The sequence below is a fragment of the Microbacterium sp. 4NA327F11 genome (assembly GCF_005503465.1).
GTDB lineage: Bacteria > Actinomycetota > Actinomycetes > Actinomycetales > Microbacteriaceae > Microbacterium > Microbacterium ginsengisoli.
In genome coordinates, this window is record NZ_SCOB01000004.1 from 112,281 (window position 1) to 168,084 (window position 55,804).

56 protein-coding genes (2 of these 56 only partly in view) are annotated in these 55,804 nt (G+C 70.8%); 28 read left to right on the forward strand and 28 right to left on the reverse strand.

The genetic code is table 11. From position 1 onward, the window contains the following. The 5 genes in view from FFS51_RS04245 to FFS51_RS04265 are tightly spaced (at most 39 nt apart) and all read right to left on the reverse strand, a layout consistent with a single transcriptional unit that may run on beyond the window. Positions 1-171, reverse strand: partial view of a chloride channel protein gene (locus FFS51_RS04245; RefSeq protein ID WP_137877622.1) — the 5' portion only. 1,125 nt of this gene lie to the left of the window's left edge; 171 of the gene's 1,296 nt are visible here — the first part of the coding sequence; it begins with the start codon at positions 169-171; the stop codon falls past the left edge of the window. Between the two features lie 39 nt (positions 172-210). Next, the gene (locus tag FFS51_RS04250; RefSeq protein ID WP_137877623.1) at positions 211-969 is read right to left on the reverse strand and encodes an SDR family NAD(P)-dependent oxidoreductase; all 759 of its coding nucleotides are present in this window, start codon (positions 967-969) and stop codon (positions 211-213) included. After that, positions 966-1,805, reverse strand: coding sequence for a fumarylacetoacetate hydrolase family protein (locus tag FFS51_RS04255; protein ID WP_045247863.1), 840 nt, complete (start codon positions 1,803-1,805; stop codon positions 966-968). The genes FFS51_RS04250 and FFS51_RS04255 overlap by 4 nt, the downstream gene beginning before the upstream one ends. A gap of 8 nt (positions 1,806-1,813) precedes the next feature. Then, positions 1,814-2,683, reverse strand: a complete 870-nt coding sequence (locus FFS51_RS04260) for an amidohydrolase family protein (RefSeq protein WP_045247816.1) — start codon at positions 2,681-2,683, stop codon at positions 1,814-1,816. Next, complete coding sequence (locus tag FFS51_RS04265) at positions 2,680-3,669, reverse strand: aldo/keto reductase (protein ID WP_137877624.1); 990 nt, start codon at positions 3,667-3,669, stop codon at positions 2,680-2,682. The genes FFS51_RS04260 and FFS51_RS04265 overlap by 4 nt, the downstream gene beginning before the upstream one ends. Positions 3,670-3,759: 90 nt before the next feature. Here FFS51_RS04265 and FFS51_RS04270 point away from each other — a divergent pair, with 90 nt between their 5' ends. The 9 genes from FFS51_RS04270 to FFS51_RS04310 are packed head-to-tail and all read left to right on the forward strand — an operon-like array spanning position 3,760 to position 13,571. Beyond that, positions 3,760-4,923, forward strand: coding sequence for a mandelate racemase/muconate lactonizing enzyme family protein (locus FFS51_RS04270; protein ID WP_137877625.1), 1,164 nt, complete (start codon positions 3,760-3,762; stop codon positions 4,921-4,923). A 28-nt stretch (positions 4,924-4,951) separates the two neighbouring features. Further along, on the forward strand, positions 4,952-5,884 hold the full coding sequence (locus tag FFS51_RS04275; RefSeq protein ID WP_171006098.1) for an MBL fold metallo-hydrolase: 933 nt from the start codon (positions 4,952-4,954) through the stop codon (positions 5,882-5,884). Beyond that, entirely contained in the window at positions 5,881-6,933 is a 1,053-nt protein-coding gene (locus tag FFS51_RS04280) for a Gfo/Idh/MocA family protein (RefSeq protein WP_045247862.1), read from the forward strand. Before FFS51_RS04275 ends, FFS51_RS04280 begins: the two co-directional genes overlap by 4 nt. Continuing rightward, positions 6,926-8,152, forward strand: a complete 1,227-nt coding sequence (locus FFS51_RS04285) for a CaiB/BaiF CoA transferase family protein (protein ID WP_137877628.1) — start codon at positions 6,926-6,928, stop codon at positions 8,150-8,152. The genes FFS51_RS04280 and FFS51_RS04285 overlap by 8 nt, the downstream gene beginning before the upstream one ends. Beyond that, on the forward strand, positions 8,149-9,288 hold the full coding sequence (locus FFS51_RS04290; RefSeq protein WP_137877629.1) for an extracellular solute-binding protein: 1,140 nt from the start codon (positions 8,149-8,151) through the stop codon (positions 9,286-9,288). The genes FFS51_RS04285 and FFS51_RS04290 overlap by 4 nt, the downstream gene beginning before the upstream one ends. After that, on the forward strand, positions 9,285-10,091 hold the full coding sequence (locus FFS51_RS04295; protein ID WP_137877630.1) for an enoyl-CoA hydratase/isomerase family protein: 807 nt from the start codon (positions 9,285-9,287) through the stop codon (positions 10,089-10,091). Before FFS51_RS04290 ends, FFS51_RS04295 begins: the two co-directional genes overlap by 4 nt. A 5-nt stretch (positions 10,092-10,096) precedes the next feature. After that, entirely contained in the window at positions 10,097-11,296 is a 1,200-nt protein-coding gene (locus tag FFS51_RS04300) for a fumarylacetoacetate hydrolase family protein (protein ID WP_212742776.1), read from the forward strand. Beyond that, entirely contained in the window at positions 11,293-12,804 is a 1,512-nt protein-coding gene (locus tag FFS51_RS04305; RefSeq protein ID WP_056519395.1) for an aldehyde dehydrogenase (NADP(+)), read from the forward strand. The genes FFS51_RS04300 and FFS51_RS04305 overlap by 4 nt, the downstream gene beginning before the upstream one ends. Beyond that, entirely contained in the window at positions 12,801-13,571 is a 771-nt protein-coding gene (locus FFS51_RS04310; RefSeq protein ID WP_048809019.1) for a FadR/GntR family transcriptional regulator, read from the forward strand. Before FFS51_RS04305 ends, FFS51_RS04310 begins: the two co-directional genes overlap by 4 nt. A 6-nt stretch (positions 13,572-13,577) precedes the next feature. On the opposite strand, the gene FFS51_RS04315 is transcribed toward FFS51_RS04310, so the two are convergent. Genes FFS51_RS04315 through FFS51_RS04330 form a run of 4 tightly spaced genes read right to left on the reverse strand, consistent with a single transcriptional unit; the run spans position 13,578 to position 17,178 of the window. Further along, positions 13,578-13,901 carry an L-rhamnose mutarotase gene (locus FFS51_RS04315; protein WP_048809018.1) on the reverse strand — a complete coding sequence of 108 codons (324 nt, stop codon included), beginning with the start codon at positions 13,899-13,901 and terminating at the stop codon, positions 13,578-13,580. Between the two features lie 2 nt (positions 13,902-13,903). After that, a complete protein-coding gene (locus tag FFS51_RS04320) occupies positions 13,904-14,839 on the reverse strand; it encodes a carbohydrate ABC transporter permease (protein WP_048809017.1) in 936 nt (311 codons plus the stop codon). Further along, complete coding sequence (locus tag FFS51_RS04325; RefSeq protein ID WP_045247808.1) at positions 14,832-15,758, reverse strand: carbohydrate ABC transporter permease; 927 nt, start codon at positions 15,756-15,758, stop codon at positions 14,832-14,834. The genes FFS51_RS04320 and FFS51_RS04325 overlap by 8 nt, the downstream gene beginning before the upstream one ends. A gap of 46 nt (positions 15,759-15,804) precedes the next feature. Beyond that, the gene (locus tag FFS51_RS04330; protein WP_045247807.1) at positions 15,805-17,178 is read right to left on the reverse strand and encodes an ABC transporter substrate-binding protein; all 1,374 of its coding nucleotides are present in this window, start codon (positions 17,176-17,178) and stop codon (positions 15,805-15,807) included. A 157-nt stretch (positions 17,179-17,335) separates the two neighbouring features. On the opposite strand from FFS51_RS04330, the gene FFS51_RS04335 reads away from it, so the two are divergent. The 5 genes from FFS51_RS04335 to FFS51_RS04355 are packed head-to-tail and all read left to right on the forward strand — an operon-like array spanning position 17,336 to position 21,501. Continuing rightward, on the forward strand, positions 17,336-18,358 hold the full coding sequence (locus FFS51_RS04335) for a zinc-dependent alcohol dehydrogenase (RefSeq protein WP_137877631.1): 1,023 nt from the start codon (positions 17,336-17,338) through the stop codon (positions 18,356-18,358). Beyond that, positions 18,355-19,113 carry an SDR family oxidoreductase gene (locus tag FFS51_RS04340; RefSeq protein ID WP_137877632.1) on the forward strand — a complete coding sequence of 253 codons (759 nt, stop codon included), beginning with the start codon at positions 18,355-18,357 and terminating at the stop codon, positions 19,111-19,113. The genes FFS51_RS04335 and FFS51_RS04340 overlap by 4 nt, the downstream gene beginning before the upstream one ends. Continuing rightward, the gene (locus FFS51_RS04345) at positions 19,110-19,739 is read left to right on the forward strand and encodes a bifunctional 4-hydroxy-2-oxoglutarate aldolase/2-dehydro-3-deoxy-phosphogluconate aldolase (protein ID WP_048809015.1); all 630 of its coding nucleotides are present in this window, start codon (positions 19,110-19,112) and stop codon (positions 19,737-19,739) included. The genes FFS51_RS04340 and FFS51_RS04345 overlap by 4 nt, the downstream gene beginning before the upstream one ends. Then, complete coding sequence (locus FFS51_RS04350) at positions 19,736-20,680, forward strand: sugar kinase (protein WP_137877633.1); 945 nt, start codon at positions 19,736-19,738, stop codon at positions 20,678-20,680. Before FFS51_RS04345 ends, FFS51_RS04350 begins: the two co-directional genes overlap by 4 nt. 32 nt (positions 20,681-20,712) lie before the next feature. Further along, positions 20,713-21,501, forward strand: coding sequence for an SDR family NAD(P)-dependent oxidoreductase (locus FFS51_RS04355; RefSeq protein WP_137877634.1), 789 nt, complete (start codon positions 20,713-20,715; stop codon positions 21,499-21,501). A gap of 19 nt (positions 21,502-21,520) precedes the next feature. Here FFS51_RS04355 and FFS51_RS04360 read toward each other — a convergent pair whose 3' ends face one another. Next, positions 21,521-22,510 (reverse strand): LacI family DNA-binding transcriptional regulator, encoded by a 990-nt coding sequence (locus FFS51_RS04360; RefSeq protein WP_045247857.1) that lies wholly within the window; start codon positions 22,508-22,510, stop codon positions 21,521-21,523. 22 nt (positions 22,511-22,532) lie between these two features. Beyond that, positions 22,533-23,654: a Gfo/Idh/MocA family protein gene (locus FFS51_RS04365; protein ID WP_171006099.1), complete on the reverse strand. Its 1,122-nt coding sequence runs from the start codon at positions 23,652-23,654 to the stop codon at positions 22,533-22,535. Between the two features lie 107 nt (positions 23,655-23,761). Between FFS51_RS04365 and FFS51_RS04370 the strand changes: the two genes are divergently transcribed. Further along, complete coding sequence (locus tag FFS51_RS04370) at positions 23,762-24,691, forward strand: sugar phosphate isomerase/epimerase family protein (RefSeq protein WP_137877636.1); 930 nt, start codon at positions 23,762-23,764, stop codon at positions 24,689-24,691. A 37-nt stretch (positions 24,692-24,728) separates the two neighbouring features. Continuing rightward, a complete protein-coding gene (locus tag FFS51_RS04375; protein WP_137877637.1) occupies positions 24,729-25,892 on the forward strand; it encodes a Gfo/Idh/MocA family protein in 1,164 nt (387 codons plus the stop codon). A gap of 69 nt (positions 25,893-25,961) precedes the next feature. Here FFS51_RS04375 and FFS51_RS04380 read toward each other — a convergent pair whose 3' ends face one another. From FFS51_RS04380 to FFS51_RS04390, 3 genes are all read right to left on the reverse strand, one after another. Then, the gene (locus FFS51_RS04380) at positions 25,962-26,852 is read right to left on the reverse strand and encodes an ATP-binding cassette domain-containing protein (RefSeq protein ID WP_048809012.1); all 891 of its coding nucleotides are present in this window, start codon (positions 26,850-26,852) and stop codon (positions 25,962-25,964) included. Then, on the reverse strand, positions 26,849-27,910 hold the full coding sequence (locus FFS51_RS04385) for an ABC transporter permease (RefSeq protein WP_045247799.1): 1,062 nt from the start codon (positions 27,908-27,910) through the stop codon (positions 26,849-26,851). Before FFS51_RS04385 ends, FFS51_RS04380 begins: the two co-directional genes overlap by 4 nt. 66 nt (positions 27,911-27,976) lie before the next feature. Beyond that, entirely contained in the window at positions 27,977-28,957 is a 981-nt protein-coding gene (locus FFS51_RS04390; protein WP_048809011.1) for a substrate-binding domain-containing protein, read from the reverse strand. A 203-nt stretch (positions 28,958-29,160) separates the two neighbouring features. On the opposite strand from FFS51_RS04390, the gene FFS51_RS04395 reads away from it, so the two are divergent. Beyond that, positions 29,161-30,342, forward strand: a complete 1,182-nt coding sequence (locus tag FFS51_RS04395; RefSeq protein ID WP_045247798.1) for a Gfo/Idh/MocA family protein — start codon at positions 29,161-29,163, stop codon at positions 30,340-30,342. A 56-nt stretch (positions 30,343-30,398) separates the two neighbouring features. On the opposite strand, the gene FFS51_RS04400 is transcribed toward FFS51_RS04395, so the two are convergent. The 9 genes from FFS51_RS04400 to iolC form a co-directional block, all read right to left on the reverse strand. Beyond that, positions 30,399-31,142, reverse strand: coding sequence for a TIM barrel protein (locus FFS51_RS04400; protein ID WP_212742778.1), 744 nt, complete (start codon positions 31,140-31,142; stop codon positions 30,399-30,401). A gap of 31 nt (positions 31,143-31,173) precedes the next feature. Continuing rightward, positions 31,174-32,247, reverse strand: a complete 1,074-nt coding sequence (locus tag FFS51_RS04405) for a transaldolase family protein (protein ID WP_137877639.1) — start codon at positions 32,245-32,247, stop codon at positions 31,174-31,176. Positions 32,248-32,263: 16 nt separating this feature from the next. Continuing rightward, the gene (iolG, locus tag FFS51_RS04410; RefSeq protein ID WP_056207626.1) at positions 32,264-33,271 is read right to left on the reverse strand and encodes an inositol 2-dehydrogenase; all 1,008 of its coding nucleotides are present in this window, start codon (positions 33,269-33,271) and stop codon (positions 32,264-32,266) included. Between the two features lie 19 nt (positions 33,272-33,290). Then, positions 33,291-34,208: a sugar phosphate isomerase/epimerase family protein gene (locus tag FFS51_RS04415; protein ID WP_045247794.1), complete on the reverse strand. Its 918-nt coding sequence runs from the start codon at positions 34,206-34,208 to the stop codon at positions 33,291-33,293. Next, on the reverse strand, positions 34,205-36,133 hold the full coding sequence (gene iolD / locus FFS51_RS04420) for a 3D-(3,5/4)-trihydroxycyclohexane-1,2-dione acylhydrolase (decyclizing) (protein ID WP_045247793.1): 1,929 nt from the start codon (positions 36,131-36,133) through the stop codon (positions 34,205-34,207). The genes FFS51_RS04415 and iolD overlap by 4 nt, the downstream gene beginning before the upstream one ends. After that, a complete protein-coding gene (gene iolB / locus FFS51_RS04425) occupies positions 36,130-37,044 on the reverse strand; it encodes a 5-deoxy-glucuronate isomerase (RefSeq protein WP_137877640.1) in 915 nt (304 codons plus the stop codon). The genes iolD and iolB overlap by 4 nt, the downstream gene beginning before the upstream one ends. 78 nt (positions 37,045-37,122) lie before the next feature. Beyond that, positions 37,123-38,676, reverse strand: a complete 1,554-nt coding sequence (locus FFS51_RS04430; protein WP_045247791.1) for a CoA-acylating methylmalonate-semialdehyde dehydrogenase — start codon at positions 38,674-38,676, stop codon at positions 37,123-37,125. A gap of 23 nt (positions 38,677-38,699) precedes the next feature. After that, a complete protein-coding gene (locus tag FFS51_RS04435; RefSeq protein WP_045247790.1) occupies positions 38,700-39,599 on the reverse strand; it encodes a Cgl0159 family (beta/alpha)8-fold protein in 900 nt (299 codons plus the stop codon). A gap of 1 nt (position 39,600) precedes the next feature. Then, complete coding sequence (gene iolC / locus FFS51_RS04440; protein ID WP_045247789.1) at positions 39,601-40,554, reverse strand: 5-dehydro-2-deoxygluconokinase; 954 nt, start codon at positions 40,552-40,554, stop codon at positions 39,601-39,603. A 202-nt stretch (positions 40,555-40,756) separates the two neighbouring features. Between iolC and FFS51_RS04445 the strand changes: the two genes are divergently transcribed. Beyond that, complete coding sequence (locus FFS51_RS04445) at positions 40,757-41,518, forward strand: GntR family transcriptional regulator (protein ID WP_045247788.1); 762 nt, start codon at positions 40,757-40,759, stop codon at positions 41,516-41,518. 54 nt (positions 41,519-41,572) lie between these two features. Then, complete coding sequence (locus FFS51_RS04450; protein ID WP_045247787.1) at positions 41,573-42,454, forward strand: helix-turn-helix transcriptional regulator; 882 nt, start codon at positions 41,573-41,575, stop codon at positions 42,452-42,454. 27 nt (positions 42,455-42,481) lie between these two features. Here FFS51_RS04450 and FFS51_RS04455 read toward each other — a convergent pair whose 3' ends face one another. Genes FFS51_RS04455 through FFS51_RS04470 form a run of 4 tightly spaced genes read right to left on the reverse strand, consistent with a single transcriptional unit; the run spans position 42,482 to position 45,771 of the window. After that, positions 42,482-42,856 carry a DUF2255 family protein gene (locus tag FFS51_RS04455; protein ID WP_045247786.1) on the reverse strand — a complete coding sequence of 125 codons (375 nt, stop codon included), beginning with the start codon at positions 42,854-42,856 and terminating at the stop codon, positions 42,482-42,484. 22 nt (positions 42,857-42,878) lie between these two features. Further along, positions 42,879-43,283: a (R)-mandelonitrile lyase gene (locus tag FFS51_RS04460; RefSeq protein WP_045247785.1), complete on the reverse strand. Its 405-nt coding sequence runs from the start codon at positions 43,281-43,283 to the stop codon at positions 42,879-42,881. Next, a complete protein-coding gene (locus FFS51_RS04465) occupies positions 43,280-44,722 on the reverse strand; it encodes an MFS transporter (RefSeq protein ID WP_137877641.1) in 1,443 nt (480 codons plus the stop codon). Before FFS51_RS04465 ends, FFS51_RS04460 begins: the two co-directional genes overlap by 4 nt. Then, positions 44,722-45,771, reverse strand: coding sequence for a zinc-binding dehydrogenase (locus FFS51_RS04470; protein ID WP_212742777.1), 1,050 nt, complete (start codon positions 45,769-45,771; stop codon positions 44,722-44,724). Before FFS51_RS04470 ends, FFS51_RS04465 begins: the two co-directional genes overlap by 1 nt. 140 nt (positions 45,772-45,911) lie before the next feature. Between FFS51_RS04470 and FFS51_RS04475 the strand changes: the two genes are divergently transcribed. From FFS51_RS04475 to FFS51_RS04495, 5 genes are all read left to right on the forward strand, one after another. Next, on the forward strand, positions 45,912-46,805 hold the full coding sequence (locus tag FFS51_RS04475) for an aldo/keto reductase (RefSeq protein WP_137877642.1): 894 nt from the start codon (positions 45,912-45,914) through the stop codon (positions 46,803-46,805). A gap of 102 nt (positions 46,806-46,907) precedes the next feature. Further along, positions 46,908-48,095, forward strand: coding sequence for an ROK family transcriptional regulator (locus FFS51_RS04480; RefSeq protein WP_235557439.1), 1,188 nt, complete (start codon positions 46,908-46,910; stop codon positions 48,093-48,095). 37 nt (positions 48,096-48,132) lie between these two features. Then, positions 48,133-49,197: a sugar ABC transporter substrate-binding protein gene (locus tag FFS51_RS04485; protein WP_249352653.1), complete on the forward strand. Its 1,065-nt coding sequence runs from the start codon at positions 48,133-48,135 to the stop codon at positions 49,195-49,197. A 17-nt stretch (positions 49,198-49,214) separates the two neighbouring features. Then, positions 49,215-50,075, forward strand: a complete 861-nt coding sequence (locus FFS51_RS04490; RefSeq protein WP_082483095.1) for an ATP-binding cassette domain-containing protein — start codon at positions 49,215-49,217, stop codon at positions 50,073-50,075. After that, a complete protein-coding gene (locus FFS51_RS04495; RefSeq protein WP_137877643.1) occupies positions 50,072-51,301 on the forward strand; it encodes a sugar ABC transporter permease in 1,230 nt (409 codons plus the stop codon). Before FFS51_RS04490 ends, FFS51_RS04495 begins: the two co-directional genes overlap by 4 nt. A 177-nt stretch (positions 51,302-51,478) precedes the next feature. Here the strand turns inward: FFS51_RS04495 and FFS51_RS14885 are convergent, their stop codons facing one another. Further along, positions 51,479-51,691 carry a hypothetical protein gene (locus FFS51_RS14885; protein ID WP_235559329.1) on the reverse strand — a complete coding sequence of 71 codons (213 nt, stop codon included), beginning with the start codon at positions 51,689-51,691 and terminating at the stop codon, positions 51,479-51,481. 10 nt (positions 51,692-51,701) lie between these two features. Between FFS51_RS14885 and FFS51_RS04500 the strand changes: the two genes are divergently transcribed. The 4 genes from FFS51_RS04500 to FFS51_RS04515 form a co-directional block, all read left to right on the forward strand. Beyond that, on the forward strand, positions 51,702-52,646 hold the full coding sequence (locus FFS51_RS04500; RefSeq protein ID WP_235559331.1) for a sugar ABC transporter substrate-binding protein: 945 nt from the start codon (positions 51,702-51,704) through the stop codon (positions 52,644-52,646). 77 nt (positions 52,647-52,723) lie between these two features. After that, positions 52,724-53,509, forward strand: coding sequence for an ATP-binding cassette domain-containing protein (locus tag FFS51_RS04505; protein WP_045247782.1), 786 nt, complete (start codon positions 52,724-52,726; stop codon positions 53,507-53,509). Continuing rightward, the gene (locus tag FFS51_RS04510; protein WP_045247781.1) at positions 53,506-54,777 is read left to right on the forward strand and encodes a sugar ABC transporter permease; all 1,272 of its coding nucleotides are present in this window, start codon (positions 53,506-53,508) and stop codon (positions 54,775-54,777) included. The genes FFS51_RS04505 and FFS51_RS04510 overlap by 4 nt, the downstream gene beginning before the upstream one ends. A gap of 135 nt (positions 54,778-54,912) precedes the next feature. Next, positions 54,913-55,804 carry the 5' portion of an alpha/beta hydrolase gene (locus FFS51_RS04515; RefSeq protein ID WP_171006101.1) on the forward strand. It continues 434 nt past the right edge of the window, so 892 of the gene's 1,326 nt are visible here — the first part of the coding sequence; the start codon lies at positions 54,913-54,915; the stop codon falls past the right edge of the window.

Consider the following 55,804-nt stretch of genomic DNA (forward strand, 5'->3'; position numbering starts at 1 on the left):
CCCCTCCTCGTGGCCCCACACCACATGCTCGATCACGTGGAGGATCGACACCAGCAGCAGCACCGCGAGCCCCGTGGCCACCCCGACCACGAGGGTCGCAAGCCCCAGTCGCAGCAGCGTGAGCAGTGCCGGCAGACGTCGCGCGGGCAGGGCGCGGGCGGCGGATGTCACGCCGTCACGTTAGCGCACCCGGCGACGCGTGCCCGGCGCTCAGGGGGTCGGCCGCATGCGCAGGTGGGTGACGCCGCCGTCGACGTCGAGCGCCGTGCCGGTCGTCGACCCGGATGCCGGGTGGGCGAGGTAGAGGATCGCCGCCGCGACCTCGGCGGGCGTGACCATGCGACCGGTGGCCTGGCGCGCGTCGAGGGCCGCTCGCTCGGCGACGGGGTCGGGGAAGTTCTGCAGCATCCGATCGACGAACGGCGTGGCGACGGTGCCGGGGCACACGCAGTTGACACGCACCCCCTCGCGGATGTGGTCGGTCGCCATCGCCAGGGTGAGCGCGTACACCGCGCCTTTCGAGGCGCTGTAGAGCGCGCGCTGAGGCAGGCCGTTGCGCGCGGCGATCGAGCACACGTTCACGATCGCCGCGCGCTCCGAGCGCCGCAGCCACGGCAGCGCGGCGGCCGACGCGCGCGCCATGCCGATGACGTTCACGTCGAGCACGCGCGCCCATTCGTCGTCGTCGTTCTCCTCGACCGTGCCGATCGCGCTGATCCCCGCGTTGTTCACGAGCACGTCCACTCCGCCGAGCGTCGTGGCGAGCGCATCGATGGCCGCGGCGACCGATGTCCGCGAGCGCAGGTCGGCGGATGCGCCGATCGCCGCGCCCGGCAGGTCGTCGACGGCGAGGTCGAGCACGCCGACCATGGCGCCGGCGTCCTGCAGGGCCTCGACGGTGGCGCGTCCGATACCCGAGGCGCCGCCGGTGACGATCGCGCGCACACCCCGCCAGGCGCCGGCGCTCATGCCGCCACGCACAGCTGGCGCGCCGTGCCCAGACCGTCGATGCTGAGCTCGACCCGATCGCCGGGGGCCAGGTAGACCGGGGTCGGCATGCCCAGTGCCACCCCCGCCGGGGTGCCCGTGTTCACGACGTCACCCGGCCGCAGCACCATGAACTGCGAGAGGTAGCGCACCACCTCGAGCACGCCGAAGATCATCGTCGAGGTCGACCCGTTCTGGCGCTGCTCTCCGTTGACCGACAGCCGCATCCCGAGGTCCTGCGGGTCCGCTACCTCATCGGCGGGCACCAGCCACGGACCGAGTGGGTTGAAGCTCTCGCAGCTCTTCCCCTTGTCCCACTGTCCCCCGCGCTCGAGCTGGAACTCGCGCTCGGACACGTCGTTCGAGATCGCGTAGCCGGCGATGGATGCCGCCGCCTCCTCGTCGCTCGCGAGGTAACGCGCGGTCGTGCCGATGACGACGGCGAGCTCGACCTCCCAGTCGGTCTTGCGCGACCCGCGGGGGATCAGGACCTCGTCGAACGGGCCGACGACGGTGCCCGGGTCCTTCATGAACACGACGGGCTCCTGCGGGATCGCGGCGCCGGTCTCCTCGGCGTGGTCGCGGTAGTTGAGCCCGATGCACACGACCTTCCCGGGGGTCGCGACCGGGGCTCCGATGCGCGCACCCGTCAGATCGATGCGCTCGAGTCCACCGCCGCGCGCGGCGTCGCGGGCTCGCCGCAGCCCGTCGGCGGCGAGGAACGCGCCGTCGATGTCGTGCGTGAGCGGGCGCAGGTCGTAGTGCGCCCCCTCGTGCCGGAGCACGGGGATCTCGGCACCGGGCGCCCCGATGCGCATGAACTCGGTCACAGGTCCTCCTTCGCCCGGGCCAGACGCCCAGGGTCGATCCGATAGCACTCGGCGGCCGTACCGCCGAGCAGGCGGGAGCGCTCGTCGGCGCTCCAGGTGTCGCTGGCCCGCTGGATGCCCTCCCAGGTGCGGGCATATCCGCCGGCGATGAGGGAGATCGGCCAGTCGCTGCCGGCCAGCAGCCGGTCCGCGCCGAACAGCTCACGCGCGGCATCCAGCAGGGGGCGGATGTCCCCTGCCGCCCAGTCGGCGGGAGTGACGGCGGGGTACAGTCCGGAGACCTTCGCGTGCACACGGGGGTTCTCCGCGGCCGCGGCGAGCAGGCGCCGCCAGAGCGCGGTGTCGCCGCCTCCCACGGGCGGCTTGCCGAGGTGGTCGATGATCAGCCGCAGGTCGGGATGGCGCTCCCCGAGACGCGGGAGGTGCGCGAGCGCGGCCGGTGACGCCGTCACGTAGTCGAACGCGAGGCCTGCGGCGGCGACCTGCGCGAGACCCGCGGCCACGTCGTCGCGTAGGATCCAGTCCGGATCGTCGCGCTCATGGATGAGCGCGCGCACACCGACGATCCGGTCGTCCTCCCGCAGCCGCTCGAGGGCGCGGGCCGTGGCGGCGGGGGCGTCGAGGGGTACCCAGGCGACGATGGCGACAACGGCCGGATCGGCATCCGCGGCCCGCTGCATGTGGGCGGTGTCGCGCGCGTCGTCCGCGGCCTGCACGAGCACGACACCGGCGACGCCGGCGGCACGGCGGTCGGCCGCGACATCCGCCATCGTGAAGTCCCGGTAGAGCACGCCCGCCGCGGGGGTCAGCCAGTCGTAGTCGGCGACGGTGCGCGTCCAGATGTGCTGGTGGGCGTCGATGATCACGGCGCCACCGTGTCGATCGCGTCGTCGGCGACGAGGAGGCCGGTGGCGCGCAGGTCGTCCCAGAGCGCGACGGGGATGCGTGCGGCGAGACGGTCGAGGGTCGAGTCGACCTGATCGGCCGTGCGCATGCCGACGACGACCGACGCGGTCGCGGGGTGCCGCAGCGGGAACTGCACGGCCGCCTCCGGGAGGCGCACGCCGTGACGCTCGCACACCTCGGCGATGCGGGTGACGCGCTCGATGAGAGACTCCGGCGCGGGCAGGTAGTCGTAGGTGAGGCCGGCGGCGGGACGATCGGCGCTGAGCAGACCGGAGTTGTAGACCGCCGCGGCGATCACGGCGACGCCCCGATCGAGCGCGGCGGGCAGGAGGTCGTCGGCGGCCCCCTGCTCCAGCAGGGTGTAGCGCCCGGCGAGCATGACGACGTCGACATCGCACTCGCGGACGAACCGCGCGAGCATCGCCGACTGGTTCATCCCGGCGCCGATCGCCCTCGTCACGCCCTGGTCGCGCAGCTCGATGAGGGTGTCCACGCCCGTCGTCGAGGCGGCCTCCCACTCGTGGTCGGGGTCGTGTAGATAGAGGATGTCGACGCGGTCGAGACCGAGCCGGGCGAGGCTCTCGTCGACCGAGCGCAGGATCGCGTCGCGGCTGAAGTCGAAGACGCGTCGGTGGGTGGCGGGCACGACGAACCCGTCGTCGGTGCCGTGGGGAGGCTCGTTCGGCTGGAGCAGCCGGCCCACCTTGGTGGAGATGACGTACTCGTCGCGCGGACGGGCGGCGAGGGCGGCGCCGAGGCGACGCTCGGAGAGGCCGAGTCCGTAGTGCGGCGCGGTGTCGAAGTACCGGATGCCGCGGCGCCAGGCCTCCTCAACCGCGCCCGCCGCCTCGTCGTCGGTCGTCACGCGGCCGAGGTTTCCCAGCTGCGCGGCGCCGAATCCGACGTCGGTGAGCCGGACGCCACGGGGCGAGGGTCGGGTGCTCATCATCAAGCCTCTCTCTTCCCTACAGTTCTAACATGTGATGTATGCTCTTTCCAGCACGACTCGTGCAGGAGCTTCTCGATCAAGGACGACATGAAGATCACCGGATACCGCGTGCTGCGCACCCACCGAGACTGGGGCCGCCCCATCGGCGACGTCAATGGGCACATCGCCTCGGGCATCACCGACGTGCCCGTCGTGCTGCTCGAGACCGACGCCGGACTCACCGGAATCGGCACCGGCTCCGACCACGATCTCGATCGGCTCTTCCCCGCCCTCGAGGGCGAGGACCCCCGGGCCGTCGGCGCGCTCTACGACCGCATGCTCGCCCGCGTGTTCAAGGACGGTCACGGCGGGGCGACCTTCGGCGGGATCGGCACCTTCGACATGGCACTGTGGGACCTCAAGGCGAAGGCCGCCGGGGAGCCGCTGTGGCGCCTCATCGGCGGACGCGACCGCTTCGTCGCCGGCTATGCGTCCGGCCTCGACATCGCCCTCGACGACGAGTCCCTCGCGACGTTCTACTCGGCCATGGCCGATCGCGGCTTCACGAGCGGGAAGCTCAAGGGCGGGCGTGACGCGGATGTCGACATCCGGCGCCTCGGCATCGTCTCCGACGCCCTCCAGCGCAACACCCCACGGCCCGCGCTCATGCTCGACGCGAACGAGTCGTGGAACCTCAAGCAGGCCGTGCGCTATGTGAGCGCGGTCGAGGAGCACCACGACCTGACCTGGATCGAAGAGCCGCTGCGCCGGTGGGATGCCGCGGGCCACGCCCGCCTCACGCGGTCGATCCGCGCGGCCGTGGCGACCGGCGAGAACTTGACCGGACTCGAGCAGTACCGTGCGCTGTTCGACCACGGCGCCGTCGACATCGTGCAGTCGGGATGCGTCTGGGGCATCACCCACTTCCTGCGCGTCGCCCACGCCGCCCATGCCCGGGACCTGCCGATCAGCCCGGTCGGCCTCACCGCCAACGAGGCGGTGGCGCACGCCGCCGCGGGTGTGCCCAATCATCTCGCCGCCGAGGTGCAGGACCTCGGCATGCCGTTCGGCCTCGCGATCGACCGCGAGATCGCCGACGGCGGGATCGTCCTCGGCGACACCCCCGGACACGGCATCACGGTCGATGAGGACGCCATCGCGACCGAGCGACGCAACGGCAGCTGGACCGTTCCCGAAGGACCCCACGTGCGCTCCCGCCGCACCGGACTGCGTCTCGTCGCCGACGACGCCCCGCACGATCGGGAGGTCTGAGGTGCTGCTCCGTGAGGGACTCCACCGCGTGGTCGCACCCCTCGGCGAGCGCGTCGTCGCGCTCTACCTGCTCGAGGGCCCCGAAGGGATCCTCCTGTGGGACACCGGCATCGCCGACAGCGTCACGGGCACGCTCCTCCCCTATCTCGCCGAGGCCGGAATCGATCCGGCGCGCATCCGCTGGGCGATCAACTCCCACTGCGATTTCGATCACACCGGCGGCAACGCCGCCCTTCGCGAGGCGGTGCCGCACGTCGCCCTGTTCGCCGGCGCCGACGACCTTCCGCTCGTGACCGACCTCGATCGCCTGATCGCCGAGCGCTACGGCGAGTTCCGCGTCTCGGACGGCTTCGACGACCCGGCCGAGACCACCGCCCACATCCGCGCGGTCACGGGCCTCGTCGACGATGTGACGCCGCTCACCGGATGCGAGACGTTCGACCTCGGCGACCGCCGCATCGTCGTCCTCGCCGCGCCCGGCCACAGCCCCGGTCATCTCGCGCTCTGGGACGATCGCTCGCGTGCGCTCCTCATCTCCGATGCGACACTCGGCACGACGGTGCCCTACGCCGACGGGAGCGCCGCGTTCCCCCCGACCTACCGCGATACCGACGACTACCTGCGCACGCTGGCCGGCTTTCGCGCGCACGGGGCAGACCTGCTCCTCACGGCGCACTACCCGCTCTACGAAGGCACCGAGGTCGAAGGGTTCCTGGCGGCATCCGAGCAGTACGTCGACGTGCTCGACGCGGCGATCTCGCGTGTGCTGAGCACCACCGAGGACCTCACGACGCTCGAGATCGTGCGTCTCATCGCCGCCGAGGTCGGGACGTGGCCGGACGCCGCCGCCGACTACCTCGTCTTCCCGGTGACGGGAAACCTCGAGCGGATGCAGCAGCGCGGGCTCGTGCGGCAGTCCGCCCGCGGCGAGCGCCGCACGTGGCTCCGGAGCGCCGCGTGAGCCGCGTGCGCCTCGGCGCGATCGGTGCCGGATGGTGGGCGACCAGCAACCACTTCCCGATCTTCCAGGCGCGGGAGGACGTCGAGCTCGTGGGCGTCTGCGGTCTGGGCGACGACGTGTTCGCCGTGCGTGACCGGTTCGGCTTCGGCATGGCCACGCACGACATCGACGAGCTGCTCGATGCGGGCCTCGACGCGGTCGTCATCACGACCCCGCACGACCTGCACTACCCCGCGGCGGTCGCCGCCCTCGATCGCGGACTGCACGTGCTGTGCGAAAAGCCGATGACGCTGCACGCCGGGCAAGCCTGGGACCTCGCCCGGCGCGCGGAGACGGCGGGAGTGCACCTGCTCGTCCCCTACGGCTGGAACTACAAGCCGTTCACCGTCGCCGCGAAGCGCCTGCTGGACGAGGGGGCGATCGGGGAGATCCAGTACGCCCTGTGCCACATGGCCTCGCCGACGCGCGGTCTGTTCGGCGGCGACCCGACCCACATGCTCGAGCGCTGGGAGTCAGCCACCGCGCCCCAGCAGAGCACCTGGGCCTCACCCGCGCACGGCGGCGGGTATGCCCACGGTCAGGTCACGCACTCGTCGGCGCTGCTCTTCTGGCTGACCGGGCTGCGCGCCCGGACCGTCGCCGGACGCACGGCGCACGCCGGCTCCGCCGTCGACCTCTTCGACGCGGCGGTGGTGCGGTTCGACAACGGCGCGCTGGCGTCACTCTCGGGTGCGGCGACCCTCGCAGACGGCGATCCGTATCAGGTGGACATCCGGCTCTTCGGCAGCGACGGCGTGCTGATGATCGACGTCGAGCGCGAACGAGTGCGCCTCAGCCGTTACGACGGCGGGCACGAGGAGCTCGTGATCCCGCCGGGTGAGGGTGAGTACGAGTGCCTGGTGCCGCCGGCGAGGTTCATCGACCTGATCACCGGAGCGCACACCGACAACAACAGCACGGCGGATGTCGCGGCCCGATCCGTGGAGCTCATCGAGGCGCTGCTGCGCTCATCCGCCGACGACGGACGGGAGGTCCGGATCCATGACTGATCACGACGTACCGCGCGGGGTGCTCTCGGGCTACCGCGTCATCGACTGCTCGATCGCGATGGCGGGGCCGTTCGCCGCCCAGCGCCTCGGCGATCTCGGTGCCGACGTCATCAAGGTCGAGCCGACCGCCGGCGAGTGGCAGCGTTTCGCGTCCGCCGGCGGCGCTCGGGGGAACCGCATCAACGTGTCGTTCCTGTCGCTGAACCGCAACAAGCGCTCTCTCGCGATCGACCTGAAGTCGGTCGAGGGCGCGGCGGCGGTGCGCGCGCTGCTGGCGACCGCCGATGTGTTCCTGCAGAACTACCGTCCGGGAGTGGCGGCCCGCCTGGGCCTCGACTACGAGAGCGTGCGCGCGGTCAATCCGTCGATCGTCTACGTGTCGATCTCGGGCTACGGCGAGACGGGTCCGTACGCGACGCGCCCCGGGCAGGACCTTCTCGTGCAGGCGATGTCGGGGGCGATGCTCTCGGCCGGCCGCGCCGGGGAGCCTCCGTCGCCCGCCGGCCAGTACCTCGCCGATGCGGTCACCGCCTCGACGGCGTTCGAGGGCGTGCTCGCGGCGCTCCTCCACCGTGAGCGCACCGGGGAGGGCCAGTTGGTGACCGTCAACATGCTCGACGCGCTGACGACCCTGCAGATGCAGGAGCTGTCGGTGTTCACGGTCGGCGGTGTGCCCCAGGAGCGTGGCTCCGAGCCGAACGCGCACGTGTACATCCGGGCGCCGTATGGCGTGTTCGCCACGGCCGACGGCTACCTCGCGCTGGGCTTCGCCGACCTGGAGACGCTCGGGCGACTGATCGACGAACCGACCTTCGCCGGCATGGATCCCGAGGTCGAGGGCTGGACGCACCGCGATGAGCTCTACCGCCGCACGGCCGACCGCCTGCGCGAGAAGACGACCGACCACTGGCTGGAGACGCTCCTCCCGGCGGGTATCTGGGCGGGACCCGTCTACGGCTACGCCGATCTCGTGGCCGATCCGCAGATCGCCCACAACGGCACGTTCGTCACCTACGACCACCCGACCGAGGGGACGATCAGCGTCCCCGGGTTCCCGTACCGCTTCTCGGCCACACCGCCGCGCATCGACCGCGGTGCCCCGCTCGTCGGGCAGCACACACGCGAGCTGCTCGACGAGCTCGGCCTCGACGCCGACGACCTGCTCGGACGCGGCGTGGTCGCCGAGACCGTGCTGACGCCGGCCGACACGCTGTCATGACGCACTATCGCGGGCTCACCTGGGACCATCCGCGCGGCACCGATGCGCTGCGCGCCGCCGCGGCGGCGTTCTCGGCGGACGGACCCGACACGCTGACATGGGAGGCGCAGCCGCTCGAGGGGTTCGAGTCCGCCCCGATCGAGCGGATCGCGGCGGAGTTCGACCTGGTCGTGCTCGACCACCCCCACCTGGGCGACGCGCGGGCCCATGATGCGCTGCATCCGCTGGACGCGCTGTTCTCGACGGACGAACTCACCGCATGGTCGGATGCCGCGGTCGGCCCGAGCTTCACCAGCTACGTGCTCGAGGGTCGCCCGTGGGCGCTGCCGCTCGACGCCGCCACCCAGGTGGCGGCGTGGCGGCCTGACGCCCTCGACGCGGCGCCGGCGACCTGGGACGAGGCCGTGGCGCTCGCCTCGCGCACCGCACGCGTCGCGCCGAGCCTGGCAGGCCCGCACGCGTTCCTGAGCTGGTGCTCGATCGCGGTCGGCCTCGGCGAGGAGCCGGCGCGCGGCGACATCCTGCTCTCCCGCGCCACCGGCGCCGAGGCCCTGCGTGTGCTGCGCGCCCTTCACGGCAGCGCCCCCGCGGGGACGATCGGGCAGAATCCGATCTCCCTGCTCGAACGTCTGCGCGCCGGTGACGACCTCGACTACCTCCCTCTCGTGTACGGCTACGTGACCTACGCCCAGGGCGAGGGGGGCGTGCGGTTCGGCGCCCCACCCACCGCGGGCCCGCGGATCGGATCGACCCTCGGCGGAACCGGCATCGCCATCAGTCGGCGATGCTCGCCGTCCGCGGCGCTCATCGACCACCTGCGCGCACTCATGTCCAGCGACCTGCAGCGCGGCCTCATCCCCGCGCACGCCGGCCAGCCGAGCGCCCGTGCTGCGTGGACCGACGAGGCTGTCGACTCCGCGTCCGGGGGCTTCTACAGCGGCACGCTCACCACGATCGACCAGGCATGGGTGCGGCCGCGATTCGCCGGCTACATCCCCTTCCAGTCGGCGGCATCGGCGCTGCTGCGCGCCGCCGTCACCGACGACATCGAGACCGGGACGGTCCTCCACGAGCTCGAGGAGCTCTTCCACACCGCCCGAGCAGCCGCAGCCACCCCCGAGAGGATGCCCGCATGAGTCCCCTGACCGAGGAGTCGACCTTCGTCTCGCGCATCGCGGAGGTAGTGGTCGAGGTCGAGGACGGCGTCGCCGTGCTCACGATCTCGCGCCCCGAGAAGCTCAACGCCGTCACGCCGGAGATGTCGGCGGAGCTCGAGCGCGCCGCGCACTGGATCAACGACAGCGACCGCGTCCGCGCCGTCGTGCTCACCGGCGCAGGCGAGCGGGCGTTCTGCGCCGGATCCGACATCCGCACGCTCGACGCGTACGCCAGCCCCTGGGCGTTCCGCAACCGCCGCGACTACTGCGACGCCCTGCGAGAGGTGCGCAAGCCCGTCATCGCGGCGGTCAACGGCTACGCCTTCGGGGGCGGCCTCGAGACCGCGTTGACCTGCGACATCCGACTCGCGTCCTCGTCTGCGAGCTTCGCGGCGCCGGAAGTCAAGCTCGGCTGGATCGGCGGCGGCGGGATGTCGCCCCTGCTCGCGGCGACCGTCGGACCCGGCAACGCCGCAATGATGCTCATGACCGGAGACGCGATCGACGCCGAGACCGCGCTGCGCTGGGGCCTCGTCTCGGAGGTTCTCGCCCCCGACGACCTGCTCCCGCGGGCACGCGGCCTGGCGCAGACGATCGCCGCCCGCCCGCCCATCGCCGTGGAGACCGCGAAGGCGAACCTCGTCGCGGCCGCCGACCTGCCGCGCAGCGGTGCGATGGCGTACGAGCGCGAGATGCAGGCAATCACCTTCGCGACCCGCGATGCCGCAGAGGGTCGCGCGGCGTTCGCCGAGCGACGCGCGGGCGTCTTCGAAGGACGGTGAACGGGATGACGACGACGTGGCACGGCGGCGCGACCGCCGCCCTCCCGGCAGATGCCGCCGACGCCCTGCTGGTCGGACGGGTCTGGGACCCCGCGGCCGGAGGTCCGTCGGTCGTGGCCGTGCGCGGCGACGACGTGATCGACCTCAGCGCGAGCTTCCCGACGATGCGCGCGCTCACCGAGAGCGCCACGCCGGCGGCCGCCGTGCGCGCCGCCTCCGGCCGGCGGCTCGGCTCCGTGGACGCCGTGATCGCGAACACGCCCGTCGAGGCGCGCGACCCGCGGCATCCGTGGCTCCTCTCCCCGATCGACCTGCACGTCGTCAAGGCGGCGGGGGTGACGTTCCCGGTCTCGATGCTCGAGCGCATCATCGAGGAGCGCGCGCACGGCGACCTCGACCTCGCCGCCGACATCCGGGACGAGGTGCTCGGCACGCTCGGCGACGACCTGCAGTCGCTCGTCCCCGGGTCGCCCGAGGCGATGGCGCTCAAGCACCTGCTCGTCGAGCGCGGACTGTGGAGCCAGTACCTCGAGGTGGGCATCGGCCCGGACGCCGAGGTGTTCACCAAGGCTCCCGTGCTCGCGACGGTCGGCGCCGCCACCGATGTGGGAGTGCGCAGCGACTCGGCGTGGAACAACCCGGAGCCCGAGGTGGTGCTGGTCGTGTCCTCGCGCGGAGAGATCGTGGGGGCGACGCTCGGCAACGACGTGAACCTGCGCGACATCGAAGGGCGCAGCGCCCTGCTGCTCGGGCAGGCGAAGGACAACAACGCATCCGCCTCCGTCGGCCCGTTCGTACGCCTGCTCGACGGGCGCTTCACCCTCGACGCGCTGCGTGCGCAGACCGTGACGCTCGAGGTCGTCGGCGCCGACGGGTTCACGATGGTGGCCGAGTCGCCGCTCGCTCTCATCAGCCGCGACCCCGTCGACCTCGTCGCCCAGACGATCGGTCCGAAGCACCGCTATCCCGACGGTTTCGTGCTCTACCTCGGCACGATGTTCGCCCCGGTGCAGGATCGGGACGCCCCCGGGCTCGGATTCACCCACCACCCCGACGACGTCGTGCGCATCGGCTCGCCGGCGCTCGGCACGCTCGTCAACCGCGTGCGCCATGCCGAGACGGTCGAGCCGTGGGCCTTCGGCCTGCACGACCTGTTCGCCTCGCTCGCGCGGCGCGGCCTCCTGACGGACGGAGCATCCCGATGACCCTGACCTCCACCGATCCGCGCACCGGCGTCGCGTCCCCGACGGCCCTCGAGGCCACCTCGGATGCTCAGGTCGACCGCATCGCGACGGCTGCGGCATCCGCCGCCGACGAGCTCAGACGGATGCCCCGGGCCGCCCGGGCAGCGCTGCTGCGTCGCATCGCCGACGAGATCGAGGCCGACCGGGACGCACTCGTCGCGATCGCGGCGGCAGAGACCGGACTCGCTGAGCCGCGTCTGAACGGCGAGCTGACCCGATCGGCGTTCCAGTTCCGGTTGTTCGCCGATGCCGTCGACGAAGGCGGCTACCTCGAGGCGGTCATCGACCACGCGGGTGACACGCCCATGGGTCCCGGTCCCGACATCCGCCGCATGCTCGTGCCGATCGGCCCGATCGCGGTGTTCGGCTCGAGCAACTTCCCGTTCGCGTTCTCCGTGCTCGGCGGCGACACGGCATCTGCCCTCGCGGCGGGCAACCCCGTCGTCGTGAAGGCGCATTCGTCCCACCCCCTCACCTCGGCGCGCTCGTTCGCGGCGCTCGAGGCGGCGGCCCGCGCGGCGGGCGCGCCCGACGGCGTGCTCGGCATCGTCTACGGCCAGCAGGCCGGCGCCGCGCTCGTCGCACATCCCCGGGTCGCCGCGGTCGGGTTCACCGGCTCGCTCCACACCGGACGTGTCCTGCGGGAGATCATCGAGTCCCGCGAGAACCCGATCCCGTTCTACGGCGAGCTCAGCAGCCTGAACCCGCTGATCGTCACCCCGGGCGCGGTGACGGCGCGGGGGGCCGACATCGCCGCCGGACTCTTCGCCTCGGTGACCGGCTCGGCGGGTCAGCTGTGCACGAAGCCCGGCGTCGTCTTCATCCCGCGGGACGGCGACGCGGTCGTCGACGAGATCGTGCGCCTCGCGAAGGATGCCGCGGCCCAGCCGCTGCTCAACGGCGGCATCCACGCCTCGCTGTTCCGCATCGAGCACGCGCTCGTCAGCGCGGGCGGCGCGCACGCCCTGGTGCCGGCGCGGGTGGGCGACACCGGTTTCACCGCGACCCCGGCGGTGCTGGAGATCGATGCCGCGCAACTCACCCCGGCGGCGACCGAGGAGGCGTTCGGCCCGCTCGTCGTGGTGGTGCGGTACGACACGCTCGACGACGTGCTCGCCGCCCTGGACGCCGTGCCCGACTCTCTCACTGCGACTGTCCACGCGCAGCCCGACGAGCTCGACGCGGCGGGCCCCCTCGTCGACGACCTCTCCCGGCGCGTCGGCCGGCTCGTGTTCAACGGCTACCCGACGGGCGTGCGCGTCTCGTGGGGTCAGCACCACGGTGGGCCGTGGCCGGCGACCAACACGCTCCACACCTCGGTCGGCGTGACGGCGATCCGGCGGTTCCTGCGCCCGTTCGCCTGGCAGGACGCCCCGGAGGCGCTGCTGCCGATCGAGCTGCGCGACGCCACGACGAGCGTGCCGCGTCGCGTGGACGGAATTCTGCGCCTGGCTACACTGGGCGCATGACCCTCGACCGCCCCGCCTCCGGCGCGACGTCGAGCGTGTTCGGCTCCGCGCCCGCGCGCCTGCCCGCGGCCCGTCTGGGCGTCGCCGTGGTGCGCGACCTCGTCGGCGTCGTCATCAACGGCGAGGTCGCCCCCGGCGAGACGCTGCCCCCGGAGGAGCGCCTGGCGCAGCACTTCGGGGTCAGCCGCACGGTCATCCGCGAGTCGGTGAAGCGCGTCGAGGAGAAGGGGCTCGTCTCGGTCGCGCCCGGTCGCGGCACGACCGTGCAACCCCCCACCTCGTGGAACGTGCTCGATCCGGTGGTGCTGTCGGTGATGGTCGAGAACGACGATTCGCTCGGTGTGCTCGATGAGCTCGCCGTCGTGCGCTCGGCCCTCGAGGGCGCGATGTCCGCTGCGACCGCCGAGCGGCGCACCGATGACGAGCTCGCCCGTGTCGAGGCGGCGCTGGCGCACATGGAGGAGTCGATCCACGACGTCGACGCCTACGCGCAGGCCGACGCCGACTTCCACTTCCTGCTCATGGAGCTCTCGGGCAACCAGCTCGCCAGCAACATCACGCAGATCCTGTTCCAGCGGGCTCGCTCCAGCTCGCGGTTCGTGCAGAACCAGACCGACGAGGCCTTCCGTCTCACGCTCGACGAGCACCGCCGCATCTACGACGCGATCGTCGCAGGCGATGCGGATGCCGCGGCCTCCGCGATGCGCTCCCACATCGTCGACGCCTGGCAGCGTCGTCGCCTCCCGACGCGGCGCGATCCGTCGTGACGGACGTCAGTCGAGGTGCCACGCCTCGTCGAGCTCGACCCAGTTGGCGGCGCCCGACGACTCGTCGAACGGACGCTGGCACGGGCCGGTGCGCGCCCACCATTCCTGGGTGACGGGATCGGCGGCCATCCGCCGCTGGTCGGCGGCGTAGTCGTCGCCGATGTACTCGTAGTAGCCGAACAGCACGTCGCCGGTCACGAAGATCGTGAAGTTGCGGATGCCGCAGGCCGTGATGGTGGCCTCCACCCCGGGCCACACCGCCCGGTGCAGCGCGAGGTACTCCTCACGCCTCTCCGGGGCGGTGCGGGCCACCATGCCGAAACGGCGCACGCTCACTCCTTGGTGCCGCCCGCGGTCATTCCCGTGACCAGGAACCGCTGGGAGAACAGGAAGATGATGAGCACAGGGGCGACGGACAGCAGCGTCGCGAGGGCGAGCGTCGGCATGTCGATCGTCACCGACCCCGCCGAGGTCGGGTTGAACAGCGGCACGTTCGAGAGCAGTTCGGCCAGGCCCACCTGGATGGGCGACTTGCGGCCGGGCGCCATGACGAACGGCAGGAAGTAGTTGTTCCAGTTGCCGACGAGGTTGAAGAAGCCGACGAGCGCGATCACCGGTGTCGCGAGCGGCATCGCCACCGACCAGAACACCCGGAACTCGCCCGCACCGTCGATGCGCGCCGCGTTGAGGAGGTCGCGCGAGACGCTCGTCGAGAAGTAGATGTACGTCAGATAGACCCCGAACGGGAAGAAGGAGAAGGGCAGGATGACCGCCAAGGGGGTTCCGACCAGCTTCACCGCGCTGAGCTCGAGGAACACCGGGAGGACGAGCGCGGTGCTGGGGATGAGCATGACCACGAGGGTCACGGCGAGCAGCGCCCGGCGCAGCCGGAACTCCGTCAGCGCGAGGGCGTAGCCGGCGGGGATGCTCACGGCGAGGGTGATCACGAGGGCGACACCGCTGTAGAGCACCGAGTTGCCGAGCCACGTCCAGACGATGCCGTTCTGGAAGGTCATCAGGTTGTGCCAGTTGGTTGCGAGCGCGTCGAGGGACCCGATGCTGAACGGGTTGTCGACCAGCAGCTGCCGGGCGTCCTTCGTCGGGGCCAGCAGCAGCCAGACGAGCGGCAGGGCGAAGAACACGACGAAGAACGCGGCCACGACGAGGGCGAGCACCCGCCCGACCCAGCGTCCCGGCGCGAAGCCGGTGCCGCGCACGGCGTGCGGCTCGGTCGTCGTGAGCGGTTCACGCACGTCGATGTCAATCACGCTCAAAGAGACCACCCCGGAAGACGAAGAAGGTGGCGAGTCCGAGCGCCACGACGAGCAGCATGAGCGAGATCGCGGCGGAGCCGTTGAAGTCGTTCTGCTTGAAGGCGAAGAGATAGGCGAGCTGGTTGAGCGAATAGTCCGGCGGGACGACACCCTTCGACGCCTGCGAGAGCACGCGGGGTTCGACGAACAGCTGCGTTCCGGCGGCGAGGGACATGATCCCCATGTAGGAGATCCACTTCTTCATGAGGGGCAGCTGGATGTACCAGGCGGTCTTGACGGCACCGGCGCCGTCGATGCGGGCGGCCTCCATGACCTCCACCGGGATGTTGTTGAGCGCGCCGTACATGATGACGATCCATCCGCCGGCGCCGGTCCAGAACGCGATGACGGTGAAGACGACGGGCAGGTTCTCCAGCGACACCGTCTGCACGAAGGACTGCAGGCCCAGCATGTTGAGCACGCCCGAGACCGGGCTCACCGTCGGGTCGAGCAGGAACAGCCACAGCATCACGCTCGAGGCCCCGGCGAGCGCGCCGGGGATGTAGTAGATGAACCGCACCGTCGAGGAGAGCCAGCGCGCCCCGATCGCGTGCACGATCAGCGCGAGAAGGACGACGAACACGGTCTGCAACACGAGCCAGATCACGAGGTACACCGCGACGTGCTGTACGGCGGGCCAGAAACGGTAGTCGTCGAACACCTTCGCGAAGTTGGCGACGCCGACGAAGGCGCCGTTCTTGGTGAAAGCCAGGTAGACGGCGTAGAGGGCCGGGATGACCCCGAACAGAAGCAGCAGCACGCTGTATCCGCTCGAGAACGCGTACCCCATGACGGCTTGGGCGCGGGTGGGGTTCCTCCGCGCGGCGGCGTCCCGCCGCCGACCCCGTGAGGAGCCGACGGCGGGCGCCGTCATCGTGTCGACAGTGATGATGTGTTCCTTCCGCTGCGGTGCGGGGCTGTCACTGGATCGTGTATCCCTGGACCTTCGCCTCGTTGACCATCTCGGTCTTCCAGTCGGAGGTGAGGGAGGCGAGGGTCTTGCCCGCGGCGAGGCCCGGGACGACAACCTTCGCATACGCGGTCTCGGGGCTGAAGCTGGGGTAGCCCCAGCCCGACCAGATCTCGCCCGCGGCATCCGTCACGTTCTTCTCGAAGTCGCCGACGAAGTAGCCGCCGCTGGCCTGCTTGGCGATCCACTTCTGCGCCGCCGAGGCGTATGCGGGGTAGCCCGGCGCGAGGTCGACCTGGTACTCGTCGGCGCTCGTCACGAACTGCAGGAACGTCTTGACGGCCTCGAGGTTCTTCGTGTGGCTGGAGGCGTACCAGACGCCGCCGCCCACGTTGCCGGTGCCGATCGAGTCGCCGTTCCAGTGGAGCGGCACTCCGGCGCCGATCTGGCCGGCGGGGACGTTCAGGCTGTCCTTGCTCTGGAAGATCGCTCCGGTGTACCAGACCGGGCCGGGCATGCCGAGCACCTTGCCCTGGTACTTCTTCACGAAGTCGGCGCTGAAGACGCTGTCCTGAACGAGAGTGCCGTTCTTGAGCATGTGGTCGATCAGGTCGGTCATCTTCTGCGACTTCGGGTCGTCGAAGTTGCTCGAGAAGGTCGACGCGGTCGACTGGAAGATCGGCGCCTGGGCTCCGTAGTAGTACACGTAGGTGCCGACGAAGGAGTCGCCGACCGATCCGAGGATGTAGCCCGGGTGCTCGGCGGCGAGCTTGTCGCTGAGGGCCGCGTAGTCCTCCCACGTCTGCGGGATCTGGTAGCCGAACTGGGTGAACAGCGACTGGTCGTACCAGAAGACGACCTGTGCGAGGTCGTTGCGCAGTCCGTACACCGTGCCGTCGACGGTCACCGGGTCGAGCGCGCCCTTCGAGAAGCCGTCGAGGAAGCTCTGGTCAAACCATCCCTTGTTCAGGGGCGCCGCGAAGGCCTGCTGGCCGTTGTTCTCCTTCGATGCCCATGAGGCGTCGTTCGTCTGGGTCGACCAGACGACGTCGGGCCAGCCCTCCCCCGACTGGTCGAAGAGGGAGATCTTGGTCTGGAAGGACCCGGACCCACCGGCGTTGCCGTCGTAGGTCTCCTTGTTGACCTTGATGTTCGGGTACTTCTTCTCGAACGCGGCGACCGCCGGCTCGCGCGCGGCATCCACCCACACCGTGATCGCACTGTCGGCGACCTGGTCGGCGGGCGTGAAGCCGAGACCGCTGTCGGTGGCCGTGCCGGTGCTGGATCCGCTGCAGGCGGAGAGCACCAGCAGTGCGGTGGCGGCGGTGGCGATGAGGGCGGCGGATCGGGAGAGGCGGGTGAAGCGTCTTTGCTGTGGAGCCATTGCTCGTCCTTTTCTGGTCGACGTCGTTGACGACTCGCGGCCGGACTGGCCGGCGGGTGAGTTGATTAGATCATACATGTGACCTATTAGCAATGAACCCCTGTTCTCGGCCCGGATCGACTGTTACATTCGTCTTACGTCATACCTTTGGAGTGCCATGCGTACAGTGCAGTACCTCGGCGACGCAACCGTCGCCGTCGCCCATGTCGAACCCACCCCGCCGCCGCGCGGCTACGTGCAGATCGCCGTCGCGTACACCGGGCTGTGCGGCACCGACCTCCATGTCGTGCACGGAAGCATGGACTCCCGCGTGACGACCCCTCTCAGTTTCGGGCACGAGATGAGCGGCACGGTAGCCCACATCGGCGAGGGCGTGTCGGGATGGCAGATCGGCGCACCCGTGACCGTCATGCCGCTCTCGTGGGACGGCACCTGCCCCGCCTGCCGTGCGGGTCACTCCCACATCTGCCAGAACCTCGACTTCATCGGCATCGACTCCCCCGGCTCGCTGCAAGAGTTCTGGAACGTTCCGGCGGAGACCCTCGTCGCCCTCCCCGACGGACTCCCCCTCACCCACGCCGCACTCGTCGAGCCGACCGCCGTCGCCGTGCATGACGTGCGACGGTCGGGTCTGCGGCACGGCGACAAGGCCGTCGTGATCGGCGGCGGGCCGATCGGAACGCTCATCGCGACGGTGGCGCGCCGGTTCGGCGGTGAGGTCGTGCTCGTCGAGCTCGATGAGCGTCGTCGCGCGCAGGCCGCCTCGCTCGGATTCACGACCCTCGATCCGACGAGCGTGGACCAGGTCGCGTGGATCGAGGAATGGACGGGCGGCGCCGGCGCCGATGTCGTCTTCGAGGTCTCAGGCTCGGCGGCTGCCGTGCGCGGGGCGACGGCGCTCGCGAAGGTGCGGGGAACTCTCGTCGTCGTCGCGATCCACGGCGTGCCGCGTGAGATCGATCTGCAGCGGGTGTTCTGGCGGGAGCTGACCATCGTCGGCGCCCGCGTGTACGAACGCGCCGACTTCGAGACGGCGGTCGAGCTCCTCGCCGAGGGCCACATCCCCGCCGATGCGCTCATCACGCGCATCGTGCCGCTGAGCGAGACCGCCGCCGCCATCGCCGACCTCGAGCAGGGGCTTGCGATGAAGGTGCTCGTCGACGTGGCGGATGCCTCGTGACCTCGCCGTTCGATCTCACCGGACGTACCGCGGTCGTCACGGGGGCGCGGCGCGGGATCGGCTTCGCGATGGCCCGCGCCTTAGCGACCGCCGGCGCGGACATCATCGCGGTGAGCTCGCAGATCGAGGAATCGGGCAGTGCCGTCGAATCGGTCGTGCGCGGCCTCGGGCGCCGGTTCCGCGCCCTGGCGTGCGACCTGTCCGATCGTGACGCCGTCGACCGCCTGGTCGGCGCACTCGACGACGAGCGTGTCGACGTGCTGGTCAACAACGCCGGCACCATCCTCCGGGCGCCGGCGGCGGAGCATCCGATCGAGTGGTGGGACGAGGTGCTCGACGTCGACCTGCGCAGCCAGTTCGTGCTCGCCCAGGCGGCCGGCCGGGCCATGATCGAGCGCGGCACCGGGAAGATCATCTTCACGGCGTCGCTGCTGAGCTTCCAGGGCGGCATCAACGTACCCGGCTACGCCGCGGCGAAGTCGGGGATTGCGGGGCTGACGCGGGCGCTCGCGAACGAATGGGCGCCTCGGGGTGTCAACGTGAACGCGATCGCCCCCGGCTACATCGCCACCGACAACACCGCCGCGCTGCGCGCCGACGAGGAGCGGTCGGAGAGCATCCTCGCCCGCATCCCCGCGGGACGCTGGGGCACGGCCGAGGATCTCGGCGGCGCCACGGTGTTCCTCGCCTCGGCGGCGTCGGACTACGTGTCGGGCGTCGTGCTCCCCGTCGACGGCGGATGGCTCGGACGATGACGGGCATCCCCGGCACCATCCTTCCCGTGGTCACCGTCTCGGCGGAGGAGGATGCCGTGGAACTCGCTCGCGCCCTCGCCGCGGGCGGAGTACGGGCGATCGAGATCACTCTGCGCACACCCGAGGCAGCGGCCGCGATCCGCGCGGTCGCCGCGGAGGTGCCCGAGATCACCGTGGGAGCCGGCACCGTGACCGACGGCCGCTTCGCGCGCGCCGCCTGCCAGGCGGGCGCGGCCTTCCTCGTGAGTCCGGGGCTCAGCGAGAGCGTCGCCGCCGCCGCGCGCAGTCTCGCGGTGCCGTTGATCGCGGGCGTCGCGACGGGAACCGAGCTGATGCGCGCGGTCGGCATGGGGCTCGAGGTCGTGAAGCTCTTCCCCGCACACCTCCTCGGCGGCGCCGCCGCCGTCGACGCCTTCTCGGCACCCTTCCCCGGGCTGTCATTCGTGCCGAGCGGCGGCGTCGACGCCGCGAACCTCGCCGACTATCTCGCACGACCCGCGGTCGGCGCCGTCTCGGGCAGCTGGCTCGTTCCCCGGGGACCCCTCGACGCCGACGCCCTCGCGGAGGTCACCCGACGCGCAGCCGCGGCGACGGAGACCGTGCGGCGCCTGCGGGGCGACGAATGAGCGCCGACCTCGTCACGCTGGGCGAGACCATGGCGCTCGTGCGCGCGACGGAGATCGGCTCCCTCGAGCACGTCACCGGGATGCGGCTCTCGGTGGGGGGTGCGGAATCGAACGTCGCGATCGCTGCGCGGCGACTGGGCGCATCGGTCGCATGGATCGGACGGGTCGGCGACGACGGCGCGGGACGGCGCATCACGCGGGAGCTGCGGGCCGAGGGCGTCGACGTGCACGCCCACGTCGATGACGGTGCCGGCACCGGGATGATGCTGAAGTCTCATCCGTCGGCGACGACGACCGAGGTGACCTACGGCCGACACATGAGCGCGGGCAGTCGCCTCGCTCCCGACGATCTTCCGGCCGACGTGTTCGCGACGGCGCGGATCGTGCACGTGACCGGCATCACCCCGGCACTGTCGGCGTCGGCGGAGGCGGCGATGTGGGACGCCCTCGACCGAGCGGATGCCGCACACGCGATCGTGTCGTTCGACGTGAACCATCGTTCCCGGCTCTGGCGGGACCGTGACCCGTCGACGCTCTACCGCGCCGTGACGGCGCGGGCGGGGATCGTCTTCGCCGGGCTCGACGAGGCACGGCTCCTGGTCGGCGGCGGCACACCCGCGCAGGTGGCGCGGCGCCTCGGCGAGCTCGGCCCCGCGGCCGCGATCGTGAAGCTCGGCGCCGAGGGGGCCGTCGCCGTGGTCGACGGCGCGGAGCTGTGGGTCCCCGCGGTCCCCGTGGCGGTCGTCGACACGGTCGGCGCCGGTGACGGGTTCGTGGGCGCCTATCTCGCAGCGACCCTCGCCGGCGCCCCGGTCGCAGAGCGGCTCGCCCTCGCAGCGCGGGTCGGCGCCGCCGCGTGCACGGGACCGGGCGACTGGGAGTCATATCCCCACGCCCGCGACCTCGCCCACGAGGGGCCGCTCGATCCCGTGCAGCGCTGACCCGGGACATCCGGCGCGCCTAGAGTGTGCGCATGACGATCACCTTCCGCGGTACCACCGCGCTCATCACCGGCGCGAGCGCAGGGCTCGGCACCGAGTTCGCCGACCAGTTCGCCCGTCGCGGCGCCGACGTCGTGCTGGTCGCTCGCCGGGCCGACCGTCTCGAGGAGATCGCGGCCGAGGTGCGCGCCCGCCACGGCGTCAGCGCCCACGTCGTTCCGCTCGATCTCACCGAGCCGGGCGCCGTCGCGACCCTCGCGGACGAGCTCGAGGGACGCGGCATCCGCGTCGACCACGTCGTGAACAACGCCGGCTTCGGCATGAAGGGCGCGTTCGCCGAGGCCGATGCGGAGCGCATCGACGCGCTCGTGCAGCTGAACGTGGCGGTGCTCACGTCGCTCACGCGGGCGTTCCTGCCGGCGCTCGTGGCCCGCGGCAGCGGCACGGTCATCAACATCGCGAGCACGGCCGCGTTCCAGCCGCTGGCGTCGATGGCGATCTACGGAGCGTCGAAGGCCTACGTGCTGAGCTTCACCGAGGCGCTCGCGCACGAGGTGCGCCCGCAGGGCGTGACGGTGCTGGCGGTGTGCCCCGGAGCCACCGCGACCGAGTTCTTCGACGTGGTCGGCGATGCGCGCGCCGCGGTCGGCGCCATGCAGACCCCGACCCAGGTGGTGGATGCCGCGTTCCGCGCCCTCGCCCGCCGGAAGCCGCCGTACAGCATCGTCTCGGGCGTGCAGAACAAGACCGGTGCGGTGATCGTCGGCCTCGTGCCCCGACGGGCGCGCGTCGCGCTGACAGCGGGGCTGCTCGAGCGCTGAGCGCGGAGCGGGCGCAGGCTCAGGACGGCGCGGGCCCAGTCGTGCCGCGCACGATCAGGGTCGGGGCCGAGGTCCGCGTCAGCCGTTCCGCATCGGGACGCGAGACCCGCTCCGCGGCGAGCTCGGCGGCCGCGCGTCCGAGCTCCGCGCCGTGCAGGTCGACCGTCGTGAGCGCGGTGCCGGGAGCCCGGCTCATCGAGCTGTTGTCGTAGCCGACGACCGACACGTCGACGCCCGGCACCAGCCCCCGGTCGTGGGCGGCATCGAGCACCCCGAACGCCGCCTGGTCGTTGTGCGCGAAGATCGCGGTGGGCGGCTCCGGCCCGTCGAGCAGCGCCGCCGCGTCGATCGCGGCCTGCGCGCGCAGGTACGAGCTCGACGCCACCCGGGGTGCGAGGCCGGCTGCGCGCATCGCCGCCGCGTAGCCGCTTCCGCGCCCGCCGTAGCCGTCGCCGGGCGGGTTCGCGAGGAACGCGATGCGCCGGTGGCCGAGCCCGGCGAGATGCTCCACCGCGGCACGCGCGCCCGCCTCGTTGTCGGTGATCACCGCATCCACCGACGGGATGTCGCGTGCCACCGCGACGACCGGCACATGGCGCGAGACGGCCTGCACCGCGACATCCGGCAGCTGGAGGCCCACCCCGACGATCACGTCGACGCGGCTGCGCCGCAGCGTGTCGAGGGCCGCCGCATCGCCGCGGCCGTCGAGTGTGCCGACGGCCATGACCAGGCTCTTCCGGGCCGGCTCCACGACGGCGCGCACTCCGTCGAACACGTCGGCGAACACGTCGTTGTGGAGGTCCTGGATGAACACGCCGACCGTGCGCCCGCCCACGCCGGCGAGCCGAGCCGCGACCTGGTCGGGTGCATAGCCGAGCCGCTCGCCGATCGCGAGGATGCGGGCGCGGGTCGCGGCGCTGACGCCGGCGGCGTCGCGGTAGGCGATCGAGACGAGCGCGCGGGAGACCCCCGCCTCGCGCGCGACGTCCTCCATCGTGACCCGCTTCACGTCACGCACCTTCCCGTGCTCGTCACACTGACTCCCACCGTAGAGTGCGCGACGACCGGCGCAGCGCCTCGGCGATCGCGAACGCCCGCGCGCCGTCGGCGAACGTCGCGAGGTCTCCGCTGTGGTCGCCGCCGTCCGCGATGGCGCCCGAGATCGAGACCCATTCGTGCAGCACCGTGTCGTCCCAGCCGAGCACGTGGCCCGGCGCGTACCAGTTCGCCATGAGCGGATGCCCCGGCTCGGTCACCAGCACACGGCGGAACCCGTCGCGCTGATCGTCGCCCGAGTCGAGGAAGAGCTCCAGGCTGTTGAGATCCTCCATGCTCCACCGGAGCGCGCCGAGGGACCCCGTGAGGTGGACGAATTGCTCGCCCTTTCGGCCGGTGGCGATGCGGGACACCCGCACGTCGGCGGTGACGCCGCCCTCCATCGTGAACAGCGCCGCGTAGGAGTCCTCCGGGTCGGTCCCCACGCGCGCCGGGACGACACCGCCGCCGCTGAGCGTCTGCACGTTCGCGACCGCGCTCAGCGGCTCACCGACGAGCCAGCGCAGCAGATCGAGCACATGCGACAGGTCGAAGACCACGCTTCCGTCGATGGGGTCGTCGAAGCGCCACCCGGTTCGGTCGACCGGGCGTGACGCCCAGCCCTGCTCGTAGCCGAGCGAGACCGATCGCAGCGCTCCCAGCTCGCCGGACCGGAGCAGCCGGCGGGCGAACTGCAGCGCCGGCACGAAGCGATAGTTGTACGAGGCCACTGCGAGGGTCGGCGCGGCGGCCGCGGCATCCACCATCGCGGCGACGTCTTCGGCGCGGGTCGCGAGCGGCTTCTCGCACACGACGTGCCGGCCCGCGGCCAGCGCGGCGATGCTGGCGGGCGCGTGCACGGCGTTCGAGGCGAGGTTCACGACGACGTCGACGTCCGGATGGGCGACGACCCGCTCCCAGTCGTCGGTCGACTCGCGGAAGCCCCAGGTGGCGGCCGCAGCCGAGGTGCGTGCCGCATCCCTCCCCGCCACGACGACGAGGTCGACGCCGTGGGCGCGTCCCGTCAGCACATCGAGGCGCCGCAACGCGCTGACATGGGCGCGGGCCATCCAGCCCGTACCGATCACTCCGACGCCGAGACGCGTGCGTGCGGTCATGTCCACTCCTCTCACGACGAGCATCGCCCGCCGTCGCTCTTGCACACAGACCTAGAGCGCTCTAGATTACCCTTTGTCCGTACAATAACAACCCGAAAGGAGTGCCGGTGAGCACCCCTGACAACGACGTCGCCGCTCCACGCGTCGGCATCGCCCCCGACTCCTGGGGCGTCTGGAACGCCGTCGACGACCGCCAGCCCCCTCCCGAGCAGTACCTGCGCGAAGTACAGGAGGCCGGCTACCACTGGACCGAGCTCGGCCCCTACGGCTACCTCGGCACCGAGGCATCGGCCCTCGCCGACGACTTCGCGGCCCACGACCTCGCCCTCTCGGCGGGAACCGTGTTCACCCACCTGCACCGGTCGCCGGAGGAGGTCGAGAACGCGTGGCGCGACGTCACCGAGGTGGCGCGACTGGTCACCGCGCTCGGCGGTGAGCACGTGATCACCATCCCCGGCCTGTGGGAGCGCGACGCGAACGACGACGTCGTGGGCGCCCGCACCTTCACGGCCGACGAATGGGGCACCTTCACAGCCGCGCACGACGAGATCGGCAAGCGCCTCTGGGAGGAGTTCGGCCTCCGCCAGCAGTTCCACTCCCACGCCGAGAGCCCCATCGGCTCGTACCTCGAGGTGGTGCGCCTGGTCGAGAACACCGACCCGCGGTACACGAACCTGTGCCTGGACACCGGGCACCTCGCGTACTACTGGGGCGACAGCGTGCGTCTCATCCGGGCCTTCCCCGACCGCATCGGCTACCTGCACCTCAAGCAGGTCGAGCCCGACCTGCTGGCGCACGTGCTCAAGAACGAGATCTCGTTCGTCGAGGCCGTCACCCGCGGCGTCATGGTCGAGCCGCCCCACGGCGTGCCCGATTACGGACCCGTGCTGCACGAGGCCGCCCTCGCCCACCCGGGCGTGTTCGCGATCATCGAGCAGGACATGTACCCCGTCGGCGACTTCGCCGCACCCCTCCAGATCGCGCGACGCACGCGCGAGTACATCACCGGATGCGGCGGCCCCGCACGCTTCCGCTGACGCCGCCTCGACACCCATCACCCAAGGAGAACCACCCATGTCCACCCCCATCCGTGTCGGCGTCATCGGCGCCGGAATGGCCGGCCAGGCGCACGCCTTCGGCTACCGCAACGCGATGATGGCGACCAGCTCGCCGCTCTCGGTCGAGCTTGTCGCCATCGCCGACCCCAACCTCGCCCTCGCCCAGTCGGTCGCGGACCGCTACGGGTTCGCGAGCGCCACCGCCGACGTCGACGCGTTCATCGCGAGCGACGTCGACGCCATCAGCGTTGCGCTGCCGAACTTCCTGCACGCCGAGGTGCTGCCCAAGGTGCTCGCCTCCGGCAAGCACGTCTTCGCCGAGAAGCCCATCGGTCGCACCCCGGCGGAGTCGGCGCACCTGCAGGCGCTGGCCGAGGCCTCGCCCGCCGTGACCGGTGTCGGCTTCTCGTTCCGCCGACTGCCCGGCCTCGCCGCACTCGCCCGTGCGGTCGCCGACGGGCTCGTCGGAGACATCCACACCGTGCGCGGCTGGTACAACGCCGACTACGCGGCCGACCCGGTCGGCGCGCTCTCGTGGCGCTTCTCGCAGGAGCAGTCGGGCGGCGGCGCGCTGCTCGACATCGGCGCCCACGCGATCGACGCCGTGCAGTTCGTCGCCGGACGCATCGCGGAGGTCTCGAGCGCGTCGCTGCGCACCGTGATCACCGAGCGCCCCCTGGCGACCGCGGGCGCGATCGGCCACGGGGCATCCGGATCGTCCGAGAAGGGAGCGGTCACCAATGACGACGTCGCTCTGCTCGGGGTGACGCTCGACTCGGGCGCCATCGGGCAGATCGCGCTCAGCCGCATCGCCGCGGGGGTTCCGAATTCGCTCGGCGTCGAGGTGTTCGGCTCCGCGGGCAGCGCCGTGTTCGACTCGATCTCGGCGGGCGAGTTCCACCTCTTCGAGAACGCGACGTCGCCGGTCGCCTACAACGGTCCGCGCCGCATCTTCACCGGGCCTGCACACCCGTACTTCTCGGATGTCGCCGCCATGCCGGGCGCCGGCGTGGGCACCGGCTACGCCGAGGCGTTCGTCGCGGAGATCCAGGAGTTCCTCCGGGCCATCACGAACGGCACGCCCATCGACACGGACTTCGCCACCGCCACAGCGATGATGAACGTCGTCGGTGCGGCGTTCGAGTCGGCACGCACGCGAGGCCCCGTCCCGGTCGCCTGACCTCCGGGAACAACGAACCCCCTCCCCGATTCGGGGAGGGGGTTCGTGCTTCTGGGAACGGCAGCGCGATCAGGCGCGGATCGACGAGATCTCGTGGGCGAGGGACTCGAGCTCGGCACCGCCGGCCATCGCCTGGATGAGCTCCTCGAGCTGCACCTTGCCCCGCTCGAACTCCGCGAGCAGCCGGCCGCGGTTGAGCAGGTAGAACCGGTCGCCGACCATGAAGGCGTGGTGCGGGTTGTGCGTGATGAACACGACGGCGACGCCGCGGTCGCGTGCCGCGAGGATGTACTTCAGCACGATGCCCGACTGACGCACACCGAGAGCGCTCGTCGGCTCGTCGAGGATGAGCACCTTGGCACCGAAGTGCACGGCCCGGGCGATCGCGACGGCCTGGCGCTCACCGCCCGAGAGCGTGCCGATCGGCTGGTCGGTGTCGCGCAGGTCGATGCCCATCTGCTTGAGGGCGGACTTCGTGACGTCCTTGGCGTTCTTCACCGAGAGGAGTCCGAGAGCCTTCGGGCCGCTGACGGGCTCGTTGCCGAGGAAGAAGTTGCGCCAGATCGACATCAGGGGAACCGTGGCGAGGTCCTGGAACACCGTCGCGATTCCGCGCCCGAGCGCATCGCGCGGCGACGAGAACTCGACCGGCTCGCCGTCGAGCGTGACGGAGCCCGAGCTCGGCTTGTGGACGCCCGAGAGGATCTTGATGAGCGTGGACTTGCCGGCGCCGTTGTCGCCGAGGACGCACGTGACGGTGCCCGGGTCGACACGGAGGCTGATGTCGCGCAGGGCGATCACGCTGCCGAAGGTCTTGCCGACCTTCTTCAGCTCGAGGGCGGCCTGAACTCCGGTGGGAAGCTCGTGCGCGTTCTCGGCCGCGGCTTCTTCGACGGCCGCGACGATCTCCTGGTCGGCGACCGCGTTCGTCTCGTCCTGAGGCTCGTTGACGGTGCTCATTTCTTGCGACCTCCCTGGGCGCGACGCGAGATGGTGATGTTGATCAGCACGGCGGAGAAGAGGATGACGCCGAGGAACGTCGACACCCAGTCCTGATCCCAGAGCGCGTAGGGGATGCCGATGGCCGCGAAGCCCATGATCAGCGCACCGATCGAGGCTCCGATCGCGGAGCCGGCGCCACCGGTGAGGAGCGTGCCGCCCACCGCCGCGGCGATGATGTAGTAGAACTCCTGGCCGACACCCTGGCCGGCCTGCATGCCGCGAAGACGCAGCAGGAACATGATGCCGACGAGCGATGCGGACACCGAGGTCATCACGAACAGGGTGATCTTGGTGCGGTTCACCGGGACGCCGGCGTTGCGCGCGGCGTTCGCGTCGCCGCCCGAGGCGAAGATCCAGTTGCCGAAGACCGTGCGGGTGAGCAGAAGCGTCGCGAAGATCGTGATCACGAGCCACCACACCAGGGAGATCTGGAACTGGGTGCCGGCGACGTCGAAGGTCGAGGAGAACAGCGACCTGGCGGAGTCGAACCCATCCCCCTGGTCGACGCCCGAGACGCGGACCGTGCCGGTGAGACCCTTCGTGATGGCGAGGTTCGCGCCCTTGAGCACGAAGAAGGTGCCGAGGGTGACGATGAAGGACGGGAGCGCGGTGCGGATCACCAGGATGCCGTTGATGAAGCCGATCACGGCGGCCATGACGACGGTAGCCGCAATGGCGGCCCAGACGTTCCAGCCGAGCTGAGTGATCAGCAGACCCGCGAACAGGCCCGACGTTCCGACCATGACGCCCGAGGAGAGGTCGAACTCGCCGCCGATCATGAGGAGTGCGACGAAGACCGCGACGATGCCGACGGGGGCCGCGAAGTCGGTCCAGCCGGCCGCGCCCTCGAGGGTTGCGAACTTGCCGGTCGTGTCGACGAAGGTGAAGAGGAGGAAGATCGCGACCGCGCCGATCAGTGCGCCGAGCTCGGGGCGGCGGAGCGTCTTGAGGTACCAGGGGGTGCGGCTCACGCGTTCATCGACCGCGATGTTGCTCGTGTTCGTGAGGAAAGACATGTTGTGGCTGCTCTCTGAAGAAGGGCGGCGCGCCCGTCATGGTGACGAACGCGCCGCCCGGAGGGACTAGCGGGTGCCGGCCTGGACCGAAGCCTGGACCGCCTGGACGTTGTCCTTGGTGACGAACGCCGGACCGGTGTAGACGGGGTTGCCGCCACCGACCTCGATCGCGTCCTTCACGGCCAAGTACAGGAGCTGCACGGCGAGGAAGCCCTGCGCGTACTGCTGCTGGTCGATCGCGAAGGCGAGCGTGCCCGCGCTGATCGCCTTGAGGGCGTCGTTCGACAGGTCGACGGTGCCGACGACGATCTTCGGGTTGACGGCCTGCACGGCGGGGAGCACTGCTCCCGTGGCGACGTCGGCGTTGAGGGCGAACACGCCGTCGATCGTCGGGTCGGCCTGGAGGGCCGCCTGGATCTTCGCCTCTGCACCGGTCAGGTCGGCGAGCGCGCCGTCGACGTTGAACTGCTGCACGGTGCCCTTGAAGGTCTTCGCGGCGCCGTTGCATCGATCGGTGAGCCCGGAGTTCGCGGCTTCCTGGATCGGGCAGAGGATCTTCTTGAGGCCGAGGTCGTTGAACTTCAGACCCGCCTGCTCACCCGCCACGGTCTCGTCCTGACCGACGTGGGTGAAGGCGCCGAGATCCTTGTAGACATCCGAACCCGAGTTCAGGGTGAGGGTCGGCAGGTTCGCCGCCTTCGCCGCGAGCATCGCGTCCTTGATGGCGCCCGGGTCCGGAGCCGATGCGCCGATCGCCGAGCAGCCGCCCTTGACTCCGGCGGAGATCGTCGAGGCCTGCTTGGCGGAGTCGTTCGACGAGCCCTGGTAGTCCAGCGTGACGCCGAGCTGCTTGGCGGCGTCCTCCGCTCCCTTCTGCACGACGGACCAGAAGGTCCCGCCGTCACCGTGCGTGTAGATGCAGATCTTGATCGACGCGTTCGCCGCGTCTGCGGTTGAGCTGCTCGAGGCCTTCCCCGAACAACCTGCGAGGGCGAGAGCGAGGACCGCCACGCCTGCCGCCATGATGGCGAGCTTCTTCTTGACCAACTCTGGTGCTCCTTCTCTTCGTTGAGTGAGTGCGGACGGGCTCTGGGACCGACCCGTGAATGAGAGTATGTCCGATCAAATGAACGATGTCCAGCATTTCTCGACAATTTGTTCTTACATTCTGTCAACTAGCGCGTAGGCTGGCCACAGACTCGCGCGGGAACCCCGCCCGCGCGCCGATGTCGATCCAAAGGAGGACCGAGATGACCACGCGCACGCCGCTCGGCGTAGGCCTGATCTCCGTCGGGTGGATGGGACGGCTGCATGCCCGCTCCTACCTCGCCGCCGGCCAGCACTACCCCGACCTGACCTATGCGCCGCGCCTCGTCGTGGCCGCCGACCCCGATGCCGGCGGACGCGAGTACGCGACCGACGTTCTCGGATTCGACCGCACCGTCGCCGACTACAGCGAGGTGCTGGCCGACCCGGAGGTCGACGTGGTGTCGATCTGCTCGCCGAACTTCCTCCACCACGAGATCGCCCTCGCCGCCATCGAGGCGGGAAAGCCGTTCTGGATCGAGAAGCCCATGGGACGCGGTGCTGTCGAGTCCCGCGAGATCGCCGAGCGTGCGGAATCCGCTGGACTGGTCACGTCGGTGGGATTCAACTACCGGCACGTGCCCGCCGTCGCCCGCGCGCGCGAGCTGGTGCGCTCGGGGGCCATCGGCACGATCACGAACGTGCGGGTCTCGTTCCTCGCCGATTACTCGGCCGACCCCGCCGGAGCCCTGACCTGGCGGTTCCTCACCGCCCGCGCCGGATCCGGAGTCCTGGGCGATCTGCTCTCCCACGGTGCCGACCTCGCCCAGTACGTCGTGGGGCGCATCACCTCGGTGAACGGACTGACGGCGACCTTCATCCCCGAGCGCCCCCTCCCGGCAGCGGGTGCCGCCAGCCACTTCTCGAAGGGTTCCGAGGACGGCCCCCGCGGCGCCGTCGAGAACGAGGACTACGCCGCACTTCTCGCGCGATTCGAGGGAGGCGCCGTCGGTGTGCTCGAGTCCAGCCGCGTCGCGATCGGTCCGCGTGCCGAGTACGTGCTCGAGGTGTACGGCACCAAGGGCTCCCTGCGGTGGGACTTCCAGCGCCTGAATGAACTGCAGATCGCCGACGATCCGTCGGGCTATCGCACGGTCATGGCAGGTCCCGAGTTCGGTGACTTCTCACGATTCCAGCCCGGCGTCGGCACGAGCATGGGATTCGACGACCTCAAGGCGATCGAGGCATCGCTGTTCCTGCGCTCGGTGGCAACAGGCACGCAGCTCGCCCCCTCCGCCGCCGACGCCTGGGCCGCCGCCGAGATCGTCTCCGCGGCGCTGCGCTCCGCGGAGACCGGCGGCTGGGTCGAGGTGCCCGAGGTCGACGGCGAGACCACGTTCGGCTGAGGCATGACGAGAGGGGCCGGTGAGCGACACGCTCACCGGCCCCTCTCGTCATCAGCTCAGGCGAAGGCGGGTCGGAAGGCGTCGAGAGCGTCGTCGCTCGATCCGCTCGCCCAACTCTCCAGCCCCACCACGCCGTCATACGCGATCGCGGCGAGCGCATCGCCGATCGCACGGTAGTTGATCTCACCCGTCCCCGGCTCCTGCCGACCCGGGACGTCCGCCACCTGGATCTCGCCGATCCAGGGCTGCGCGCGACGCACGAGCTCGATGAGGTTCCCCTCGCCGATCTGCGCGTGGTAGAGGTCGAGGTTGAGTCGCAGCCCGGGGCTGTCGACCGCGGAGACGAGCGCGAGGGTGTCCTCGGCGCGGGCGAAAGGTGTGCCCGGGTGGTCGACGGCGGTGTTGAGGTTCTCGAGTGTGAACACCCGCCCGGCGCGCTCCCCGAGCTCGGCGAGACGGCTGAGCGTGTCGGCCGCGATCAGCCACTCGGCGCCGGTGACGACGTCGTGCGGCACGACGGGAAACCCGTTCGGGTCGAGTCCCGTGCCGTGGAGGTTCAACCGCGGCGAGTCGATGAGCTCAGCAGCCCGGAGGGACTCTTCGGCGGTCGCGAGCAGTTCGGCGATGCCGTGCGGCGTCGTGAGGTCGCCGCGCAGATATCCCGTCATCGACGAGAAGATGGCACCCGTGGCGGCCAGCTCCGAGAGGTTCTTCGTGCTCCAGTCCCAGATCTCGACCTCGAAGCCGAGTTCGTGGATGCGGCGCACCCGATCGACGAACGGGAGGTCGCGGAAGAGCATCTCCGCGGAGGCCGCGAGACGGACGGGCACCTCACGCCGCCGGAACCAGGATGTCGCGCACGAGGGCATCGAGCTGGGCGTCGGCCTCGAGGAACTGGCGCAGGGTGTTGCGGGAGGCCCCGAACGTGGCGAACTCATCCGGCGCGAGCCCGTCGGGCTCGTACGCCCGCCGGAACTCGCTCAGCGTCTCGAGCTCAGCGAGGATCTCGGTGGCGACAGGCACATCGATGCGGTCGGCCACCGCGATGCGGTTCTCGTTGATGCGGGCCTGCCAGTCGAACGGGGGTGAGACGACGAGGTCTCCCCCGACGAGCTCCGACCACTGCAGCGAATTGCGGAAGGCGGCCGACAGGATGCGGCTGCGGTATCCCCGCTCCCGGAAGAGGTGATGCGCCCGCTTGAGGGCTGCCACTCCCGCCCAGTCGAGCACCCCGGGGGTGGTGAGGATCCGCTGCGCGTTCGCCCACTTCTTCAGCCAGTCATCGAGACGACCGCCCATGATCGTGACGACGTGACCGAGCTCGCGCTCCTCGAGCCCGTCGGCCGCACGCCGGTCGAGTGCCCGCTCGAGCGCTGCTCCGACGGCGAGCGCCTGCGGCACCGTGAAGCTCAGCGTCGCGTTGATGCTGACGCCGCGGTACGCGGCCTCCTCCATCGCGGCCACGCCCGTCGCGGTCGCGGGGATCTTCACGATGATGTTCGGCGCGAGCGTCGAGAACTCGACCGCCTGGGCGACGAGGGCATCGCGATCGCGGTGGAGCCGCGGGTCGGTCTGGATCGACAGTCGCCCGTTGCGTCCGCCGCTGGCGGCAAAGGCCGGTTCGAGCAGCCGCGCCGCGGCCACCGACAGCTCGCGCACCGCCGCCCACCCGAGCTCCGACTCGCCCCACGTCGGATGCTCGTCGGCGAGCTCGCGCAGGCGGGGACCCCAGACATCCGGTCGCTTGGTGATCGCGGTCAGCGCGATGACCGGATTGCAGGTGGCTCCGACCGCGCCGAAGGCGATGGACTGCGCGAGCTCGTCGGGGTCGGCCGAGTCGTTCCAGAGCGAGGTGGGAGTGGTCGCGGCCGCGCGGGCGAGCGGGGCGTCGGTGTCGATGGTCATGGTGGATCCTCGGGGGTCAGGAAAGGTCGACAGGCACGATGACGCGCTCGGTCGCCGAGCGCTGCGCCGCGTCGGCGAGAACGAGCGCCGCACGGCCGTCCTCGAAGGTGGGGCTGGTGGACGCCTCGCCGCGGGCGAGCTTGATGAACTCGTGCAGCTCCGCCGCATAGGCGTCGGCGTAACGCTCGAGGAAGAAGCTCTGATACGGCGGACGGGCTTCGACGGCGGCGGCGCCCGAGACGCTCACGAGGCTCGTGGGCATGTTGGCGACCGACAGCGAGCCGAGCTCACCGAACGCCTCGATGCGCTGGTCGTATCCGACCGCGCTGTGGCGGGAGTTCGTGATCGAGACGATCGCCCCCGAGGCGGACCGCAGCGTGATGACGGCTGTGTCGAAGTCGCCGTGCTCGCGGGCGCCCGGGTCGAAGGTGGTGGTGCCCGTCGCGCTCACCTCGACGATGTCGGGCAGGAAGAAGCGCGCCATGTCGAAGTCGTGGATCGTCATGTCGCGGAAGATGCCGCCCGAGATGCCGACGTAGGCGGCGGGCGGTGCCGACGGGTCGCGGCTGATGATCGACAGCTGCTCGAGCGCACCGATCTCGCCCGCGTCGACCCGTGCCCGCACCTCGGCGAACGCCGGGTCGAAGCGACGGTTGAAGCCGAGCGCGACCGGCACGCCGGATGCCGCGACGCGGGGGCGCAGCGCGTCGACGCGGGCGATGTCGAGATCGATCGGCTTCTCGCACAGCACGGCGATGCCCGCGTCGATCGCACGGGCGATCAGGTCGACGTGCGTCGGCGTCGGGGACGCGATGAGCACCGCGTCGAGGTCGCCAGCGGTGAACAGCTCCTCGGCGTCAGCGGTCGCGATCGCGCCGTACGTCTCGGCGACGGCGCGGGCGCCGTCGATGAAGGGGTCGGCTACGCGCGCCAGCACGGCGTCGGCATCGGCGGCGATGCTCGCGGCGTGCACCTGGCCGATCCGGCCGGTGCCGATCAGACCGAAGCGGAGAGGGGTCGTCATGGTGGTGTCCTCGAAGGTCTCAGGCCCAGATGCGCAGGGCGTCGCGGTTGATCTGCTGGTCGGCGGCACGGTCGCGCTGGAACGCCGAGAGGGAGACATCCGGGCCGTTGAGCACGTCCTGCTCGACGACGATCCATCCGTCGTAATCCTGCGCGGCGATGGCGTCCATCACCGCGGCAAGGTCGACGTCGCCGCGCCCGAACGCCACGAACGACCCCGACGACCACACCTCGGGCATGCCGCCGCCGGCCGCGAGCACACGGCGCAGCTCGGCGAGATCGACATCCTTCAGGTGGAGGTGGTTGATGCGGGACCCCCAGCGGCGCACCGCGTCGGCCGGGTCGCCGCCCGCGATGAACAGGTGCCCGGTGTCGAGGGTGAGGTCGACGTTCACGTTCGCGAGGAACCGGTCGATCTCCGCGGGCGACTCCACGAACGTGCCGGCGTGGTGGTGGAAGGTCGGCTCGAAGCCCGCAGCCCGCACGATGTCGGCGGCGCGCTCCGCGTTCGCGATCAGACGCTCCCAGGCCGCCTCCGCGAGGGGGTCGACCTCCTCGCCGCGCCCCGGGGCGCCGCGGCGGGCGACCGACCCGTCGTCGGCGAGGGTGGGCAGCGGCAGTCGCGCGGGCCCGGCGGCCGCGGCATCCGAGAACACCCGGAGGGCCGCGTGCAGCGACGGGATGCTGGCGGCGAACGCATCGTCGTCGGAGAACGGCAGCTGCACCCACCCGCCGGCGAGCGACAGGTCGTACTCGGCGAGACGGCGACGCAGCACGTCTCCCTCGCCGAGGAAGCCGAGGGGACCCAGGTCGACGCCCCGGTAGTCGGAGTCGGCGAGGATGCGCAGCATCGCGTCGGGACTGAGGGTCTCGGCACCCTCGGGGGTGAGCTCGAACACTCCGAAACTGACGGGTGCTCCGGCGACGGTGGCCTTCATCGCCCACCTTCCTCTCCGAGCAGCGGGCGCTGGGCCCGACGCTGCTCCTCGTATGCGGCGCGTGCGCGCTGGGTGGACGGCAGGGTGGAGACAGCCGGGATCGGCACGTCCCACCAGCCCTCGCCGTCCGGGGCGTAGACGAGAGGATCGCTCTCGATGTGGATCAGCGTCGACCGGGTGCTCGCCTTGGCCGCGACGACGGCGGCGTGAAGATCGGCGGTCGCGGTGGCGCCGGGGGCGATCTCGACGACGTCGAGCCCGTAGCTGCGGGCGTTCGCCGCCAGGTCGACCGGCAGCACCTGGTCGCCCTGGAAGTTGCGTGCGTCGGCGTCGTAGGTGCGGTACTTCGTGCCGAAGCGGTCGGACCCGACGGTCTCGGACAGGTGGCCGATCGACGCGTAGCCGTGGTTCTGCACGAGCACGACGATGATCTTGATGCCCTCGGCGACCGCCGTGACCAGTTCGGAGTTGAGCATGAGGTACGACCCGTCGCCGACCATGACGATGACGTCGCGGTCGTCGTCGAGGGCGTCGAGCCCGCGCTTGACGCCGAGGCCGCCCGCGATCTCGTATCCCATCGTCGAGAACGCGTATTCGACGTGGTACCCGAGCGGATCGCGCACCCGCCACAGCTTGTGGAGATCTCCCGGCAGCGAACCGGCGGCCTGCACGATGACATCCGCCGGGGCCGACGCCGACTGCACGGCGCCGATGATCTCGGGCTGGCCGGGACGCGGCGCGCCGGTCGCAGCGAGCGCACGGTCGACCGCGGCATCCCAGACGCCCTTCTCCTGCGCGGTGCGCGCAGCGTACTCGGCCGACACCTCGAAGCCCTCGAGCTCGATCGCGAGCTCCGCGAGGGTCTCGCGCGCGTCGGCGACGACGGCGATCTGCGTGCCGTGCTTGTAGGCGTCGAAGGAGGCGATGTTGATGTTGACGAAGCGCACGTCCGGGTTCTGGAAGGCCGTGCGCGAGGCGGTCGTGAAGTCGCTGTACCGCGTGCCGATGCCGATGATGACATCGGCCTCTGCCGCGAGCCGGTTCGCCGCGGTCGTTCCGGTCGCCCCGACCCCGCCCAGGTACTGCGGGTGGTCGAAGGCGAGCGCGCCGCCGCCCGCCTGCGTGGTTCCGACCGGGATGCCGGTGGCCTCGACGAGCGCGCGCAGGTGCTCCTCAGCCCCGGAGTAGATCACACCGCCGCCGACGACGAGGAAAGGACGCTCCGCGGAGCGGATCGCCGCGACGGCGCGCGCGAGGGCGGCACGCTCGGGGAGCGGCCGGCGGATGTGCCACTCGCGGTCGGCGAGGAACGCGACGGGCACGTCGATGGTCTCCGCCTGCACGTCCTCGGGCAGCGCGATCGTGACGGCGCCGGTCTCGGCCGGGTCTGTCAGCACGCGCAGGGCGGCGAGCGCGATCGAGTAGAGCTGCTCGGGGCGCTGCACACGGTCGAAGAAGCGCGAGAGCGGACGGAACGCGTCGTTGACCGTGAGCCCGATGTCCCAGGGCTGCTCGAGCTGCTGCAGCACCGGGTCGGCGACGCGGGTCGCGAACGTGTCGGAGGGCAGCAGCAGGGCGGGCAGACGGTTGGTGGTCGCAAGCGCGGCGCCGGTGAGCATGTTCGTCGCGCCGGGCCCGACCGACGCGGCCGAGGCGAACGTGGCGCGGCGCCGGTGGATGCGCGCGTAGCCGACCGACTGATGCACCATCGCCTGCTCGTTGCGCGCCTGGTAGTAGGGCATCAGGTCGGGCTGCTCGACGTTCAGCTGCTTGAGCGCCTGACCGACACCCGCGACGTTGCCGTGGCCGAAGATGCCGAAGACGCCCGGGATGGTGCGTTCGCGGATGTCGCCGTCCACCGTCCACTGGTGGGCGAGGAACTCGATCAGCGCCTGGCTGACGGTCATGCGCTTCGTCGCGCTCATCGGGTGCTGCCTTCCTCGCCGGCCGCGGTGAACGGCAGGCGCGGGTCGATCTCGAGGCCCTCCCAGGTGCTGCGCACCCAGGCGTGGGCGGGGTCGTCGCTGATGAGCCAGGCCCGATCGGGGTCGGGGCCGGCCATCACGTTGAGGTAGTAGAGGTCGTAGCCGGGCGCCGCGACCGCGGGGCCGTGGTAGCCGTAGGGCACCAGGGCGATGTCGCCCGAGTGCACCATCGCGTCGATCTCTATGTCGCCCGCGGGAGACGAGTAGGTCGAGAACATGCCGAAGGCGGATGCCGCGGCTCCCCCGGCGGCGGCGGCGCGCGCCGGCGCGGACTCGAAGTAGTAGATCTCCTCGAGCCGGGTCTCATGACCCGGGTCGTGCTCGTCGTGCTTGTGCGGCGGGTACGACGACCAGTTCTCGGCCGGGGTGATCACCTCGCACACGATCAGCCGCACGGCGTCGAGGGCCTGCGGGGTGCCGAAGTTGTGCACCTGGCGGCTGGATGCCCCCGCCCCCCGCAGCTCGACGGGCACATCACTGCGGGCGATGTGGCGCGTCGGGCGCTGCTCGGTCGTCGGCGAGGTGGCGACGGCGACGCGCCCGCTCCCCGTCAGGGTCGCGGTCGCGCCCGCGCCGAGGTAGAGCACGTCGGTCGGGCCGTCGAACACGCTCGCCCGCCCGGCGAGGTCGTAGGCGGCGTCCGCCGTCTCGATCCGGAAGCTCCCCGCGAGCGGCACCACGATGCGCTCCACGTCGCGCTCATCGAGGGCGAGCACGTCGCCGGCGGCGAGCTCGGCCACCCGGATGCCCGTGTGGACCCAGCCGGGAGTCGAGGCGTCGACGACGCTCTCCCACCCGTCGCGGGCGAGGGCGCCGCGCCGGTGGAACCAGCGCTGGTCGTGAGCGGGCATGGCGGTGCTGCTTTCGTGTGGGAGGAGAGGAGCGGATGCCGCGGCCAGATCGGCGGGGCCGCGGCATCCGGGTCTGGATCAGGTGTTCTGCGGGAACCCGAGGTTGATGCCGCCGTGGGTGGCGGGGTCGAGCCAGCGGCTCGTGATGGCCTTCTCGCGGGTGAAGAAGTCGAACCCGTGCACGCCGTAGGCCTTCGCGTCGCCGAACAGCGACGCCTTCCAGCCGCCGAACGAGTGGTAGGCGACCGGCACGGGGATCGGCACGTTGATGCCGATCATGCCGACCTGCACCTCGTTCTGGAACCGCCGTGCGGCGCCGCCGTCGTTGGTGAAGATCGCGGTGCCGTTGCCGAACTGTCCCGAGTTGATGAGGTCGAGACCCTCCTGGAACGTCTGGATCCGCACGACCTCGAGCACGGGGCCGAAGATCTCCTCCTGGTAGGCGCGGGAAGTCGTCGGGATCTCGTCGATCAGGGTCGGACCGAAGAAGAAGCCGTCCTCGTGACCGTCGACGGTGAAGCCGCGACCGTCGACGACGATGGTGGCGCCGTCCTGCTCGGCGATGTCGACGTACGACGACACCTTGTCGCGGTGCACACCCGTGATGAGCGGCCCCATGTCGGGCTCGACGCCGTCGACGCCCGCACCGTTGCCGATTTTGAGCTTGCCGATGCGCTCGACGATCTTCGCGATCAGCTCGTCGGCGACCGGCTCGACGGCCAGCACGACCGAGATCGCCATGCAGCGCTCGCCCGCGGCGCCGTAGCCCGCGTTGACAGCCTGGTCGGCGACGAGGTCGAGGTCGGCGTCGGGCAGCACCAGCATGTGGTTCTTCGCGCCGCCGAGGGCCTGCACGCGCTTGCCGTTGCGCGAGGCGGTCTCGTAGATGTACTGCGCGATGGGAGTCGAGCCGACGAAGGAGACCGACTGCACGACAGGATTCGTGAGCAGCCCGTCGACGGCGAGCTTGTCTCCCTGGAGCACCGTGAAGACGCCGTCGGGAAGTCCGGCCTCCTTCCACAGCTGAGCGATCCAGAGCGAGGCGGAGGGGTCCTTCTCGCTGGGCTTGACGACGACGGCGTTGCCGGCGGCGATCGCGATGGGGAAGAACCACATCGGCACCATCGCCGGGAAGTTGAACGGCGAGATGATGCCGACGACGCCGAGGGGCTGACGCAGCGAATAGACGTCGATGCCGGTGGAGACGTTCTCGGAGTACGCACCCTTGATGAGGTGCGGGAACCCGGTCGCGAGCTCGACGACCTCCTGGCCGCGCAGGATCTCACCGATCGCGTCGGAGACGACCTTGCCGTGCTCGGCGGTGATGATGCGGGCGAGCTCGCCCTTGCGGGCGTTGAGCAGCTCGCGGAACGCGAACAGCACCGTCTGGCGCTTCGCGATCGAGTAGTCCTTCCAGACCTCGAAACCGCGCTGCGCGGACGCGATCGCCTCGTCGATCTCGGCCTGGTCGGCGAGCGCGACGCGGGCGCTCACGGCACCGGTGGCCGGGTTGTAGACGGGGGCGGTGCGGCCGCTCGTCGAGACGCGTTCGGCGCCGTCGATCCAGTGCGAGATCACGCGCACATCGGTCGCGTCGGCGGCGCCGGCGGGGGCGGAGACAGTGGTGCTCATGTCGGAACTCTCCTCGGTTGGGGTCACAGGTCGGGGTGCACGAGGCCGGCCGCGATGTCCACGGCCGCGGCGACGTCACCGTCGGGCGGATAGAGCAGGGTACGGCCCACGGTAAGGCCCCGCACCCCGGGAAGTCCGAGCGCGACCTCCCAGGACGCGAAGGTCTCGTCGGGATCGGCCCCCGAGTCTCCGCCGAGCAGCAGGGTCGGCAGCGTCGTCGCCGCCATCACCCGCTCCATATCGTCGACGACCGGCAGCTTCAGCCAGGTGTAGGCACTCGTCGATCCGAGACCCTGGGCGATGGCGATCGAGAGGATGACTGCGTCCGTCGACAGGTCGTTGACGATCCGTCCGTCCACCCACCGGCTGATGAACGGCTCGAGCATGATCGGCAGTCGGGCGGCGGCGGCCTCGGTCACGGCGTGCGCCGTGGTCTCGAGCGTCGGGGCGGTCGCGGCATCCGCGAAGTTGACACGCAGCAGCGTCTTGGCGACGTCGATGCCGTCGGACACCATGCCCGCGACGTCGTGGCCGGTGAAGCGGTCATCCATCTCGAACGCGGCGCCGCGCAGCCCGCCGCGGTTCATCGAGCCGACGACGATCTTGTCGTCGAGCAGGCCGAGGGCGGCGAGGTCGTCGATCACATCAGGGGTGCCGAGCACGCCATCGACGCCGGGCCGCTGCAGGGCGGTCGCGAGGCGGTCGAGCAGGTCGTAGCGGTCGGCCATGGCCTGCGCGTCGGCACCGACCGAGAGGGCGCCGCGCGCCGGGTGGTCGGCGGCGACGATGAACAGGCGCCCGTCACCGCGCAGCAGCGGCCGGCGGACACGGTCGGCCAGGGCGGTCCGAATCGATTCGGGCCGGTGGGCGCGGATGTCCCGCACGCGGGCGAAGTCCGCGTCCCCCAGAGTGTGCGCGGCCATCTCAGCGGATCCTCTCGAGTACGGCCTCGACCTCATCGGTCGTCGGCATCGCCGTCGAGCACTCGCGCCGCGAGGCGACGATGGCACCCGCGACGTTCGCGAAGCGCACGATGCGCTCGAGGCTCCACCCCGACAGCAGTCCATGGCAGAGCGCCCCGCCGAAGGCGTCGCCCGCGCCGAGGCCGTTGACGACATCCACGAAGTAGGGAGCGACCTCGACGCTCTCGTCCGCGGTCTTGGCGAGCACGCCGCGCGGTCCCTGCTTGACGATCGCGATCTCGACACCCCGCTCGAGCAGTGCGTCGGCGGCGCGGTGCGGATCGGTCTCGCCGACGGCGACCTCGCACTCCTCACGGTTGCCGACGGCCACCGTGACCTGGCCGAGGACGGGCTCGATCTGCTCGCTCGCAGCGGCAGGACCCGACCAGAACATGGGCCGGTAGTCGAGATCGAGCACGGTGTGGCGGGCACGGTCGCGGGCGGCGAGAGCGGTGTGGTGCGCCGAGCGACTGGGCTCCTGGGTGAGTCCGGTCGCGGTGAGCCAGAGCACTTCGGCGCCGCGCACGGCGGCGAGGTCGAGCTGCGCGTCGTCGATGTTGAGGTCGGGCGCCTTCGGCTCGCGGTAGAAGTACAGCGGGAAGTCGTCGGGCGGGAAGATCTCGCAGAAGGTGACGGGGGTCTTCAGCGCCGGATCCACGGCGACGAGCCGCGGGTCGACGCCGAGGCGGTCGAGCTCACGCAGCAGATAGCGACCGAACGGGTCGTGGCCGACGCGGCTCACGAGGCCCGAGCGCCGACCGTGGCGTGCGGCGGCCACCGCGACGTTGGCGGCGCTGCCGCCGAGGTATTTGCCGAACGTCGCGACATCCTCGAGCCCGACACCGTCCTGAAGGGGATAGATGTCCACGCCGAGGCGACCGATCGCGAGGATCTCGGGTGTCGTGTTCTGCGTCATACTCCGCTGTACAACTCTCTTCGGAAACCTGCGCCGCCCTGGTCGACGGCATGTCCTAACAATAGCACATGTTGACCTGTCGGCAAGGGGCACTTCGGATGCCGCAACGCCCCACTCCGCGTCGATATCACCGAACATGTGTCGACATACGTAAGATTGTCGAGACATGGGAGTGAGCCCGGAAGAGGAGGCGGCGAGCGCGATGGCGAGCAACGAGATCTACTGGCCGGAAGAGCTGTTCACCGACCTCGACCGCACGGGACCGGTGCCCCTCTACTTCCAGGTGTCGAGCCGGCTCGAGGCCGCCATCCACGACGGCGTGATCCCCGCCGGCGCCCGCCTCGAGAACGAGATCGCCATCGCCGCACGGCTCGGTCTCTCCCGGCCGACCATCCGGCGCGCCATCCAGGAGCTCGTCGACAAGGGCCTGCTCGTGCGCCGCCGCGGGATCGGCACCCAGGTCGTGCAGGGGCAGGTCACCCGCCCCGTCGAGCTCACCAGCCTCTACGAGGACCTCCGCAACAGCCACCACGAGCCCGGCACGCGCGTGCTCGCCCACGAGATCGTGCCCGCGACCGATCCGGTCGCGGAGGGTCTCGGGGTGGCCGTCGGCACCGACGTCGTCTTCATCCGACGCCAGCGCAGCACCGACGGCGTGCCCGTGGCCGTGCTCGAGAACTACCTCCCGATCGAGTTCTCCGACATCACGACCGAGCAGCTGCAGGATCGCGGACTCTACCAGATCCTCCGCGCGCGCGGCGTCACCATCCAGATCGCCAAGCAGAAGATCGGCGCCCGGCGCGCGCAGGGCGACGAGGCCGAGTTGCTCGATGTCGAGCGCGGCGGCCCACTGCTCACGATGGAGCGCATCGCGTTCGACAACTCCGGCCGTGCTCTCGAGTACGGCCACCACTGCTACCGGCCCGACATGTACAGCTTCGAGACGACCGTCGTCGCGAAGTAGCGGGGGTACCACCAGTACCTCCCGCGTCGCACCGGCGAGACGTAGCGTGGACGCATGCACGACATCCGCGCCGAGGTGCGCGAGTTCCTGAGCTCGCGTCGCGCGCGCATCACCCCTCAGGAGGCGGGCCTGCCCGCCTACGGCGGCAACCGTCGCGTGGCGGGGCTGCGCCGCGAGGAGGTCGCGATGCTCACCGGCGTCTCGGTCGACTACTACATCCGTCTCGAGCGCGGGAACCTCGCGGGCGCCTCCGAGAGCGTGCTCGACGCGCTCGCGCGCACGCTGCGGCTCGACGCGGCCGAGCGCGACTACCTGTTCGACCTCGCGCGGGCGGCGAGCCCCGGCATCCGCGTGCCCGCGAAGCCTGCCGAGACGGTGCGCCCCGCGGTGCGGCAGGTGCTCGACGCGATGGCCGACGCCCCCGCGTGGGTCCGCAACGGCCGACACGACATCCTGGCGGCGAACCGTCTCGGCCGCGCCCTCTACGCGCCGGTGTTCGACAGCCCCCGCCGCCCGGTCAACACGACCCGGTTCACGTACTTGGATGCTGCGGCCCGCACCTTCTGGCGCGACTACGACCAGATCGCGAACGACGCCGCCGCGATGCTGCGCCTCGAAGCGGGCCGCACGCCGCACGACACCGACCTCATCACGCTCATCGGCGAGCTGTCGACGCAGAGCGAGCTGTTCCGGCAGCGGTGGGCCTCGCGCGACGTGAAATACCACCGCAGCGGGCGCAAGCGTCTGCACCACCCGGTGGTCGGCGATCTCGATCTCGACTTCGAGTCGATGGAGCTGCCCAGCGAGCCGGGCCTCGTCATGAACGTCTACACGGCGCCGGCGGGCTCGCCGAGCGCCGATGCGCTGACCCTGCTCGCCTCGTGGGCGGCGAGCGCCGACTTCACCGCCGACGCGGCGCTCATCGGCGCGGAGTGATCCGGACGGGCTCCCCCGCCCGAACCGTCAGCGGGGGTCGACCCGCAGCGTCGTCTCGAGCACGTCGTCGCCGGTGATCGCCCCGACGTAGGCGGGACCGAACCGGTCGTACTTCGCGTGCAGCGCGGCATCCAGTGCGCCCCTCACCGTCGCATCGGCGGGGGTGAAGGTGACGTCCTGCTCGACGCCGTCCGCGGCGACACGGCCGGTGCCCGCGGCGCGGGCGCGGCGGTACCAGCCGTTCTCCGGGCCGTGCGCCGAGCGCACGTAGAGAACGCCGTCGACGACGCCGTGCCAGATCGTCACCCAGGGACGCAGGGTGCCGTCGGCGCGGGTCGAGGCGATGCGCAGCTCGGTCGCGTCGCCGATGCGGGCGAGCTCGGTGGGGTTCCAGTCGGACATCGGATGTCTCCTTCGTCGCCGTTCAAGCGGGGTATTCGTCGTCGGTGAGCTTCGCGCCCCACTCCGTCTCGGGAACGCCCTCCTCGAGGGGCGCCTCCCAGAGCGCGAGATGGCACATCGCATTCTGCGCCGAGGCGCCGTGCCAGTGCCACTCCCCCGCAGGCGTGAAGACGGTGTCGCCGGGGCGCAGCTCGATCAGCTCGCCGCCGCGCGACTGCACCCAGCCGAGCCCGTCGGTGACATGCAGCACCTGGCCGACGGCGTGACGATGCCAGGCGGTGTGGGCGCCGGGCATGAAGCGGACGAGGTTGAGGCGCGCGCGCGAGGGGGCGACGCCCGTGTAGTGGGCGTTGACGTACACGTCGCCGTCGAACCACTCAGCAGGGCCGCGGAAGGTCGGGGCCACGGGGAACTTGGTCGTGCTCATGGGGTGTCCTTTCGAGGGTGGGCGCGTCGTTCGCGCATGAGCGGAGGCAGCACGAGCGTCGCGGCGACGATCGCGCACAGGGTCAGGAGGACGGCGGCGGCGGTGAGGGCGGCCGCGACCTCTGCCGCAACGGAGGCGGCGGCATCCGTGCCGTGCGCGCCCGCCGCGACGACCACCAGCACACCGAGGCCGAGCGACATGCCGACCTGGTGGAACGTGTTGACGAGACCGGATGCCGCGCCGGCATCGGCGGCGGCGACCCCGGCGATGCCCGCCGCGGTGAGCGGCGCGAAGGCGAGACCCTGACCGGCGCCGATCACGAGCATGGGGGCGGCCACGGCCGTGAGGTAGTCGCTCTCGGGCACGACCCGGCTGAGCCACGCGATGCCGACGAGGGTCAGCACGATGCCGGCGACGAGGGTGGGACCGGCACCGATCGACCGCACGACGCGGGTGACCGCGAGCGCGACGGCGAAGTTCACGACCGTCATCGGCAGGAAGCCCAGCCCGGCCTGCAACGGCGTGAAGCGGAGCACGTCCTGCAGGAACTGGGTCGTGAAGAAGAAGAACCCGATCATCGCGCCCATGTAGAGCAGCCGAGCGAGGTACGCCCCGACCCTCACCCTACTGCGCAGCAGGCGCAGCGGCAGGATCGGCTGCGGCGCCACCGACTCGTTCACGACGAATCCGACCAGCAGAAGGATGCCGACCGCCCCCGCGACGAGTGTCGGGGTCGCCGTCCATCCCTGCTCGGCGGCGGTGATGATCGCGAAGACGAGCGAGCCGACGCCGAGGGTCGCGGTCAGCGCGCCGACGAGATCGAACCGACCCGTCGCCCGCGCGGTCTCGGGCAGGTAACGCGGGGCGAGCACGATCATGGCGATGCCGATGGGCACGTTGAGGAAGAAGCCGGCGCGCCAGCTGAGCAGTTCGGCGCAGGCGCCGCCGACGACCATGCCGAGGCTCGCGCCGATGCCGGCTGTGGCGCCGTAGAGCGCGACGGCTCGGGCGCGTTCGCGCCCCGCCGGGAAGGTCGCCGTCGGGAGGGCCAGCGACGTCGGCGCGACGATCGCGGCGCCGACCCCCTGTACCGCCCGCGCGCCGATCAGCCACCCGCCCGACGGTGCGAGCCCGATCGCGAGCGATGCCGCGGCGAAGATCACGAGCCCGGCGACGAAGACGCCGCGGCGGCCGAGCAGGTCTCCGGCCCGCGCACCGAGCAGCAGCAGACCGCCGAAGACGAGGGTGTAGGCGTCCTGCACCCACGACAGCTCTCCCGGTCCGAGGCCGAGGTCGGCCTCGAGGCTCGGCAGCGCCGTGAAGATCACGGAGTTGTCGAGCAGCACCATGAAGTAGCTGAGCAGGATGACGACGAGGATCGCGATCGGATGCCTCGCCGCCACCGTGCGCCCTCCGGCGGTCAGCGGCTGTGCGGTCATCAGAAGGAGACCATGACCTTCAGCGCCTCGCGCGCGTCCATGGCGGCGTAGCCGGCGGGAACGTCGTCGATGCCGACGGTGCGGTCGAAGACGCGGCCCGGGTCGATGACACCGTCGAGCACCTGCTGGATGGCCGGCTCGAGATAGGCGCGCACCGGCGCCGGCCCGCCCGCGAGGCGGGCGTTCTTGCCGAAGAGCGATCCGAAGCCGATCGGGGCTTCCTCGTACTGCGGCACGCCCACGCGGGAGATGATGCCGCCGGGACGCACGATGCCGTAGGCCTGCTCGTAGGCGGGCATGTGGCCGACCGCTTCGAGCACGATGTGCGAGCCCTCGCCGTTCGTGAGCTCGAGCACGCGCGCGACGCCGTCGGCGCCCCGCTCGGCCACGACATCGGTCGCGCCGAAGGCGACCCCGAGGTCGGTGCGCGAGGCGTGACGTCCCATGAGGATGATGCGCTCGGCGCCGAGCTGGCGGGCAGCGAGCACCGCCGAGAGCCCGACCGCGCCGTCGCCGATCACCGTGACGGTCTTCCCGGGCTGCACGTCGCCCATGTAGGCCGCGTGGTAGCCGGTGAGGTACACGTCCGAGAGCGTGAGGAGCGACGCGAGAAGCTCCTCGGAGGCGGTGTCGGGGGTGAGCCCGGGCACGACCACGAGGCTGCCGTCGGCCTGGGGCACGCGGGCCAGCTCGGCCTGCAACCCGCCGACCTCCGGCGAGCCGTACCAGCCGCCGTGCACGCAGGAGGTCTGGAAGCCCTCCCGGCAGAACACGCAGGTGTTGTCCTGGAACGCGAACGGCACGACGACGAAGTCGCCGGGCTTCAGCGTGCGTACCTCTGCACCGATCTCCTCGACGACGCCGATGAGTTCGTGCCCCATGGGCCGCCCGGTGTCGCTCGCGTGCAGGGAGTGGTAGGGGTGCAGGTCGGAGCCGCAGACGCACGCCCGCACCGCGCGCACGATGGCGTCGGTGGGCTGGCCGATGACCGGGTCGGCAACGGTCTCGACGCGCACATCTCCCGCGCCGTACATGAATGTGGCCTTCATGGAGTCCTTCACTGTCGTTCGAGCACCCGGATGGGGTGTGATCCCATCTCACGGCCTCGCGCGCGGACGCGGGAGGACCGCTCGTGCCGGGTAACGCCAGTACCTCCCGGGACATCCGCTCGCGGCGTACCGTCACGGGCATGAGCATCCCCACCCTGACGCTGAACAACGGCGTCACCCTGCCCGCCCTCGGCTACGGCGTCTTCCAGACCCCGCCCGATGAGACCATCGCGTCGGTCGCCGAGGCGCTGCGCGTCGGCTACCGGCACATCGACACGGCCGCCGCCTACGGCAACGAGCGCGAGGTCGGGCGCGCCATCGCGCAGAGCGACGTCGCCCGCGACGACATCGTCATCGAGACGAAGCTCTGGGTGTCGGACTACGGCTACGACGAGACGCTGCACGCGTTCGAGAAGGCCACCGCGAAGCTCGGGGTCGACAGCCTCGACATCCTGATCCTCCACCAGCCCGCGCCGACCCGGTTCGAGAAGACCATCGCCGCCTATCGGGCACTGGAGTCGCTGCTGGCCGACGACCGGGTGCGCGCGATCGGCGTGAGCAACTTCCTCCCCCACCACCTCGAGCGCCTGCGCGCCGAGACCGAGGTGGTGCCGGCCCTCAACCAGCTCGAGATCCACCCGTACTTCGCGCAGCGAGAGCTGCTCGCGGTCGACGAGGCGCAGGGCATCCTCAATCAGGCGTGGTCGCCGATCGGCGGCATCACCTTCTACCCCGGTCCCTGGGGCGACGAGCGGCGCAGCGTCATGCAGGACCCGGAGATCGCCGCGATCGCCGAGCGCGTGGGCGCGACCCCGGCGCAGGTCATGCTCGCGTGGCACCTGCAGCAGGGTCGGTCGGCGATCCCCAAGTCGGTGAACCCCGCCCGCATCGCCGAGAACTTCGCGGCGGGCGAGGTCGAGCTGGATGCCGCGGCCCTCGCCGCGATCGACGGCCTCGACCGCGGCGTGCGCAACGGCCCCGACCCCGACGCCCCGCGCGAGGAGTTCTTCAACCGGGTGATCCCCGAGGCGTGACCCGAACGGGGCGGATGCCGCGGCATCCGCCCCACCGACACGGGAGATGGCCGCACGGCGACACATAGACACGCCCGGGCTGCGACTCGCTAGAGTGTGCTCGTGGTCCGCCGGAACATTCCACCCGGCTCACAGTCGTCTCTGCGCGAGGCGAACCGGGTGCGCCTCGTCGAGTCGCTGAAGCGACACGGCAGGCTCACCCAGGTCGAATTGGCTGAGAGCACGGGTCTCTCCCCCGCCACGGTGTCGAACATCGTGAAGGAGCTCACCGCGTCCGGTGTGCTCGACACGTCGACCACGTCGCGCAGCGGACGCCGCGCGATCCTCGTCTCGCTCGCCCGCCAGACCGGCCTCGTCGCCGGCGTGCACTATAGCGCCCGGCACCTGCGCATCGCCCTCGCAGACGCGACCCGCACGATCGTCAGCGAGACCTCCCTCCCCCTCGCCCCCGACCACCGTCATGACGCCGAGCTCGACCGGCTCGCGCTGCTGCTCGGCGACATGCTCGACTCGCTCGGCATGACCACCCGCGACCTGCTCGCGGTCGGTGTGGCCCTGCCCGCTTCGCTCGACCCGCGCACCGGCATGGTGTCGACACCGGGCCTGTTGCGCGGCTGGGAGGGCATCGACATCGCCTCGAGCCTCGAGGCGCGCATCGACTGCGCCGTCATCGCCGACAGCGAGGCGAACGCGGGAGCAATCGCCGAGGCGCGCGAGGGCGCCGCGATCGGCATCGGCAGCTCCGTGTTCGTGCGGGTGGGTCACACCATCAGTGCGGGCATCGTCGTCGGCGGCGACGTGCTGCCGGGCGCGCACGGCAAGGCGGGCCAGATCGGCCATGTGACCATCGACGAGAACGGCCCGGTCTGCCGTTGCAACAACCGCGGGTGCCTCGAGACGTACGCCGCCGGACCCGCGCTCCTCTCGCTCTTCCCGCGTTCGGAGGGGATGCAGCGCCTCGGCGACCTCATCCAGTCGGCCGAGGGCGGCGACGGCCGCTCGCACCGGGTGATCGCCGACGCGGGGCGCCACATCGGCGTCGCGCTCGCGAGCCTGTGCAACCTCGTCGACCCCGAGGTGGTCGTCATCGGCGGCGAGCTCGCCCAGGCCGGAGAGATACTGCTCGCCCCCATGCGCCACTCCCTCGAGCGCAGCGCCCTGCAGTCGACCTCGGGGGTGCCGACCCTCGTCGGCGCGTCCCTCGGCGAGTGGGCCGAGACCCGAGGTGCCATCATCAGCGCACTGAGCGTGGGCGGAGCCGCGACATCCGCCATCTCTTTGCCCGCCTGACGCGCGAGAGCGCCGCGGATGGGTTTGAATAAGAGGCGTGAACCTGGCGAGGACGCTGGCACGTGCAGCGCTGGGGGTCGCCGTCACCGTCGCGCTCGCGGCGTCACTGGTCGGATGCGCCCCCGCGGGTGATCAGCGCGCCAAGATCGCGCTGCTGCTGCCCGACGCCAAGACCGCCCGCTACGAGTCGTTCGACCGGCCGTTGTTCGAGAAGGCGGTCGCGGCCCTCGGTCCGTACGACGTGATCTATTCGAACGCCGATCAGGATGCCGCCGAGCAGCAGTCTCAGGCCGAGTCGGCGCTGGCTGCCGGCGCCAAGGTCCTGGTGCTCGATCCGGTGGACTCGAATGCGGCCGCGAGCGTCGTCGCCGCCGCGCGCGCCGCGGGAGTGCCGGTCATCGCCTATGACCGGTTCATCACCGGCGGTGGGGTGTCCTACTTCGTCGGCTTCGACGGCCAGAAGGTCGGCGAGCTGCAGGCGACCGCGCTCGTCCAAGGGCTCACCGACCGCGGCACACTGTCGCAGGGCGGCATCCTCGTCGTGAACGGCTCGCCCACCGACAGCAACGCCGCACAGTTCGCGGCGGGCGCGGCATCCGTCTTCTCGACCAGCGGCGTGCAGATCCTCGCGTCGTACTCGACGCCCGACTGGAGCCCCGACAAGGCCCAGGAGTGGGTCGCCGGGCAGATCACCCAGTACGGCGATCGCATCGTCGGCGTCTACGCCGCGAACGACGGCGTCGCGAGCGGCGCGATCGCCGCACTGAAGGCGGCGAACGTGTCGCCCATGCCGGTGGTGACCGGGCAGGATGCCGAGCTGTCGGCGATCCAGCGCATCGTGTCGGGCGACCAGTACATGACCGTCTACAAGGCCATCGGACGCGAGGCAGACCGCGCCGCGCAGGTCGCCGTCGAGCTCATCCGCGGCACGCCGCCCGCCTCGCCGACCCTCATCGACGGGGTGCCGAGCACGCAGTACCAGCCCGTCGCCGTCACCGTGCACGACATCATGGCGACCGTGGTTGCGGACGGCTTCTGGACCGTGAAGGATATCTGCTCGCCCGCCTACGCCGCCGCCTGCGCCGCGGCGGGCATACGGTGAGACGCACGATGGCAGCGATGGTGAATCAGACGAAGACGGCACGCCCCCACAAGGGCGTGCTCACCATGCGCGGGATCGGCAAGCACTTCGGCGCGATCAAGGCGCTGAGCGGAGTCGACTTCAGTGTGAGCGAGGGCGAGGTCGTCGCTCTCGTCGGGGACAACGGGGCCGGCAAGTCGACCCTCGTGAAGATCCTCGCGGGGGTGTACCGCGCCGACGCCGGCACCGTCGAGCTCGACGGCACGCCGATCGAGGTGTCGAGCCCCTCGCACGCCCAGCAGCTCGGCATCGCCACCGTCTTCCAGGATCTCGCCCTGTGCGAGAACCTCGACATCGTCGCCAACATCTGGCTCGGCCGAGAGCTCGTGCACGACCGTCTGCTCGACGAGATCGAGATGGAGGAGCGCACGATGCTGCTCCTGCGGGAGCTCTCGGCGAAGATCCCGTCGGTGCGCACACCGGTCGCGGCCCTCTCGGGCGGGCAGCGCCAGACCGTCGCGATCGCCCGGTCCCTCATCGGGGAGCCGCGCGTGATCATCCTCGACGAGCCGACCGCCGCGCTCGGCGTCGCTCAGTCCGCCGAGGTGCTGAACCTCATCGAGCGGCTGCGCGAACGCGGACACGGTGTCGTGCTCATCAGCCACAACATGACGGAGGTGCTCGCCGTCGCCGACCGGGTCGTGGTGCTGAGGCTCGGACGCAACAACGGCGAATACGACGCGGCCGACCTCACGAGCGAGACCCTGATCGCCGCGATCACGGGCGCGTCGACGTCGGGGGTGCCGCAGCGATCCCGCGAACCGCGAACCGTCCCCGTCGACACGAACGTCATCTCCCTGCGCACGAAGAGCCATCCCTTGCCGGGCGGCCGTTCGTGACGCGCCCGGGCACCGGCGAGCTGCTCGATCCCGACGAGGAGCGCGGCGCCCGGAGGCTCGTCGCGGTGGCGATCGCGCGGGTGCGCGGGGGCGATCTGGGCGCGGCGCCGGTGATCATCGGGCTGGTGATCATCTGGACGGTGTTCCAGTCGTTGAACCCGGTGTTCCTCTCGAGCACCAACCTCGTGAACCTCACGATGCAGTGCGCCTCGATCGGCATGATCACCCTCGGTGTGGTCGTCGTGCTGCTGATCGGGCAGATCGATCTGTCGGTCGGCTCGGTCTCGGGGCTGTCGTCGGCGCTGCTCGCGGTCGCTCTCGTGCAGTGGGACTGGCCGTGGCCGCTCGCGCTGCTCATCGCCGCCCTGTCGGGCGTGGTCGTAGGGCTCGTGTACGGCGTGCTGCTCACCCGGTTCGGCGTGCCGAGCTTCATCATCACGCTCGCCGGGCTCCTGGCCTTCCTCGGCCTGCAGCTGCGCGTGCTCGGCGACACCGGATCGATCAACCTGCCGTTCGATTCGGCGCTGGTCACGTTCGCACAGCAGATGTTCCTCCCCTGGTGGGCGGGGTACGTGATCTCCGTTCTGGCCGCGGGCGCCTACGCGCTCTCCCTCGTGCGACGCGCGCGTCGCCGCGAGGCCGCTGATCTCGGCTCGGACAGCATCACTCGCATCGTCGTGCGCTCGGGCGCACTGCTGGTGATCCTGCTCGTCGCCTCGTGGTACCTCAACCTCTCGCGCGGCATCGGGGTCATGTTCCTGCTGTTCGTGGTCGCGGTGGTTCTCATGAACGTCGCGCTCACGCGCACCCGCTGGGGGCGTGCGGTGTACGCGATCGGCGGGTCCGCGGAGGCCGCACGCCGTGCCGGAATCCACGTCAGCCGCATGTACATGTCGGCGTTCGTGGTGTGCTCGACGCTCGCGGCGATCGGCGGCATCCTCGCGGCATCCCGTCTCGCGGCGGCCAATCAGAGCTCGGGTGGCGGTGACACGAACCTCAACGCCATCGCCGCGGCGGTCATCGGCGGGACGAGCCTGTTCGGCGGCCGAGGCTCGGCGTTCTCGGCGCTGCTGGGCATCGTGGTGGTGCAGTCGCTCTCGTCGGGGCTCACCCTGCTCAACCTCGATTCCTCGGTGCGGTACATGATCACGGGTGCCGTGCTCGTGCTCGCAGTGATCGTGGATGCCGCGGCCCGCCGTTCGCGCGCGGCCGCCGGTCGCGCCTGACATCGTCAGGCACCATCCGTTCACGCCTCGAACTCGGCGTTGCATGCCGGAAACATTCGACCGTCGGATCGTCAGCGGAATCATCGAATCGGTTCGCACAACGCGCAGAATCGGGCCGGAATCGCCCTGAAGCCACCGGTTGACCGCATTTCCCCCGCCGTTGCCGAAGCGTTATCTTCACGGATTGACTTCAAGGCTTGAAGTCATAAAGATCGAGAAGCGATCAGCACCCGAACGCTGGTTCTGCTGTTTCAACGACGAAAGGCACATGATGAAGAAGTCTTCGATCCTGCTCGCGGCGGCAGTCGTGGGCGCCGGAGCGATGCTCCTCGCCGGCTGTTCCGGCACGAGCAGCAGCTCGAGCAGCGGCTCGGCTGCGGCAAGCGGCAAGCGCGCTTGTGTGATCCTCCCCGACTCGGCGTCGTCGCCGCGCTGGGAGAACTTCGACCGCAAGTACCTCACCGACGGTCTGCAGGCGGCCGGCTTCACCGCCGACGTGCAGAACGCCCAGGGTGACACCAGCAAGTACGCCACCATCGCCGACCAGCAGCTCACCCAGGGCTGCGGCGTGATGATCCTCACCGACTACCAGGGCGCAGCCGTGGGCGTCGCCAAGAAGGCCAAGGCCCAGGGCATCCCGGTCATCGCCTACGACCGCTCGTTCACCGGCTCCGACTACTACGTGTCCTTCGACAACGTGCAGGTCGGCAAGCTCGAGGGTCAGATGATCGTCGACGGCCTCAAGAAGCTGGGCAAGGACCCGGCCTCCTCGACGGTCGTCTACATGGGCGGCGACCCGACCGACAACAACGCGGCCATGTTCCGCACGGGTGCGAACGACGCCATGTCGGCTGCCGGCATCAAGCCCGCCGCTGAGCCCGCCGGTGTCTGGGACCAGTCCAAGTCGGCCACCAACTTCCAGCAGGCGCTGACCTCGCTCGGTGGCAAGGTCGACGCGGTGTGGGTCGCCAACGACACCAACGCCGCCGGTGTGATCTCGGTGCTCAAGAACTCGTTCCAGGCCGGTCAGATCCCGGTCTCGGGCCAGGACGCGAGCGTCGTGGGTCTGCAGAACATCCTCCTCGGATGGCAGTCGGGCACGGTCTACAAGCCCGTCAAGGATGAGGCCGACGCCGCCGTCAAGGTCGCCGTCGCCCTCCTGAACGGCCAGACCGTCACCGCCGACCAGAAGCTCGCCGATGGCACGCCTTACATCTCGGTCACGCCGAAGTCGGTCGACGCCACAACGGTCGAGACCGTCGTGAGCGCCGGTGACGCCTCCGCGTCGGACATCTGCAACACGGCCGAGCTCCAGGCCGCCTGCACGAAGTACGGCGTCAAGTAATCACGCCTGCGGGAGGCGTCGCGTCACCTGACGCGGCGCCTTCCGCGCGCTGTCCGACACTCTCGAAAGAAGGCACCATGCCAGATCCGATCATCGAACTCGTGGGCGTGAAGAAGTCGTTCGGCCCCGTCAACGTCCTCAAGGGTGTCAACCTCAAGGTGCACCCGGGCAAGGTGACCGCCCTCGTCGGCGACAACGGCGCCGGCAAGTCCACGCTCATCAAGGGCCTCGCGGGCGTGCAGCCCTACGACGACGGCGACGTGCGCATCGACGGCCAGCACCGCGACCTGCACAGCCCGCGCGAGGCCGCCGCCCTCGGCATCGAGGTCGTCTACCAGGACCTCGCGCTCGCCGACAACCTCGACATCGTGCAGAACATGTTCCTCGGCCGCGAGGAGACCAGCGCCGGCACGTTCGACGAGGGTCGCATGGAGAAGGAGGCCTCAGATACGCTGCGCTCCCTGTCCGTGCGCACGGTCAAGTCGGTGCGCCAGAAGGTGTCGAGCCTCTCGGGCGGTCAGCGCCAAACGGTCGCGATCGCCCGCGCCGTCCTCAAGAAGGCCCGCGTGGTCATCCTCGACGAGCCGACCGCGGCGCTCGGTGTCGCGCAGACCGAGCAGGTGCTGAACCTCGTCAAGCGCCTCTCCGAGCAGGGCGTCGCCGTCGTGCTCATCTCCCACAACCTCGCCGACGTGTTCGAGGTCGCCGACGACATCGCCGTGCTCTACCTCGGCCAGCTCGTCGCGCAGCTCGAGACGTCGCAGACCACCCGCGACGAAGTCGTCGCCTACATCACCGGTTCCAAGAGCGACGTTCCGCTCGTGGGGACCTCGACCATCTCTGTGGAAGGCGGCAACGCATGAGCAGCACGACGCGGACGAACGCCGCACCCGACCCGGTCGCCGGCGACCTCATCGGCAGCGGGGTCGAAGGCGGCCTCGGCGACCAGGTCGCTGCCTGGTGGCAGCGGGTGCGCGGTGGCGAGATGGGCGCACTCCCGGCGCTCGGCGGGCTCATCGTGCTCGCCATCCTGTTCTCGTTCCTGAGCCCCTACTTCTTCACGACCGGCAACCTCGCCAACCTCCTCAACCAGGCGGCGAGCCTCGTCATGCTCGGCATGGCCCTCGTGTTCGTGCTGCTGCTGGGTGAGATCGACCTGTCGGCCGGTGTGACCGGTGGCGTCTCGATGGCCCTGTTCGTCGTGCTGAACGACCGGGTGGGCGTGCCGTGGATCCCGGCGCTGCTCATCGGCTTCGCCGCGGGCATCGCGACCGGTGCCCTGATCGGATTCTTCGTCGCGAGGGTCGGCATCCCGTCGTTCGTCGTGACCCTGGGTCTGTTCCTCGGCTACCAGGGCCTCGCCCTCATCATCATCGGGTCGGGCGGCCTGTACCAGATGAACGTGCAGTTCCTCAGCGACATCCAGAACAGCAACATGCCGATCTGGGCCGGCTGGGCGCTGCTGGTCGTGGTGCTGGTCATCACGGCGGTCACGGCGTTCTGGGATCGTGCACGTCGCACCCGCGCCGGCGTGCCGAACCGCGCGATCTCGCTCGTGTGGATCAAGCTCGCCGTCATCCTCGTGCTCGGTGGCGTCGCGGTGTACTTCCTCAGCCTCGACCGCTCGCAGTCGGTGCGTGCGGTGACGGGCGTGCCCGTGATCGTTCCGGTCGTGCTCGCGATCCTGTGGATCGGCACGTTCGTGCTCGACCGCACGAAGTTCGGCCGCTACATCTACGCGATCGGCGGCAACGCCGAGGCCGCCCGCCGCTCGGGCATCAAGGTGCGCTGGGTGAAGTGGTCGGCGTTCGTGGTCTGCTCGGGTCTCGCCGTGCTGTCGCAGCTGTTCGACGTCGCGCGCATCGGCTCGGTCGACGCGACCGCGGGCCGCGACATCGTGCTGAGCGGTGTGGCCGCGGCGGTCGTCGGCGGTGTCAGCCTCTTCGGCGGACGCGGTCGCCTGATCCACGCCGCGCTGGGCGCCCTGGTGATCGCGATGATCACCAACGGCCTCGGCCTGCTGGGCCTGCCGGCGGGCATCAACCTGCTCGTCACGGGTGGCGTGCTGATCCTGGCCGCCACCGTCGACGCCGTCTCGCGTCTGCGGTCGGGCGGCACCTCGCGCTCCTGACACACAGAGCGGATGCTGCGGCGCCCGGTCCTCTCACGAGGGTCGGGCGCCGCGGTCGTCTGCGGGTCAGTGTGTCGGGTGAGTTCCCAGCGGGATCACGTCGGGCTGATAGCCGCGCCGACGTACGCTCGCGTCGTGCCCGCGCATCTCACGCTCCCGTCGTGGTTGGCGAGCATGTCGTTGGTGGACTCGGCGGTCTCGGGGACGGTCCTGATGCTTTCCGTCCTGCTCGGTGTGGTGGCTCTCGCTCGCCGCCGCTCGCGTCGCGCCGCACTGGTCGCCGCGGGTACCATCGCCGGCTCAGTCCTCGCCGCCGCGCTCGCCCTGACAGCCCTCCTCGACCTTGGGCCGGGGGTCGGTGTCGCCGTCCCCTTCGCCGGGAGAGCCTGGGTCGTCGTCGCGGTCGCGGGTCTCGCGGTCGGCGTGGCCGCGATCGCGGGCGCACGATGGTGGCACAGACTCGCAGGCGCCGCGGCGGCGGTCTCCGCGATCACGGCCGCAGCCCTCGGCGTGAACGCGGTCTTCGGCGTCTACCCCACCGTCGCCGATCTGTGGGGGCGTCCGGCACCACCCGCACTGGCGGATGTCGCCTCCGGAGAGCACGGTTCGGTCGAGGCCGTGGGCACCGACTACGTGTCGACCGCCGCGGGAGGGGCCCCGGTGCCCGCGGCCGGCGCGGTCGTGTCGGCCACGATCCCGGCGACGGTCTCCCACTTCGCCGCGCGGCCCGCGACGATCTACCTGCCACCCGCGGCCCTGACGGCGCACCCGCCGGTGCTCCCGGTGGTGCTCGCCTTCTCCGGCCAGCCCGGGAGCCCGTCGGATCTCTTCACCTTCGGCGGCCTCGCCACTGTGCTGGACACCTTCGCCGCCGCGCACCACGGGTTCGCGCCGATCGTCATCTCTCCGGACCAGCTGGGTGCCCCGTCGTCGAATCCGATGTGCGTGGACTCGACGCTCGGGAATGTCGACACGTATGTCGCGACCGACGTGGTGGCATGGGCGAAGTCGCACTTCCGCGTCAGCA

Coding starts and splice junctions, on each gene's coding strand:
- FFS51_RS04265 (WP_137877624.1), bottom strand. CDS start 3,669: ATGAGCACCCGACCCTCGCCCCGTGGCGTCCGGCTCACCGACGTCGGA.
- iolD (WP_045247793.1), bottom strand. CDS start 36,133: ATGAGCGCGACGAAGCGCATGACCGTCAGCCAGGCGCTGATCGAGTTC.
- FFS51_RS04305 (WP_056519395.1), top strand. CDS start 11,293: ATGACCCTGACCTCCACCGATCCGCGCACCGGCGTCGCGTCCCCGACG.
- FFS51_RS04475 (WP_137877642.1), top strand. CDS start 45,912: ATGAGCATCCCCACCCTGACGCTGAACAACGGCGTCACCCTGCCCGCC.
- FFS51_RS04510 (WP_045247781.1), top strand. CDS start 53,506: ATGAGCAGCACGACGCGGACGAACGCCGCACCCGACCCGGTCGCCGGC.
- FFS51_RS04405 (WP_137877639.1), bottom strand. CDS start 32,247: ATGACCATCGACACCGACGCCCCGCTCGCCCGCGCGGCCGCGACCACT.
- FFS51_RS04255 (WP_045247863.1), bottom strand. CDS start 1,805: ATGCGCATCGGGGCGCCCGGTGCCGAGATCCCCGTGCTCCGGCACGAG.
- FFS51_RS04295 (WP_137877630.1), top strand. CDS start 9,285: ATGAGTCCCCTGACCGAGGAGTCGACCTTCGTCTCGCGCATCGCGGAG.
- FFS51_RS04415 (WP_045247794.1), bottom strand. CDS start 34,208: ATGAAGGCCACCGTCGCCGGAGCACCCGTCAGTTTCGGAGTGTTCGAG.
- FFS51_RS04365 (WP_171006099.1), bottom strand. CDS start 23,654: ATGACCGCACGCACGCGTCTCGGCGTCGGAGTGATCGGTACGGGCTGG.
- FFS51_RS04380 (WP_048809012.1), bottom strand. CDS start 26,852: ATGAGCACCGTCAACGAGCCTCAGGACGAGACGAACGCGGTCGCCGAC.
- FFS51_RS04335 (WP_137877631.1), top strand. CDS start 17,336: ATGCGTACAGTGCAGTACCTCGGCGACGCAACCGTCGCCGTCGCCCAT.
- FFS51_RS04435 (WP_045247790.1), bottom strand. CDS start 39,599: ATGGCCGCGCACACTCTGGGGGACGCGGACTTCGCCCGCGTGCGGGAC.
- FFS51_RS04375 (WP_137877637.1), top strand. CDS start 24,729: ATGTCCACCCCCATCCGTGTCGGCGTCATCGGCGCCGGAATGGCCGGC.
- FFS51_RS04445 (WP_045247788.1), top strand. CDS start 40,757: ATGGCGAGCAACGAGATCTACTGGCCGGAAGAGCTGTTCACCGACCTC.
- FFS51_RS04400 (WP_212742778.1), bottom strand. CDS start 31,142: ATGCTCTTCCGCGACCTCCCGTTCGTCGATCGGGTGCGCCGCATCCAC.
- FFS51_RS04470 (WP_212742777.1), bottom strand. CDS start 45,771: ATGAAGGCCACATTCATGTACGGCGCGGGAGATGTGCGCGTCGAGACC.
- FFS51_RS04250 (WP_137877623.1), bottom strand. CDS start 969: ATGAGCGCCGGCGCCTGGCGGGGTGTGCGCGCGATCGTCACCGGCGGC.
- FFS51_RS04330 (WP_045247807.1), bottom strand. CDS start 17,178: ATGGCTCCACAGCAAAGACGCTTCACCCGCCTCTCCCGATCCGCCGCC.
- FFS51_RS04385 (WP_045247799.1), bottom strand. CDS start 27,910: ATGTCTTTCCTCACGAACACGAGCAACATCGCGGTCGATGAACGCGTG.
- FFS51_RS04290 (WP_137877629.1), top strand. CDS start 8,149: ATGACGCACTATCGCGGGCTCACCTGGGACCATCCGCGCGGCACCGAT.
- FFS51_RS04355 (WP_137877634.1), top strand. CDS start 20,713: ATGACGATCACCTTCCGCGGTACCACCGCGCTCATCACCGGCGCGAGC.
- iolG (WP_056207626.1), bottom strand. CDS start 33,271: ATGACGACCCCTCTCCGCTTCGGTCTGATCGGCACCGGCCGGATCGGC.
- FFS51_RS04310 (WP_048809019.1), top strand. CDS start 12,801: ATGACCCTCGACCGCCCCGCCTCCGGCGCGACGTCGAGCGTGTTCGGC.
- iolB (WP_137877640.1), bottom strand. CDS start 37,044: ATGCCCGCTCACGACCAGCGCTGGTTCCACCGGCGCGGCGCCCTCGCC.
- FFS51_RS04270 (WP_137877625.1), top strand. CDS start 3,760: ATGAAGATCACCGGATACCGCGTGCTGCGCACCCACCGAGACTGGGGC.
- FFS51_RS04490 (WP_082483095.1), top strand. CDS start 49,215: ATGGTGAATCAGACGAAGACGGCACGCCCCCACAAGGGCGTGCTCACC.
- FFS51_RS04395 (WP_045247798.1), top strand. CDS start 29,161: ATGACCACGCGCACGCCGCTCGGCGTAGGCCTGATCTCCGTCGGGTGG.
- FFS51_RS04460 (WP_045247785.1), bottom strand. CDS start 43,283: ATGAGCACGACCAAGTTCCCCGTGGCCCCGACCTTCCGCGGCCCTGCT.
- FFS51_RS04300 (WP_212742776.1), top strand. CDS start 10,097: ATGACGACGACGTGGCACGGCGGCGCGACCGCCGCCCTCCCGGCAGAT.
- FFS51_RS04455 (WP_045247786.1), bottom strand. CDS start 42,856: ATGTCCGACTGGAACCCCACCGAGCTCGCCCGCATCGGCGACGCGACC.
- FFS51_RS04345 (WP_048809015.1), top strand. CDS start 19,110: ATGACGGGCATCCCCGGCACCATCCTTCCCGTGGTCACCGTCTCGGCG.
- FFS51_RS04350 (WP_137877633.1), top strand. CDS start 19,736: ATGAGCGCCGACCTCGTCACGCTGGGCGAGACCATGGCGCTCGTGCGC.
- FFS51_RS04505 (WP_045247782.1), top strand. CDS start 52,724: ATGCCAGATCCGATCATCGAACTCGTGGGCGTGAAGAAGTCGTTCGGC.
- FFS51_RS04465 (WP_137877641.1), bottom strand. CDS start 44,722: ATGACCGCACAGCCGCTGACCGCCGGAGGGCGCACGGTGGCGGCGAGG.
- FFS51_RS04285 (WP_137877628.1), top strand. CDS start 6,926: ATGACTGATCACGACGTACCGCGCGGGGTGCTCTCGGGCTACCGCGTC.
- iolC (WP_045247789.1), bottom strand. CDS start 40,554: ATGACGCAGAACACGACACCCGAGATCCTCGCGATCGGTCGCCTCGGC.
- FFS51_RS04325 (WP_045247808.1), bottom strand. CDS start 15,758: ATGACGGCGCCCGCCGTCGGCTCCTCACGGGGTCGGCGGCGGGACGCC.
- FFS51_RS04430 (WP_045247791.1), bottom strand. CDS start 38,676: ATGAGCACCACTGTCTCCGCCCCCGCCGGCGCCGCCGACGCGACCGAT.
- FFS51_RS04450 (WP_045247787.1), top strand. CDS start 41,573: ATGCACGACATCCGCGCCGAGGTGCGCGAGTTCCTGAGCTCGCGTCGC.